The sequence below is a fragment of the Streptomyces sp. CRN 30 genome (genome assembly GCF_034105845.1).
Map to the genome: position 1 here is coordinate 1 of NZ_JAVRHI010000267.1, position 42,277 is coordinate 42,277.

37 protein-coding genes and 1 pseudogene are annotated in these 42,277 nt (G+C 73.6%); 21 read left to right on the top strand and 17 right to left on the bottom strand.

Going from position 1 to position 42,277, the window contains the following annotated elements:
* From UW392_RS28435 to UW392_RS28445, 3 genes are all read left to right on the top strand, one after another.
* Positions 1-612 (top strand): acetyl-CoA C-acyltransferase (locus UW392_RS28435; protein WP_320777985.1); only part of this gene is annotated, 612 nt, incomplete at its 5' end.
* Positions 613-664: 52 nt separating this feature from the next.
* Positions 665-2,845: a 3-hydroxyacyl-CoA dehydrogenase NAD-binding domain-containing protein gene (locus tag UW392_RS28440; protein WP_320777986.1), complete on the top strand. Its 2,181-nt coding sequence runs from the start codon at positions 665-667 to the stop codon at positions 2,843-2,845.
* A 97-nt stretch (positions 2,846-2,942) separates the two neighbouring features.
* Positions 2,943-4,763 carry an AMP-dependent synthetase/ligase gene (locus tag UW392_RS28445; protein WP_320777987.1) on the top strand — a complete coding sequence of 607 codons (1,821 nt, stop codon included), beginning with the start codon at positions 2,943-2,945 and terminating at the stop codon, positions 4,761-4,763.
* Between the two features lie 60 nt (positions 4,764-4,823).
* On the opposite strand, the gene UW392_RS28450 is transcribed toward UW392_RS28445, so the two are convergent.
* Positions 4,824-5,963, bottom strand: coding sequence for an acyl-CoA dehydrogenase family protein (locus UW392_RS28450; protein WP_320777988.1), 1,140 nt, complete (start codon positions 5,961-5,963; stop codon positions 4,824-4,826).
* Between the two features lie 77 nt (positions 5,964-6,040).
* Between UW392_RS28450 and UW392_RS28455 the strand changes: the two genes are divergently transcribed.
* Positions 6,041-6,667, top strand: coding sequence for a TetR/AcrR family transcriptional regulator (locus tag UW392_RS28455; RefSeq protein WP_320777989.1), 627 nt, complete (start codon positions 6,041-6,043; stop codon positions 6,665-6,667).
* A gap of 23 nt (positions 6,668-6,690) precedes the next feature.
* On the opposite strand, the gene UW392_RS28460 is transcribed toward UW392_RS28455, so the two are convergent.
* From UW392_RS28460 to UW392_RS28470, 3 genes are all read right to left on the bottom strand, one after another.
* A complete protein-coding gene (locus UW392_RS28460) occupies positions 6,691-8,187 on the bottom strand; it encodes an aldehyde dehydrogenase family protein (protein WP_320777990.1) in 1,497 nt (498 codons plus the stop codon).
* On the bottom strand, positions 8,184-9,176 hold the full coding sequence (locus UW392_RS28465; protein ID WP_320777991.1) for an oxygenase MpaB family protein: 993 nt from the start codon (positions 9,174-9,176) through the stop codon (positions 8,184-8,186). Before UW392_RS28465 ends, UW392_RS28460 begins: the two co-directional genes overlap by 4 nt.
* Positions 9,177-9,311: 135 nt before the next feature.
* A complete protein-coding gene (locus UW392_RS28470) occupies positions 9,312-10,235 on the bottom strand; it encodes a LysR family transcriptional regulator (RefSeq protein ID WP_320777992.1) in 924 nt (307 codons plus the stop codon).
* A 152-nt stretch (positions 10,236-10,387) separates the two neighbouring features.
* On the opposite strand from UW392_RS28470, the gene UW392_RS28475 reads away from it, so the two are divergent.
* From UW392_RS28475 to UW392_RS28500, 6 genes are all read left to right on the top strand, one after another.
* Entirely contained in the window at positions 10,388-11,026 is a 639-nt protein-coding gene (locus UW392_RS28475) for a class I SAM-dependent methyltransferase (RefSeq protein WP_320777993.1), read from the top strand.
* Positions 11,027-11,156: 130 nt separating this feature from the next.
* Positions 11,157-11,339, top strand: coding sequence for a hypothetical protein (locus tag UW392_RS28480; protein WP_320777994.1), 183 nt, complete (start codon positions 11,157-11,159; stop codon positions 11,337-11,339).
* Between the two features lie 22 nt (positions 11,340-11,361).
* Positions 11,362-12,066, top strand: a complete 705-nt coding sequence (locus UW392_RS28485) for a hypothetical protein (protein ID WP_320777995.1) — start codon at positions 11,362-11,364, stop codon at positions 12,064-12,066.
* Between the two features lie 56 nt (positions 12,067-12,122).
* Entirely contained in the window at positions 12,123-13,022 is a 900-nt protein-coding gene (locus UW392_RS28490) for a DUF6895 family protein (protein ID WP_320778021.1), read from the top strand.
* A complete protein-coding gene (locus tag UW392_RS28495; protein WP_320777996.1) occupies positions 13,019-13,939 on the top strand; it encodes a DUF6895 family protein in 921 nt (306 codons plus the stop codon). The genes UW392_RS28490 and UW392_RS28495 overlap by 4 nt, the downstream gene beginning before the upstream one ends.
* The gene (locus tag UW392_RS28500; protein WP_320777997.1) at positions 13,936-15,042 is read left to right on the top strand and encodes a serine hydrolase domain-containing protein; all 1,107 of its coding nucleotides are present in this window, start codon (positions 13,936-13,938) and stop codon (positions 15,040-15,042) included. The genes UW392_RS28495 and UW392_RS28500 overlap by 4 nt, the downstream gene beginning before the upstream one ends.
* A gap of 97 nt (positions 15,043-15,139) precedes the next feature.
* On the opposite strand, the gene UW392_RS28505 is transcribed toward UW392_RS28500, so the two are convergent.
* The 11 genes from UW392_RS28505 to rhaI all read right to left on the bottom strand — a co-directional run bounded on the left by UW392_RS28505 (position 15,140) and on the right by rhaI (position 28,765).
* Positions 15,140-16,516 (bottom strand): alpha-lytic protease prodomain-containing protein, encoded by a 1,377-nt coding sequence (locus UW392_RS28505; RefSeq protein WP_320777998.1) that lies wholly within the window; start codon positions 16,514-16,516, stop codon positions 15,140-15,142.
* A gap of 139 nt (positions 16,517-16,655) precedes the next feature.
* Complete coding sequence (locus tag UW392_RS28510) at positions 16,656-18,320, bottom strand: alkaline phosphatase D family protein (RefSeq protein WP_320777999.1); 1,665 nt, start codon at positions 18,318-18,320, stop codon at positions 16,656-16,658.
* Positions 18,321-18,411: 91 nt separating this feature from the next.
* Entirely contained in the window at positions 18,412-18,564 is a 153-nt protein-coding gene (locus UW392_RS28515; RefSeq protein ID WP_320778000.1) for a hypothetical protein, read from the bottom strand.
* 268 nt (positions 18,565-18,832) lie between these two features.
* Positions 18,833-20,143 carry an FtsX-like permease family protein gene (locus UW392_RS28520; RefSeq protein WP_320778001.1) on the bottom strand — a complete coding sequence of 437 codons (1,311 nt, stop codon included), beginning with the start codon at positions 20,141-20,143 and terminating at the stop codon, positions 18,833-18,835.
* 3 nt (positions 20,144-20,146) lie between these two features.
* On the bottom strand, positions 20,147-20,893 hold the full coding sequence (locus UW392_RS28525; protein WP_320778002.1) for an ABC transporter ATP-binding protein: 747 nt from the start codon (positions 20,891-20,893) through the stop codon (positions 20,147-20,149).
* A 134-nt stretch (positions 20,894-21,027) separates the two neighbouring features.
* Complete coding sequence (locus tag UW392_RS28530) at positions 21,028-21,678, bottom strand: LutC/YkgG family protein (protein WP_320778003.1); 651 nt, start codon at positions 21,676-21,678, stop codon at positions 21,028-21,030.
* On the bottom strand, positions 21,675-23,153 hold the full coding sequence (locus UW392_RS28535; RefSeq protein WP_320778004.1) for a lactate utilization protein B: 1,479 nt from the start codon (positions 23,151-23,153) through the stop codon (positions 21,675-21,677). The genes UW392_RS28530 and UW392_RS28535 overlap by 4 nt, the downstream gene beginning before the upstream one ends.
* Positions 23,150-23,905 carry a (Fe-S)-binding protein gene (locus UW392_RS28540; protein WP_320778005.1) on the bottom strand — a complete coding sequence of 252 codons (756 nt, stop codon included), beginning with the start codon at positions 23,903-23,905 and terminating at the stop codon, positions 23,150-23,152. Before UW392_RS28540 ends, UW392_RS28535 begins: the two co-directional genes overlap by 4 nt.
* Positions 23,906-23,976: 71 nt before the next feature.
* Entirely contained in the window at positions 23,977-25,425 is a 1,449-nt protein-coding gene (locus tag UW392_RS28545; protein ID WP_320778006.1) for a rhamnulokinase family protein, read from the bottom strand.
* Positions 25,422-27,461, bottom strand: coding sequence for a bifunctional aldolase/short-chain dehydrogenase (locus UW392_RS28550; protein WP_320778007.1), 2,040 nt, complete (start codon positions 27,459-27,461; stop codon positions 25,422-25,424). Before UW392_RS28550 ends, UW392_RS28545 begins: the two co-directional genes overlap by 4 nt.
* Positions 27,462-27,604: 143 nt before the next feature.
* On the bottom strand, positions 27,605-28,765 hold the full coding sequence (gene rhaI, locus UW392_RS28555) for an L-rhamnose isomerase (RefSeq protein ID WP_320778008.1): 1,161 nt from the start codon (positions 28,763-28,765) through the stop codon (positions 27,605-27,607).
* Between the two features lie 269 nt (positions 28,766-29,034).
* Between rhaI and UW392_RS28560 the strand changes: the two genes are divergently transcribed.
* From UW392_RS28560 to UW392_RS28600, 9 genes are all read left to right on the top strand, one after another.
* Positions 29,035-30,552, top strand: a complete 1,518-nt coding sequence (locus UW392_RS28560) for a sugar ABC transporter ATP-binding protein (RefSeq protein ID WP_320778009.1) — start codon at positions 29,035-29,037, stop codon at positions 30,550-30,552.
* Positions 30,549-31,589, top strand: a complete 1,041-nt coding sequence (locus UW392_RS28565; protein ID WP_320778010.1) for an ABC transporter permease — start codon at positions 30,549-30,551, stop codon at positions 31,587-31,589. The genes UW392_RS28560 and UW392_RS28565 overlap by 4 nt, the downstream gene beginning before the upstream one ends.
* Entirely contained in the window at positions 31,582-32,598 is a 1,017-nt protein-coding gene (locus UW392_RS28570; protein WP_320778011.1) for an ABC transporter permease, read from the top strand. The genes UW392_RS28565 and UW392_RS28570 overlap by 8 nt, the downstream gene beginning before the upstream one ends.
* A 26-nt stretch (positions 32,599-32,624) precedes the next feature.
* Positions 32,625-33,707 carry a rhamnose ABC transporter substrate-binding protein gene (gene rhaS / locus UW392_RS28575; protein ID WP_320778012.1) on the top strand — a complete coding sequence of 361 codons (1,083 nt, stop codon included), beginning with the start codon at positions 32,625-32,627 and terminating at the stop codon, positions 33,705-33,707.
* A gap of 13 nt (positions 33,708-33,720) precedes the next feature.
* Positions 33,721-34,041, top strand: a complete 321-nt coding sequence (locus UW392_RS28580; protein ID WP_320778013.1) for an L-rhamnose mutarotase — start codon at positions 33,721-33,723, stop codon at positions 34,039-34,041.
* A gap of 137 nt (positions 34,042-34,178) precedes the next feature.
* Complete coding sequence (locus UW392_RS28585) at positions 34,179-35,204, top strand: LacI family DNA-binding transcriptional regulator (protein ID WP_320778014.1); 1,026 nt, start codon at positions 34,179-34,181, stop codon at positions 35,202-35,204.
* A 108-nt stretch (positions 35,205-35,312) separates the two neighbouring features.
* Positions 35,313-36,614: an alpha/beta fold hydrolase gene (locus tag UW392_RS28590; protein ID WP_320778015.1), complete on the top strand. Its 1,302-nt coding sequence runs from the start codon at positions 35,313-35,315 to the stop codon at positions 36,612-36,614.
* A 44-nt stretch (positions 36,615-36,658) separates the two neighbouring features.
* Positions 36,659-37,408 carry a PIG-L deacetylase family protein gene (locus UW392_RS28595; RefSeq protein ID WP_320778016.1) on the top strand — a complete coding sequence of 250 codons (750 nt, stop codon included), beginning with the start codon at positions 36,659-36,661 and terminating at the stop codon, positions 37,406-37,408.
* Positions 37,405-38,298 (top strand): sigma-70 family RNA polymerase sigma factor, encoded by an 894-nt coding sequence (locus UW392_RS28600; protein WP_320778017.1) that lies wholly within the window; start codon positions 37,405-37,407, stop codon positions 38,296-38,298. Before UW392_RS28595 ends, UW392_RS28600 begins: the two co-directional genes overlap by 4 nt.
* Positions 38,299-38,365: 67 nt before the next feature.
* On the opposite strand, the gene UW392_RS28605 is transcribed toward UW392_RS28600, so the two are convergent.
* Positions 38,366-39,919: a cytochrome P450 gene (locus tag UW392_RS28605; RefSeq protein WP_320778018.1), complete on the bottom strand. Its 1,554-nt coding sequence runs from the start codon at positions 39,917-39,919 to the stop codon at positions 38,366-38,368.
* Positions 39,920-40,030: 111 nt separating this feature from the next.
* Between UW392_RS28605 and UW392_RS28610 the strand changes: the two genes are divergently transcribed.
* Positions 40,031-40,639: a TetR/AcrR family transcriptional regulator gene (locus UW392_RS28610; protein WP_320778019.1), complete on the top strand. Its 609-nt coding sequence runs from the start codon at positions 40,031-40,033 to the stop codon at positions 40,637-40,639.
* Between the two features lie 141 nt (positions 40,640-40,780).
* The gene (locus UW392_RS28615; protein ID WP_320778020.1) at positions 40,781-41,506 is read left to right on the top strand and encodes a DUF2470 domain-containing protein; all 726 of its coding nucleotides are present in this window, start codon (positions 40,781-40,783) and stop codon (positions 41,504-41,506) included.
* Between the two features lie 349 nt (positions 41,507-41,855).
* Here the strand turns inward: UW392_RS28615 and UW392_RS28625 are convergent.
* Positions 41,856-42,277, bottom strand: a pseudogene (locus UW392_RS28625) (hypothetical protein); the annotation flags it as partial.

Consider the following 42,277-nt stretch of genomic DNA (forward strand, 5'->3'; position numbering starts at 1 on the left):
ACCGTCCTCGACCACGACGAGCACCTCCGGCCGGGCACCACCGCCGACACCCTCGCGAAACTCAAGCCGTCCTTCGCGGACATCGGCGAACTGGGCGGATTCGACGCGGTGGCGTTGCAGAAGTACCACTGGGTCGAGGCCATCGACCACGTCCACCACGCGGGCAACTCCTCCGGCATCGTCGACGGCGCCTCCCTGGTCGCCATCGGCTCCCGCGAGGTCGGCGAGCGCTACGGGCTCACCCCGCGCGCCCGGATCGTCTCCGCCGCCGTCTCCGGCTCCGACCCGACCATCATGCTCACCGGGCCCGCCCCCGCCACCCGCAAGGCGCTCGCCAAGGCGGGTCTCACCATCGACGACATCGACCTCGTCGAGATCAACGAGGCGTTCGCGGCGGTCGTCCTGCGCTTCGTCAAGGACATGGGGCTCTCCCTGGACAAGGTCAACGTCAACGGCGGCGCCATCGCGCTCGGCCACCCGCTCGGCGCCACCGGCGCGATCATCCTCGGCACCCTCGTCGACGAACTGGAACGACAGGACGAGCGGTACGGCCTCGCCACCCTCTGCGTGGGCGGCGGCATGGGCATCGCCACCGTCGTGGAGCGCGTCTGAGCCCCCGTCCCCGCCGCTTCCCCGTCCCCGCCGCACCTTGGAGCGCACCCGTATGAGCACCGAGTCCACCACCATCCGCTGGGAAAAGGACGCCGACCACGTCGTCACCCTGGTCCTCGACGACCCGGACCAGTCCGCCAACACCATGAACGCGGCGTTCATCGACTCGCTCGACGCGGTCGTGGACCGCCTGGAGGCCGAGCGGGACACCGTCCGCGGTGTCGTCGTCGCCTCCGCCAAGAAGACCTTCTTCGCCGGCGGCGACCTGCGCGACCTGAGCCGTGTCGTCCCCGCCACCGCCGACGGCGCCTTCGAGGCCGGCATGCGCGTCAAACGCGCCCTGCGCCGCCTGGAGACCCTGGGCGTGCCCGTCGTCGCCGCGATCAACGGCGCCGCGCTCGGCGGCGGGTACGAGATCGCCCTCGCCTGCCACCACCGCGTCGTCCTGGACCGGCCCGGGGCGCGCGTCGGCCTGCCGGAGGTGACCTTCGGTCTGCTGCCCGGCGGGGGCGGGGTGACCCGCACGGTACGGATGTTCGGCGTCACCGAGGCGCTGCGGAAGGTGCTGCTGGAGGGCGGGCAGTACGCGCCGGCCGAGGCCCTGGCCGCCGGACTCGTGGACGAGATCGCCGCGCATCCCGGGGAACTGCTCACCAGGGCGCGGGCGTTCATCGACGCCCACCCCGAGTCCGCGCAGCCCTGGGACGTGCCCGGCCACCGCATCCCCGGCGGCACCCCCGCCGGACGGGAACTCGCCGCCCAGCTGCCCGCGCTGCCCGCCGTCCTCCGCGAGAAGCTGGCCGGCGCCCCCTACCCGGCGCCGCGCCACATCCTCGCGGCGGCCGTGGAGACCAGCCAGGTCGACCTCGCCACCGCCTTCGTCGTCGAAGCCCGCCACCTCACCGAACTCCTCACCGGCCAGACCGTCAAGAACATGATCCAGGGACTGTTCTTCGACCTCAAGGCCGTCGAATCGGGCGCCGGCCGGCCCCCGGAGGTGCCCGCGCGCACGGTCCGCAGGGCCGGTGTCCTGGGCGCCGGGATGATGGGCGCGGGCATCGCCCACGCGTGCGCCCGCGCGGGGATCGACGTCGTCCTCAAGGACGTCACGGCCGACGCCGCCGCGCGCGGGAAGGCGTACTCGGCGAAGCTGCTGGAGCGCGCGGTCGCCAAGGGACGTACGACCCGACAGGACGCCGACGCGCTGCTCGCCCGGATCACCCCCACCGCCGAGGCCGCCGACCTCGCGGGCTGCGACGCGGTGATCGAGGCCGTCTTCGAGGACCCCCGGCTCAAGGCCGAGGTGTTCCGCGAGGCCGAGAAGCACATCGCGGCCGACGCGCTGCTCTGCTCCAACACCTCCACCCTGCCCGTCACCTCGCTCGCCGAGGCCGTCACCCGGCCCGCCGACTTCATCGGGCTGCACTTCTTCTCACCCGTGGACAGGATGCGGCTGGTCGAGATCGTCAAGGGCGAGCGGACCGGTGACGAGGCGCTCGCCCGCGCCTTCGACCTGGTCCGGCAGATCGGGAAGACACCGATCGTCGTCAACGACAGCCGCGGCTTCTTCACCTCCCGCGTCATCGGCCGCTTCCTCGACGAGGGCGTCGCCATGGTCGGCGAGGGCCACGACCCGGCCACCGTCGAACAGGCCGCCGCGCAGGCCGGCTACCCCGCCAAGGTCCTCGCCCTCATGGACGAGCTGACCCTCACCCTGCCCCGCAAGATCCGTGAGGAGCGACGCCGCTCGGTCACGGAGGCGGGCCGCACCTGGCTCCCGCACCCCGCCGACCCGGTCGTCGACCGCATGATCGACGAGTTCGGCCGCCCCGGCCGCAGCGGCGGCGCCGGCTTCTACGACTACGACGCGGACGGCAGGCGCGCCGGACTCTGGCCCGGTCTGCGCGCCCACTTCACCGACCCGGCGCTGCGCCCGGCCGACCTGACGGAACTCAAGGAACGCATGCTCTTCGTCGAGTCCCTCGACGCGATGCGCTGCCTGGAGGAGGGCGTCCTGGTCTCCGTCGCGGACGCCAACGTCGGCTCCCTGCTCGGCATCGGCTTCCCCGCGTGGACGGGCGGCGTCCTTCAGTACGCCAACGGCTACGAGGGCGGCCTGCCCGGCTTCCTGGCCCGCGCCCGCGAACTGCGCGACCTGCACGGCGACCGGTTCGCCCCGCCCGAGCTGCTCGTCCGCACGGCCGACCGCGGCGAGACCTTCACCGACGTCTGAACCACCCGGTACTCCCCGTATCCGGCACCCCGCACCCCCACATCCCGCACCCTTCCCGCCCTTCGAATCCCAGCCCGCAGCCCGCCAGGAGGCCGTCATGACACCAGCCCCGCGCACCGACGGGGGAGCCACGGCAGAGACGACCCTGCCGCGGCTGCTGGAACGCAACGCCCGCGACCACCCGGACCTGCCCGCATTGTCCTGGCGGGAGCCCGACTCCGACGGCTGGGCCACCCTCTCCTGGGCCGACGTCCAGGAGCACACCACCCGGCTCGCCGCGGGCTACGCCGCGCTCGGCGTCGGCAGCGGCGACCACGTCCTGCTCATGGCCTCCGACCGGCCCGAACACTGGCTCTCCGACCTGGCCCTGGTCCGTCTCGGCGCCGTCCCGGTCAGCGTCTACGGCACGTCCGCGCCGCCGCAGATCGCGCACATCGCCCGCAACTGCCGGGCGGCCGTCGCCGTCGTGGAGGGCGGCGCGCAGGCCGAGGTGTGGGAGCCGCTGCTGCACGACGGCGACACGCCGCTGGCCCGGCTGGTCGTGATGGAACCCGGCGAGGAGGGCGACCACCTCCCCTACGCGGCGCTGGGCCGCGAACCCGTCCCCGACGAGTTCGGCAAGGCACTGGACGGCGCCCGCCCCGACGACCCGCTGACCGTCGTCTACACCTCCGGCACGACCGGCGAACCCAAGGGCGTGGTCCTCAGCCACCGCCAGGTGCTGGCCAACGCGCGGGCGCTGGACGCGGTCGTCGAGCTGCCGCCGCACGTCGAGCACATCGCCTACCTGCCGTTCGCGCACATCGCGGAACGGATGCTCGGCATCTACCTGCCCTGTCACCGCGCCTCGCACGTCCACCTGTGCGCCGATCCCACCGCCGTCGCCGCCGCCGTGCGCGAGATCCGGCCCCGGCAGTTCTTCGGCGTGCCCCGCATCTGGGAGAAACTCGCCGCGGCGGTCCGTGCCGGACTGGCCCTGCTCCCGGAGGAGCGGCGGCGGGCCGTCGAGGAGGCCGCGGAGGTGGCCCGCGAGCACGTCGCCTGCCGGGAACGCGGCGAACAGCCGCCCGCCGAGCTGGAGACGGCGTACGAGGCGGCCCGTGAGCGGGTGCTGCTGCCGCTGCTCCGCGCGGGCGGACTCGACCGCGTCACCTGGGCGGCCAGCGCCTCGGCGCCCATGCCCCTGGACGTGGTGCGATTCTGGGCCGGGTTCGGGATCGTCGTCATGGACGCCTGGGGCCTGACCGAGACCACGGGCGTCGCGACCACCAACAGCCCCCGCACCGGGTTCCGGCTCGGCTCCGTCGGCCGGCCCGTGGAGTCGGTGGAGGTGCGGACCGCCGAGGACGGGGAGATCGAGGTGCGCGGCGAGTCCGTCTTCACCGGCTACCTGCGGCCGGACGGTTCGGTGCGCTCCGCGCTGGACGAGGACGGCTGGCTGCGCACCGGCGACATCGGCCGGATCGACGACGACGGCTACGTCTGGGTCACCGACCGCAAGAAGGAGATGATCATCACCTCGACCGGCAAGAACGTCTCACCGGCCCTGGTCGAGAACGCCCTGAAGGAACACCCCCTGATCGGGCAGGCACTGGTCCACGGCGACGGCCGCTCCTACCTGGTCGCGCTGCTGGTGCTGGACGCGGAGACCGCGCCGGCCTGGGCCGCCGCGAACGGCGTCGACGCCGGCCACGACCCGGCCGAACTCGCCGCGCACCCCGCCGTGCTCCGGGAGGTGGACCGGGCGGTCGCCGCCGCCAACAGCCGCCTCAACCGCACCGAACAGGTCAAGCGCCACCGGCTGCTGGCCGAGGAGTGGGGCCCGGCCACCGGCGAGCTGACCCCGTCGCTGAAGATGCGCCGCCGCGTCATCCGCGACCGCTACGCCACCGAGCTGACCGGCCTCTACGACGGCTGATCCGCGCACCACGCGCGCGTGGGCCCCGCCCGGCCGGGCGGGGCCCACACGCGCGTGCTCCTACAGGCCGTAGCCCTTGCCGATGATGTCCCGCTGGATCTCGCTGGTCCCGCCGTACACGGTGGAGACGACGGCGGCCCGCAGGTGCCGCTCCATGCCGTACTCCGTGGCGTAGCCGTAGCCGCCCATCATCTGCATGCACTCCAGCGTGACCCGCTTGGCGGTCTCGGTGGCCTTCAGCTTGGCCATGGACGCCTCGCGCGGGAAGAGCCGGTCCGGCGCCGCGTCGCAGTCCGCGGCGGTCTCGCGCACCAGCAGCCGGGCGCACTCGATCTCCGTGGCCAGGTCGGCGACCCGGTGCCGCAGCGCCTGGAACGAGCCGACGGGACGGCCGAACTGCTCACGCTCACGGACGTAGGCGACCGCGTCGTCGAAGGCCCGGCGCGCCAGGCCCAGCATGTTGGCGGCGAGGAACAGCCGCTCGTGGTTGAGTCCGGCCATCAGCTGCCGCCAGCCCGCGCCGACCTCGCCGACCACCGCGTCGGCGGGCAGCCGGACCCCGGTCAGGAACACGTCGTTGACCTCCCGGCCGCCCATCGTCTCGATGCCGCGCACCTCGACGCCGGGGGTGTCCATCGGGACGTGGAACATGGTGAGCCCCTGGTGCTTGTCCTCGCCGGTGCGGGCCACCAGCAGCATCGAGCGGGCCAGATGGGCGTTGGATATCCACGTCTTCTGGCCCTCCACCAGCCAGCCTCCGTCCGGCTCGCGCCGGGCCCGGCAGCGCAGCGCGCCCACGTCGGAACCGGCCCCCGGCTCCGACATGGCGATGGACAGCACGTCGCCCCGCACCGCCCCGCCGAGCACCGCGCCGCGCTGCGCGTCGGTCCCGAACCGCTCGTACGCCTTGGCGGTGATGACGGTGGTGACGAAGCCGCCCGCGGGGACCAGGCCGTAGGCGTTCTCCTCCAGGAACACGCACGCGTCGGCGAGTCCGCCGCCCGCCCCGCCGTACTCCTCGGGCAGGCAGATCCCGAGCCAGCCGAGGTCGGCGAGCCGGCCGTAGATCTCGGCGTTGTGCGGCTCCCGGCCGCCGTCGGTCAGCGCGTCGCGCCGCTCCTTGGTGCCGCACTCGCGTTTGGCGAAGTCCCGGACGGCGGCGGCGAGATCGGCCTGCTGCTCGGTGAGACGGCTTCCCATGGCGAACCTCCGGATACATGTATATGCGTTGTGTATCAGTGTTGCACGGTGGAGGCGGCCGGTACCGTGGAACCACCATGAAGACTTCTGCGAACGACTCCCTGCTCGCTCGGGCCATCGCCCGGCCGGAGACAGAGGAGAAGGTGGCCCGCCGCATCCTCGACGCCGCACTGGAGCAGTTCACGACCTTCGGCCTGCGGCGTTCCTCGGTGGACGACGTCGCCAAGCGGGCCGGCGTCTCGCGGGTGACGGTCTACCGCCGCTTCCAGACCAAGGACGGCCTGGTCGAGGCGTGCCTGCTGCGCGAGGGCAGCCGCTTCTTCCAGCGCATCGATTCCGCCGTGGCCGGGCTGCCGGCCATGGAGGACCGGGTCGTGGAGGGCTTCGTGGTCGCCCTGCGCCACACCCGCGAGCACCCCCTCTTCGGCGGACTGCTCCGCCTCGAACCCGAGCTGGTCCTGCCCTACTTCACCGTCCAGGGCGGTCCCTCCCTCACCGCGACCACCGACTACCTGACCGCGCACCTGCGCCGCGCCCAGCAGGCGGAGGGACGCCCGGACTCCGATCCCCGGCCGGTGGCCGAACTGATGGTCCGCGTCGCCGTCTCCTTCCTGCTCAACCCCGCCGGCTGCATCGAGCTGGACGACGAGGAACAGGCCCGAGCCTTCGCCCGCCGGTACCTGGCCCCGCTCCTCGCCGCCTGAACCCCGCCCGCCGCGCGGCCCGTTCAGCGCCGGCGGTGGAGCCCTCGTACCAGCGCCACGGCCCGCGCCTTCACCGCCGCCGGGGTGGTGAAGGACGTCAGGTCGACCGGTGCCGCGAACCGCCGCACCGTCACCGACTGCGGCGCGGCGAACGCGCGCAGGCCGTCCGCGCCGTGGATCCGGCCGAACCCGGAGTCGCCCGACCCGCCGAACGGCAGCGCGGGGACGGCGGCGAAACCCAGCACCGAGCCGACGGAGACCGCGCCCGCGCGCAGCCGGGCGGCGATCCGCGCACCGGCCCGCCGGTCGCCGCAGAACACCGCCGCCCCGAGCGCGTACCGGGAGGCGTTCGCCCGGCGCACCGCCTCCGCCACGTCCGCCACCGCGTTGACCGCGACGACCGGCCCGAACGTCTCCTCCGCCATGGCGGCCGACTCCTCCGGCACGTCGGCGAGGACCACCGGCGCCACGAACGGCCCCGCGTCCGCCTCGGGCGCGTCGCCGAGCGCGGCCACCGCCCCGTCGGCCAGCGCCGCCCGGACGTGCCGCCGCACCACCTCCCGCTGCGCGGGCATGGTCATCGGCCCGTACGAGGCGTCGGACCCGGAGCCGGGCCGCAGGGCGCGGGCCCGTTCCACCACCCGGCGCAGCAGCTCCTCGTGCACCTCCCGCACGGCGTAGACGCGTTCCACGCCCGCGCAGGTCTGCCCCGCGTTGCCCATCGCGCCCCACACCACGGCGTCGGCGGCGGCGTCGAGGTCCGCGTCGGCCGTGACGATCACCGCGTCCTTGCCGCCGCACTCCGCGAGGAACGGCGTGAGGGTACGGGCGCACACCGCCATCACCTTCCGCGCGGTGCCCGGCGAACCCGTGAACGCCACCTTGTCGACCTCCGCGCCGGCCAGCGCCTCCCCGGTCTCGCCCGCCCCGGTGACCACCGAGAACAGCCCGGCGTGGTCGGGCACCGCCGCGTCGAACAGCTCGGCCAGCAGCACTCCCGTGCCCGAGGTGTACTCCGAGGGCTTGAACACCACGGCGTTGCCCGCCGCCAGCGCGTAGCCGATCGAACCCATCGGCGTGTAGACGGGGTAGTTCCACGGGCCGAGGACCCCGACGACGCCCAGCGGGCGGTACACCAGCGTCGCCGCCTGGTTCGCCGCGACCAGACCGGTGCGGACACGGCGCCGGCCCAGCACCCGCCCGGCGTTGCGCGCCGCCCAGTCGAGGTGGCCGAGGGTCAGCAGCACCTCCAGTTCCGCGTCCTGGAGCGGCTTGCCGGTCTCGGCGGCGATGGTGCCGGCCACCGTGTCCAGCCGGTCCGCGAGCCGGCGCTTGAAGCGCAGCAGCCTCTCGCGCCGCCCGGCCGCCGGGAGCGCCGCCCAGCGGACACCGGCCTCCCGGGCCCGCTCCACCGCCTTGGCGACGTCCTGCGGCCCGTGCGCCGGGTACTCGGCGAGCGGTTCCCCGGTGGCCGGGGCACGCGAGGTGAACGTGCCCGATCGCCGGCCGGTCTGGGTCATGGCTGCTCCTTGGGGGGACTCTTCGTTTCCCGCGCGGGGACGACGGGCTCCTGTGCGCCCCGCCCGCCGGGCCCGTGTGCCGCGGTGTGCTCCCGCGGGTCCCGCCCGCCGGGCGCGCGTTCCTCGGCGAGGGGTTCGAGCGGTCTGTCGTGGGCCCAGTGCGGGCCCAGGTCGTCGAGGGTCCAGCCGAACGGGTAGCTGCGGGGCCGCTGCCGGTGCCCCCACCGGTCCGGCCGGGCCGGCATCCGGCGGACCACCGCGGCGCGGGCCCGCAGCGCGCGGTGGGCCGCCGCCCGCACCCATCGCGGCTGCGGCGCGAACCCCAGCGCGGCGAGCAGCGGTTCGTCCAGGAGCGCCAGCGAGAAGCGGGCGACGAGCGGCCGCAGGGGCCGCGGGTACCAGCCGGTGAGCACCCGCAGGGTGGCCGCGGCGACCCTGCGGTTGGCCGGGTCGTAGGCGAACATCTCGCGCTCGTATGCGTCGTGGAGCCGTTCGAAGCCGGCGTAGTCGCCGGGTGCCCCGGTGACGCCCATCAGCTCGCCCATGCGCCGGCCCACCAGCGCCAGCGACTCGGTCTCGTGCCGGGACAGCGGGCGCCACCCGTACCGGTCGATCCACCGCTTGGGGCCGACCACGGTGGTGGCGAGGACGTAGAGGTAGTCCTCGGCGGGGATGCGGTAGCGGCCGTGGATGCGGTTGAGATGCCGGGCGGTGGCCTTCCCGTGCGCGGAGTCCATGCCCTCGCGGACCATCTCGTAGGCGATCAGCACCGTGTCGTCGTACCGCTTCTGGCCCGCCCGTTCGAACTCCTGCGTGCGGTCGAGGAGGCGCGAGATACGCGGGACGCCGTAGTCCCGCAGGAACGCCACGGAGACGCCCTGGAGGTAGTCCCAGGGGAACTCGTACTGGGTGAGCAGCCAGAAGATCCGCTCGTGGTCCCGTTCCGGGTCCAGCCGCTCGATCTCGCGCAGCCGGCTGTAACGGCCCATGCGCTGTCGCCTCCTGTCACCGCCGTACCGCCCGTACCGCCCGGAAGTCGGGAGTCGGAGATACAAAAACTATTGACTTGTTTCACGGGGCGCGTCAATACTCCGGACCGGACGGGGAGCCGGAGCGGGCCGTCGCTACCAGGCGCGGGCCGCGTCCCGCAGGCGGTCGCGGACGCGGCGGACGTCGGGGTTGGTGCCGGCGCCCGGCCGCTCCACCAGGAACAAGGTGTTCAGCGGCGGCTCGGCGGGGGAGTGCAGCAGCACGAGGCGGCCGTCGTCCAGGTACTCCCGGCACAGCGAGCGGGGCAGCACGCTGCAACCGGCACCGGAGTTCACCGCCGACAGCACGGCGTACAGGTTGGGCACGGTGACGGCCGCGTCCGCCGCGAGCTGCCGGCCGAAGACCGTACGCCAGTACCGGCGCAGGATCGGCAGGTCCTCGGCGTACGTCACCATCGGCACCCCGCGCAGGGCCGCGCCGAGGTCGTCGGCCCCGGCGACGCGCTCCGCCCAGACCGGCGCGGCGACGAGCAGGTACTCCTCGTCGGCCAGCGGCGCCGACGCCAGGGTCCGGCCGCGCGGCCGGCGGGTCGTGATCACCAGGTCGTGGCGCCCGGCGCGCAACTCCTCCAGCAGCGGCTCGGGCAGCCCCTGCGCCATCCGCAGCCGCACACCGCCGGCCACGAGCGGGGCGAGCGCGGGCAGGACCCGGACGCAGAGCAGCTCGGAGGGGCCCGCCAGACGCACGGGCGCCGCCGCCGAGCCGGAGTCCCCCACGGCGGCCAGCGCGTCGAGCGGAGCGGCGACCCGGCCGGCGAGCTCGTGCGCGTACGGGGTGGGTTCCGCCCCGCGCGGCAGCCGGGTGAAGAGCGCGCGCCCCGTCTGCTGTTCCAGCGTGCGGATCTGCGCGGTCACCGTCGGCTGCGACAGGGCGAGTCCGGGTGCCGCCGCCGTGAACGAGCCCGCGCGGTACACGGCCAGGAAGGTGCGCAACAGGTTCAGGTCCGCGTGCGGGGGAAGACCGCCGCCGGTCGCGGACGGCGCACTGCGGTCCGTCATACGGCCAGCGTAACCGCGTCCGGCGCGGTCCCTGTTTTGCCGGAACGGCAAAGGCGCTCGCCGGTGCCGTGCCGCCCGGTGCAGGCTCGTCCCGAGGGCCCCGACCGGACATCCGCAGGGGCCCGTTCCGACCATCCCCTCGGGAGGCGACCATGTCCCACAACCCCCTGCCGGCCCGGCCCGCCGACTTCTGGGAGTCCCGCTACCGGGACTCCGGCCCCGTCTGGAGCGGGCGGCCGAACGAACTGCTCGTCCGCGAGGTGGCCGGCCTGACCCCGGGCACCGCCCTCGACCTCGGCTGCGGCGAGGGCGGCGACGCCGTGTGGCTGGCCGCGCGCGGCTGGCGCGTCACCGGTGTGGACATCTCGGCCACCGCCCTGGAGCGCGCCGCCGCGCACGCCGCCGAGGCCGGCGTCGGCGACCGTACGGCGTGGGAGCGGCACGAACTGGGCCGGTCCTTCCCCGAGGGCACCTTCGACCTGGTCGGCGCGCACTACCTCCAGTCCCCGGTCGCCCTCGACCGGCGAGGCGTCCTGCGGAGCGCGGCTGCGGCCGTGGCCCCCGGCGGCACGCTGCTGGTCGTGATGCACGCGGGCTGGGCCTCCTGGCAGCGGGAGAACCCGCCGTTCGACGCGGAGTTCCCCACCCTGGGCGACATCCTGGCCGACCTCGCCCTCGCGGACGCCGAGTGGACCGCCGGCACCCGGGAGACCGTCCGGCGGGCGAGCACCTCCCCGGACGGCGTCGAGGGCCACCGCGAGGACCACGTGCTGCGACTGCACCGGAACTGAGAGACGGACCGGCCATGTCCGATTTGTTGAAAAAGTTACGGAATTCTTTTTTGAGAAGTTAGGTGTGTTTTGCGCAATGGGGGACACCTGTGTCGTGAAGGTTATTGGCCGACCAGAGGGAGATGGTGACATGACCTCCAAGGAAATGACCGTCGAGGAAGTCGCCCAGAACATCGACATCGACGCGGCGCTCGACCCGGCTGAGGCCGACGGCGTCTTCCGCGACAGCCGTGAGTGCGCAGCCCTGGCGCTGGCGGGTGCCGAGGGAAGTCTGCTGCTGTCGCCGCCGACCCCCCGTCCGAAGAAGGGCTGACCGGATCGACTGGAGCAGCTCAATGGAACAGTCAGGCACTTCGACCCTTCTGAAGGGCGCGGTGCAGGATCTGGCTACCGGCGTGGCCTCCGCTCTCAGCAGCGGGGGCCACGGCCCGGTGCCGGGGGACCTTCTCCCGGCCGCGGGGGCCGACGGGTACGCCCCGGCGGCCGTCCGGGTCCTGGGAGCCGACTTCCTCCTGCCGCACACCCTGTCCGGCACCCGGCCGGGGCCAACAGAACTGGCCCTCTTCCGGCAGGCCGTCGACGCGTACCCGCCCCGCCCCGACGCCGCGCCCACGGTGGTGTGGAGCCACTGGGCGATGGTCCGGACCCTCGGCCGGCTGGCACCGCCCGGCGAGAGGGACGCGGCCGCCGCGCACGCCGAACCCGCCGCCGGCTGGCTGGAACTGGCCGACTGGCGGACCCTCACGCATCAGCTCGCGGTCCTTGCACCGCTCGCCCTCCCGGGCGAGGACAGCGCCGTGGCCCGCGTGGCCCGCGGCCGGCCGGTCGACGTCGCGCGCGGCTTCGTACGGGCGGTGCGCCGCCGGGACTGGGGCCAGGCGGCCGGAGCGGGCCGCTGGCTCACCCTCCTGGACGGCGTCCCCGACACGCTCGGTCTGGAGACCGGACTCGACTTCGTGGAACTGATGGCCGGCGGCGACCCCCAGGTGGACCTCCAGGTGCGGGCCGCCCGGCTGCTGCGGGACAGGGCACTCGTGTGACCGCCGTGACCACCGGGCGCGCCGCCCCGCGCGTGCGGGACGTCGCGGTCGCGGCCATGTCCTGGGTCCACGCCCACCGTGACCGGTTCGCCCTCGGCGACGACGCGCTCGCCGCGTACGGCGAGGTCGACCGTACGTGGAAACCGCTCGGCGAACTCGCCCAGATGTGCGCGACTGCGATCCGCCGCACCGCCCCCGCGGACCCGCTGCACGCCCGCGCCCGTGACCTGCTGGACTTCGCGTGGCACCAGACCGGCCGCGGCGCGCTCTTCGTCGACCTGCAACGGCAGGAGCCGTTCGCGACGTATCCGCTGGAGGTCTACGCGGCCTTCGCCGCGGCCGGTCTGCGCCACCCCGGCTACGAGGCCGGCCTCGCCGCGGTGGCCGGCACCCGTGGCTGGCGGCTCGTCGAACAGGACCCGACCCGCCGCCTCGGTGTCCTGGCCGCCGAACGGTACGCCGGTGTCACCCGGCCCGAGCCGCCCGACGCGGTGCTGGCCTCCACCTGGCTCGGCGGACTGCCCGAACCGTGGACCTTCGAGACATCGGCCGGGTACGCGCTCACCCACGTCGTCTTCCACCTCACCGACTGGGGACGCGCCGCTCCCGGCGCCGTCCCGCCCGCCGTCGCGGAGTACCTGACGCAGTGGCTGCCGCCCTGGCTCGACACCTGCCTGGAAGCGGGCATGTGGGATCTGAGCTGTGAACTGCTGGCCGTCGCCGCGACCGTACCCGGCTCGCTCGACCCGGCCGCGGCCGGCGAGGCGTGGTCGCGCGTCACCGGCGCCCAGCGGCCCACGGGCGCCCTGCCCGAGGTCGGCGAGGGCAGCGATCCGGACGGCGGCACCGACTTCGCCCACTGCTACCACTCCACCCTGCTGGCCGCCTTCGCGGCCGTCCTCACCCACGCCCTCGCGCCCGCCCCCGCCCGACCCCGACAAGGAGTGTCCGGATGACCGACACGCGCCTGCTGCACACCGTCGGGGTCCGCGCCATGCAATGGCTGTGGGAGCACCGGGACGGCTTCCGGCTCGACCCCGACGTGGACCCCGAGATCGGGTTCCTGGAGCGCTTCAAGCCCATCGGTGAACTCGCCCTGGTCTGCAAGGTGCTCTTCCGCGAGGGCGTGGCCGGCTCCGAGCAGGCGCGGATCGCCCGGCAACTCCTCGACCACGCCTGGCGGGTGTCCCTGGACGGCGGCCGCATGCTGGTGCGCGGCCAGCGCACGGAACCGATCTCGCCCATCCCCTTCGAGGTGTACCTGGCCTTCAAGGAACTGGGGCACAGCCAGCCCGAGGTGGAACGGGCCGTCGTCCTCAACCACCGCACGGAGAGCTGGACGGCGTTCGAGAAGGCCCCCACCCGCAGGCTCGGGCTCTCCGCGTTCGTGCGCCGCTTCGGCCTGACTCCCCGCCCGTCCGAGGCCGAGGCACTGGCCGACACCTGGCTCGCGCGGACCCCCGAACCCTGGACGGTCGAGGGCCACATCGCCTACGACGTCACCCACGCGGTGTTCCACCTCACCGACTGGGGCGAGCGCCCCGGCGGCCTGCCGCCCCGCATCGCCGACTACCTCGCCACCTGGCTGCCGGTCTGGATCGACGACTGGACGGACCTGGAGCGCTGGGACCTGCTCGGCGAACTCCTCGTGGTCGACGCCTGCCTGCCCGAACCCGTCCTCGACGAACGGGCCTGGAAGGCGTTGGCCGCCGCGCAGCAGCCCGACGGCGCCATGCCCGCCGTCCGCACCATGCCCGAGGGCGGCCCCGACGAGGTCTTCGACATGGTCTACCACCCGACTCTGGTCGCCGCCTTCGCCTCCACCCTGGCGACCTCCCGGTCCCTCAACGTGCTGATGGGCAGCCCCGCATGACCGCACCCGCACCGGCCTGGCCGGGCACCCCCCTCGACGACCCGGCCGCGCCCCCAGGCACCGGCACCCCCGATCACGACTTCGACCACGACCACGACCACGACGACGGCCTCGCCGAGCGGCTCACCGCCGCCGTCGAGGCCGCCGACGCCCCCGACGCCGTCTTCGCCGTCTCCCGCCACGGACGCCGCACCCTCCGCGCCGGCGGCACCGCGCCGACCCCCGAGCGCCCCCGCGAGGACCTGCGCTACGAGACCGGGTCGGCCTCGAAGACGTACACCGGACTGCTGCTGGCCGGCCTGATCGGGTCCGGCACGCTGACCGGGGGAGAACCCGCCGCCGCGTGCCTGGACCCCGGGCGCCCCGTGGAGGCCGACCCGGTGACGCTCGCCCACCTCATCACCCACACGGCCGGGCTGCCCGCGCTGCCGCCCGGGTTCCGCGCCCGTGCCCTGCCGGCCTGGCGCACCAACCCCTACGGCCGCTTCCCGGCCGACCGGGTCGTGGACGCCTTCCTGCGCCACCGCCCCCGGCACCGCCCCGGCACGCGCTGGCACTACTCCAACTACGGGGTCGCCGTGCTCGGCCACGCCCTCTCGGCGGTCACCGCGACGCCCTGGGAGACCCTGCTCGACCGGCACGTGCTGCGCCCGTTCGGCCTCGCCGGCACCGGGCTGCGGCCCGCGGGCCCGGACACCGACGCCGTGGGCCACACCAAGGACGGCCGCACCCCCGTCCCGGCCTTCGACGCCGGCGGCTTCCCGGCGGCGGGCGCCGTCCGCGCCACCCCGCACGACCTGCTCACCTTCCTGGAGGCTCACCTCGACCCGGACGGCTCCCCGGCCGCCGGGGCGCTGCGGGCCGTACGGGTGCCGGTGCTCCGCCGGGGCCTCGGCCACCGCCACGTGCACACCGTCGCGTGGTTCCGCCACCCCACCGACGGCGGGCCGCTGTACTTCCACAGCGGCGCGACCCTCGGCCAGCAGGCGTTCCTCGGGTTCCGGCCGGACACCGGCACCGCCCTCGCCGCCGTCTGCACCCGGCGCTTCCGCGTCCACGACCCGTTCATCGCCACCGCCTACGCCCTGCTCGCCGACGACTGACGACAACGACCGACAGCCGAGGGCCGGCGAAGGGAACGGCGTCCGGCGCGGGGACCCTTCTCCCCGCGCCGGACGCCGTTCCCCGTTCAGTCCCGTGTCACAGCTGCTGCCACAGCGCCGGGGTCCCCTCCGGCGACCAGGCGACCTGCGCCTGGTGGTTCTGGAGACACGTGTAGCGCACACCGCCGTAGCTGACCGTGGAACCCGCCTGGTAGACGCGGCCGGAGCGCCAGCCGTTCGCCACGCCCTCGTCCGCCGGGGCGGGCAGCGTGGCCTGCGTGTCCGTCGTCTTCAGCGTGAGGCCGAACTCCTCCAGGATCGGGTTGACCGGCTGGAAGAACGTCGTACCGCCGTTGGTGCAGTCACCCGAACCGCCGGAGGTGACGCCCTGCGCCTGCGCGCCCGCGACGAACGGGCCGCCGGAGTCACCTGGTTCGGCGCACACCGTGGTCTGGGTGAGGCCGTCGACGGTGCCCTCCGCGTAGCTGACGCTGGCGTCGTGCTGCTCGATGGTCCCGCAGTGCCAGCCGGTGGTGGAGCCCGAGCGGCACACCGACGCCCCGACGAGCGCCTGCACCGACCCGGCGACCTGCACCTTCTTGTCGTCCTCGCCCTTCACGTCCGGGGTGGCGGTCCAGCTCTCGTTCACCCCCACCCACGACATGTCCTTGCTCGGGAAGGTGGACGCCTTGAACTCGCCCTGCGCGGCCTTGTCGGCGCCGGCGGTCTTCGCGCCCGGCTTGCCGCAGTGCCCGGCCGACGCGAAGCCCTGCTCCGCGCCCTTGGTGACGGAGAACCCGATCGAGCAGCGGGCCTTGTCGTCGATGAAGTACGCCTCGCCGCCGACGATGTCCGCCAGGACCCGCGGCCGGTTCTCCGAGACCCGCACCCCGACGTCCTTGGTGTCGAGACCCGCGGCCCTGACGAAGGAGTCGGCGGCCTTCTTCTCGGTGGCCTGCACGACGACCTTGTTGGAGGGCAGGTCGACGTACCAGACCGGCGTGTCGGGGGTGCTGACCCGGCGGGCGGCGGCGTCCAGGCGCTCCTTGACGGTCGTGAGGTCGGACAGGGTCCGCTCGACGACCGTCGCCTCGGCGCCCTGCGCGCGGATCGCCGCGACGTGCGAGGCGTCGGTGGTGGCGACGGTGAGCCGCGCGGACGTCGTGCCGCTGACCCAGGCACCGGCGTAGTGGGTGCCGAGGGTGGTGCGGAGCCGGCCGGCGCGGGTGCCCGCCTCGGCCTCGTTGACCAGCCGCGCCGACGCCTGGTCCGGCGTCAGCCTCAGGTCGCGGCCGAGCGCGCGCAGCACCTCCGCCGACGGGCGGTCGGCGCCGAGGGTCTGCGCGGCGGTGGGCAGCGGGCCCGGGGCGGGCGGCGGCCCGGCCGCGGCGGCCGAGGGGACGGCGGTCAGGACGAGGGCGCCGAGCGCGGTGACCACGGCGCTACGGCGTCCCGTGGCGTGTCTGCCGACCATGCGATGTGCCTCCTAGAGAAGGGTGAGGAAGTGCTAGCCCTAGCCCGATCCGTCCCGTTCGATGCCGGGCGCGCGCCTGGTTCGCGCTTTGGGGGACGCCGACGGGTGCCAAGTGCAGTACTGCGGCCCGCCCGGCGGGTCACGCCGGCTTCAGTCCCTGCGCGCCGACCTCGGTGACGAAGGAAGCGGCGGTGGTGAGGGCGGCGCCCGGCTGCGAGATGGCGGAGACGGTCTTGAAGTCCAGCCGCGCGGACTGCCGCCCGATCTCCACACAGGCGAGACCGCGCCTGCCGTCGTAGAACTTCATGTGCGGGTTGGCCTTCATGTACGTGTCCCAGTTGTCGGGCTTCTCCGCGCCGTCCTTGCCGCTGGCCACGGAGGTGCAGGTCAGCTCCGTGCCCACGGTGGTGGAGTCCGGGTCGTCGAAGTTCTCCTTGACGTCGAAGGCGTAGGCGACGTGCACGTCACCGGTGAGGATCAGCCAGTTGTCCACGCCCGCGGCCCTGGCCCCGGCGACGAGGCGGCCACGGGAGGCGCGGTAGCCGTCCCAGGCGTCCATGGACATCGTGGCATCGGCGGTCAGACCGAACTTGCGCTGCGAGAACGTCACCTGCTGGGGCGTCACGTTCCACAGCGCGCCGGAGGACTGCCAGCCGTCCAGCAGCCACTTCTCCTGGGCGGCGCCGGTCATGGTGCGCGCCGGGTCGTCGGACTCCGTGCCGGGCGCGTGCGGCCGGTCGTCGTAGGCCTGGTCGGACCGGTACTGGCGGGTGTCGAGGATGTCGAACTGGGCGAGGGTGCCCCAGTGCAGCCGGCGGTACAGCTGGGCGTCGGGGCCCTGCGGCAGCTGGGCGGAGCGCAGCGGCTGGTGCTCCCAGTAGGCGCGGTAGGCGGCGGCCCGGCGGGCCAGGAACTGGTCCTGCGGGACGTCGTTCTCGGGGACCGGTCCGGCGTAGTTGTTCTCGGTCTCGTGGTCGTCCCAGGTGACGACGAACGGGTGCGCGGCGTGTGCGGCCTGGAGGTCCTCGTCGCTCTTGTACAGGGCGTAGCGCAGCCGGTAGTCGGCGAGGGTCATCGTCTCGCGGTTGAAGACGTCGGGCAGGGTGATGTCGGTGTAGCCGCGCTCGCCGCCCGCCGAGTTCACCGCGTACTCGTAGAGGTAGTCGCCGAGGTGGAACACCACGTCGACGTCCTCCTCGGCGAGGTGCTTGTGCACCGTGTAGTAGCCGTCCTGGTAGGCCTGGCAGGCGACCGCGGCGAGCCGGAGGGAGGCGGGGGCGTCGGTCTCCGCGGGCGCGGTGCGGGTGCGGCCGACCGGGCTGATGTGGGAGCCGGCGCGGAAGCGGTAGTGGTACTCGGTGCCCGGATCGAGGCCCTTGACGTCGACGTGGACGCTGTGGCTGTACTCCGGATAGGCCAGGGCCGTGCCCTTGCTGACCACGACGCCGAAGTACTCGTCGTAGGCGACCTCCCACTCCACCGTCACCCGCTGCTGGCCGAGTCCGCCGTCCTCGGCGAACGGCTCGGGTGCGAGCCGGGTCCACAGCAGCACGGAGTCCGGCAGCGGATCGCCGGAGGCGACGCCGAGGGTGAAGGGGTCGGAGCCGATCCGGGCGGCGTCCAGTTCGCGTGCGGCGACGGCGCCGCGGGCCGGCAGGTTGGTGGAGAAGGCGAGCGCCGCGGCGGCCGCGGTGACGGTGAGGAAACGCCGGCGGCCTAGGTGCCGGGCGGCGGTGCCCAGTACGGCGTCGTGCGGGGAGTAGGCATGCTCGGCCAGGGCTCTGGGACGGCCCGGAAACGCCATCTGGGGTCCTCTCGTAGGGGCGGCGCGGACCATGCATGCTAAGCAGACAAAAAACTCAAAAGCGGTGAAACGTGCGGAAGGGAGGTGGTGATCACACAGGAGGCGGTACGTGTGCGCCGGGGCCCGGGAGGCCGCGGCGCAGCAGCGGCGTGGCGACGGTGAGCGCGAGGGCGAGGCCGCCGTGGAGCGCCGTGTCGAACCACTGGAAGGTCCGATAGCCACCGGGCGGACTGGCCTCGTCCAAGCGGGCGACGTATGGGCGGCTCGGGCCCCGGCTGAGGGACGTGCCCGGTGGCACCAGGGTCCGGGCGTGGTGCCGACCTCCCGGGCCGACCGCTCCTCGCGGCCGGGCTGCCGCTGACCGGGGCACCGGGCCGCCCCCGGACACCGAGGTGTCCCTGATCCGCTACGAGCACGGCCGGACGCGGCAGGGGCGGCCGCCCCGGCACCGCGGACAGGACGGTGAAGGGCCGGCGCCGCGAGGGCCGGCCCTGGCGCCTTCGGCCGGGCGTTCAGGCGGTGGACGCGACCGCCGCCACCGCCGGTACCCGCAGCACCCGCCGGGCCGTCGCCAGGCTCGTCCCCAGCGTCACCGCGGCCGCGACCGCCGCCATGGCGAGCCCCGTGCCGAGGAACGCGTCCGGGACCACCTCGTCGGTGCGCACCACCGTGAACGGCACCACCCCGGCCAGCGCGGCGAGCGTCCCGAACAGCACCCCCACCACCGTGAGCAGCGCGCCCTCCGCCCCCACCGTGCCGAGCACCTGACCGGGCGTCGCGCCCGCGAGGCGCTGCCGGCCGAACTCGCCGGAGCGGTACGTCGTCGCCGCGTACAGCGAGTTGACCAGCATCAGGCAGACGAACACCGCGATGATGCCGACCACCGTGAGGTTCAGCGTCTCCATGTTCTTGGCGTCGACCGTCTTCACCCGGCCCGACGCGGCGACGGCGTCGCTCTCCACGGACTGCAGGGTCAGGGTCGCCGTGGACACCGCCGTGAACAGGATCAGCGACATCAGGATGCCCGCCAGGTGACCGGCCCGCTCGCGCAGATTGCGCACCGCGAGCCAGCCGGCCGCCCCGCCCAGCGGCAGCCGGGCCGTCACGGCGGTCAACAGCCGCGCCGCGAGCAGCGCGAAGCCGACCGAGAGCAGGATCGCCCCGTACGCGGCGGGCGCCATCAGCGCCTCGTCCGTCGCGGAGAAGGCGAACGTCGAGCAGGTGCTCACGGCCCCCGCGGCCAGCGCCGCGTACGCGAGGCGCCGCCGGGCGCGGGTTGGCCGCGGACCGCGCCGGGTCACCCGCCGTACGGCGAGGAGCGCGGCGCCCGCCGCCGCGAGCAGCGTGACGCCCGTACCGGACCACAGGGCGACCGGCCCGAAGGAGTGCTCCACGGACCCGGCCACCTGCCCGCCGTCATGGAAGACGCCGAGCAGCGCGCGCCCGCCGAGCACGGCCGGACCGACCGCCAGCGCCGTCCCCGCCAGGGCCACGGCCACCGCCTCGCCCACCACCATCCGGCCGAGCTGCGCCGGTGTCGCCCCCGAGCAGCGCAGCAGTTCCAGCTCGGCGGCGCGCTGACGCACCGTGACCGTGAGGGTCGAGGCGATCGCGAAGAACACCAGCAGAGTGCCGTAGCCGCCCACCACCCCCGCCGTCAGGCCGAGGGTGTCGGCGCTCGCCGGGTCCACCCCGGGCCGCGCCGCCGTGTCGTGCAGCGAGTTGAACGTCATGACCACCGTCGCCCCCAGGAAGGCGGCGAGCAGCGTCGCGAGGAACCGTCCGGGCCGGTGCCGGACCGACCGCAGGGCCAGGGACAGCACGGCTCACACCCCCGCCCGCACGTCGTCGCCCAGGTGCGCCAGCCGCTCGGCCACCGCGTCCGCCGTCGGCGCGTCCGCCCGGCCGGCCACCCGGCCGTCCGCGAGGAACACCACGGCGTCCGCGTACGAGGCGGCGACCGGGTCGTGCGTCACCATCACCACGGTCCGGCCGTGCACCTGCACCGCGTCCCGCAGCAGCTCCAGCACCCGCCGCGCGCTGCGCGTGTCCAGGGCGCCGGTCGGCTCGTCCGCGAAGATCACCTTCGGCTCGGTGACCAGCGCCCGCGCGATCGCCACGCGCTGGCGCTGACCACCGGACAGCTGGTGCGGCCGATGACCGAGCCGGTCGCCGAGCCCGACCGCGGTGAGGACCTCCCGGGCCCGCCGCCGGTCCACCCGCCGACCGGCCAGCTTCAGCGGCAGCACCGTGTTCTGCGCGACGGTCAGCGTCTCCAGCAGGTTGTACTGCTGGAAGACGAACCCGACCCGCCCCCGCCGGAACTTCGTCAGCTCCGCCTCACCGCCGCCCGTCAGCTCCGTGCCGTCCACCCGCACGATCCCGCTGTCCGGCCGGTCCAGCCCCGCCGCGCACTGGAGCAGCGTCGACTTGCCCGACCCCGACGGCCCCATCACCGCGGTGAACGTGCCCTGTTCCAGCCCCAGCGTCACCCCGTCCAGCGCGGTCACGGCGCCGTCCCCGCCGCCGTACGTCTTCCTGACCTTCACCAGCCGCAACGCCTCCGAGGACATCGCCACCACCTCCCGTACGGCACCCCCTGTGCCTCGCCGACGACGCTAAGGGGCGGCACGGGGGCGGCGCAGTGGGCGCAGAACCCGTATCGGGGGGTGTACCCAGTGACACCGGCGGGTGCGGCGGGTGCCGCTCACGCGGACGTGACCAGGACCACCTCCAGGGTGCGCGGGCCGTGTACGCCCTCCACCCGGTCCAGTTCGATGTCGCTGGTCGCGGACGGGCCGGAGATCCAGGTCAGCGGGCGGGCGGGGTCCAGGCGTTCCAGGGCCAGGGGGACCGAGGAGACCACCTGGGAGGGGACGCGCACGACACACACGTGGTGGTCCGGTACGAGGGTGATGCGACGGCGGCCCTGGTCGGGGGAGCCGTCCAGGACGATGGTGCCGGTCTCGGCGACGGCGACCGCGCAGCCGGTGACCACGCTGTCCACCCGGTCCAGTCCGTGCGCCGTGGTGTCCGCCTCGTCCGCGACCCGGGTGACGTCGGTGTCCGCGAGCCACCCCTCGTCCAGCCCCGGTGGCACGACCACCGACGCCGAGCCGCGCGCGCTGAGCACGCCGGCGATCAGGGACGGGAGCCCGGCCTCGTCGCAGCGGTGCACGACCGCCCGGTAGTCCGCCAGGTTCTCGGCGAGCAGTTCCACTGTCTCCGCCGTGCTCCGCGCCCCGTGCTCGCGCAGGTAGTCCCGGTCCAGCGCCTGTTCGTAAGGTGTGCCGTCGTCCCGTGGTACGTCCGCCAGGGCGCGGCGCACCCGGGCCAATACCCTGTCCCTGCTGCTCACTTCGCGCCGTCCTTCCCGCCGTTCGTCCGCTGCCACCAGTCGCGGAACGGTTCCGCCGGCACCGCCGGCAGCTCCCGGCCGCCGGTCCACGCCCTGCCCGGCCCCGGCAGGGTGCGCGGGTGGAAGCGCCGGGTGCGCGACGCCAGCCGCTGGCCCGCGCGCAGCGCTCCCGGACGGGTGAACGCCCACTGCGCGGCCCGCATCGCGGCCCGCTCGGCGGCGTGCCCCTTGGCCGGCTTCAGCAGCACCTTGTTGCCGCGCCGGACCGCCGGACCGCCCTGCACCACCCGCTCCCGCAGGTGCACCAGCACCTCGGGGATGTCGATGGCGACCGGGCACACCTCGTAACAGGCGCCGCACAGCGAGGAGGCGTAGGGGAGGGAGGCGTCGATCTCGCTGCCCGTGCCGCGGAGCTGGGGGCTGAGGATCGCGCCGATCGGGCCCGGGTACACCGAGCCGTAGGCGTGCCCGCCGGCCCGCTCGTACACCGGGCACACGTTGAGACAGGCCGAGCAGCGGATGCAGCGCAGCGCCTGCCGGCCGACCTCGTCGGCGAGGGTGTCGGTACGGCCGTTGTCGAGCAGGACGAGATGGAAGACGCGGGGGCCGTCGCCGTCCGTCGTGCCGGTCCAGGTGGACGTGTACGGGTTCATCCGCTCGGCCGTCGAGGAGCGGGGGAGGGTCTGGAGGAACACCTCCAGGTCCTGCCAGGTCGGCACGGTTTTCTCGATGCCGACCACGGAGATCAGCGTCTCCGGCAGGGTCAGGCACATCCGCCCGTTGCCCTCGGACTCCACGACCACCAGCGTGCCGGTCTCGGCGACCATGAAGTTGGCGCCGGAGATGCCGACCTTGGCCCGCAGGAACTTCTCCCGCAGGTGCAGCCGGGCCGCCTCCGCGAGTTCGGCGGGGGTGTCGGTGAGGCCCTCGGGCGCCGGGCGGCCCCACTCGCCCATCTCCCGCTCGAAGATGTCCCGGATCTCCCCGCGGTTGCGGTGGATCGCCGGGACCAGGATGTGCGACGGCCGGTCCTTGCCCAACTGCACGATCAGCTCGGCGAGATCGGTCTCGTAGGCGTTGATGCCCGCCTCGGCGAGGGCCTCGTTCAGCCCGATCTCCTGGGTGGCCATCGACTTGACCTTGACGACCTCCGTCTCGCCGGTCTCCTGGACCAGCCGGGTGACCAGGGCGTTGGCCTCGTCGGCGTCGGCCGCCCAGTGGACGACGCCGCCCGCCGCCGTCACCGCCTCCTCCACCTGCTCCAGATACCGGTCCAGGTGGCGCAGCGTGTGGTCCTTGATGCGCTTGCCGGCCTCCCGCAGCGCCGCCCAGTCCTCGACCTCCGCCACGGCCTTCGCCCGCTTGGCGCGGATGGTGTGCGTGGCGTGGCGCAGATTGCCGCGCAGGGTGGTGTTCCGTACCGCGTCGTGCGCGGCCTTCGGGAAGGCCGGCATCCCTACGAACGTGCCGCTCATACCGCCGGTTCCTCCTCCGTGCTCGCCAGGATCTCCGCGATGTGCACCGGCCGCATACCGGTGCGCAGCCGCGCCATGGTGCCGCCGATGTGCATCAGGCACGAGTTGTCGGCCGCGCACAGCACCTCCGCGCCCGTCGACTCCGCGTTGCGCACCTTGTCGGTGCCCATCGCCAGCGAGACGTCGGAGTTCTTCACCGCGAACGTGCCGCCGAACCCGCAGCACTCCTCCGCGCCGGGCAGTTCGACCAGGTCGAGGCCCTTCACGGCGGTCAGCAGCCGCCGCGGCCGGTCGCCCAGCCCGAGGCTGCGCAGCCCGTGGCAGGTCGGGTGGTAGGTCACCGTGTGCGGGTAGTACGCCCCGACGTCCGTCACCCCCAGCACGTCCACGAGGAACTCCGTCAGCTCGTACGTCTTCGGCACCACCGGCGCCAGCGTCGCCGCGAGGCTCTCCCCGCGCCCCTCGGCACGGGCCCGCTCACCCATTCGCGGATAGAGTTCCCGCACCATGGCCCCGCAGGAGCCCGACGGCGTCACGATCGCGTCGTACTCCCCGAAGACATCGGAGAAGTGCCGGGCCAGCGGCTCCGCCTCGTGCCGGTAACCGGTGTTGTAGTGCGCCTGTCCGCAACAGGTCTGCCCGGCCGGGAAGTCGACATCGACGCCCAGTCTGGTCAGCAGTCTCACCACGGCACGGCCCGTGTCCGGATAGAGCGTGTCATTGACGCAGGTCAGGAACAGGGCGACACGCATCGCGGCTCCTTCGGGTCGATCATCGGACGAGTGCAGGGTAGTGGGCGGCGCGGGCGCCGGGGAGCCCCCGGTCACCGGACGGCGAGCCGGGCCGCGGCGGCCCGCCAGCGCGCGGCACCGCCGCGCGGCTCGTAGCGGACCGGACGCTGGGTGCGCACCAGCAGGTCGCGCATACCGGCGAGATCACCGACGTGCCCGTCCGCGCGGGCCTGCACCAGGACGTTGCCGAGCGCGGCGGCCTCCGCCGGGCCCGCCACCACCGGCAGCCCGCAGGCGTCCGCGGTGAGCTGGCACAGCAGCGCGTTGCGCGCCCCGCCGCCGACGACGTGCACGACGTCGACCGGATGCCCGGCCAGCCGCTGCGCGTCCTCGACCGCCGTCCGGTGCGCGAGGGCGAGGGAGTCCAGGATGCAGCGGGTCACCTCGGCGGGGGTCTCCGGGACCGGCTGTCCCGAGGCGCGGCACGCCGCGGCGATCCGCTCCGGCATCCGGCCCGGCGCGAGGAACGCCGCGTCCCCCGCGTCCACCACCGACCGCAGCTGAGGTACCTCGGCCGCCGCCCGCAGCAGCTCGCCCAGGTCCGGGCCGCCCCAGTCCCGTACGCACTCCTGGAGCAGCCACAGGCCCATGATGTTGTGCAGGTAGCGGACCGTGCCGTCCAGGCCCAGCTCGTTGGTGAAGTTCGCGGCGCGGCTCTCCTCGGTCAGCACCGGCGCGGTCAGCTCCAGGCCGGCCAGCGACCAGGTGCCGGTGCAGATGTAGGCGAACCGCTCGTCGGCCGCGGGCACGGCGGCCACCGCGGATGCGGTGTCGTGCGAGCCGACCGCCGTCACCGGGACCGGCCCCGTCAGGCCCGTCTCCGCCAGCACCTCCGGCCGCAGCACCCCCGCCGGGTCGCCCGGCAGCCGCAGCGGCGGGAACAGCCCGAGGTCGACACCGAGCCGCTCGGCGAGACCGTACGCCCAGTCCCGGGTGCGCGGGTCGATCAGCTGGGTGGTGGAGGCGTTGGTCAGCTCCGTGCCCTGCTCACCGGTGAGCCAGTACGTCAGCAGGTCCGGGATCAGCAACGCCCGCCGTGCCTGCGCCAGTTGGGCCGTCGAACGGGCCGCCGTCAGCTGGTACAGGGTGTTGAACGGGGCGTACTGGAGCCCGGTCGCCGCGTACAGTTCGGCGGCCGGCACGGTCGCCCACACCTTCTCCGCGACACCCTCGGTACGGGCGTCGCGGTAGTGCACCGGGTTGCCGAGCAGTGCTCCGTCGGCGTCCAGCAGGCCGTAGTCCACGGCCCAGCTGTCCACGCCGACGGAGGCCACCTGCCCGGCCGCCCGCAGCCCGTCCAGCACCCCGGCGTACAGCCCGAGGACGTCCCAGCGCAGCCCCTCCGGCACACGCACCGGCCGGTTGGGGAAGCGGTGCGCCTCGGTCAGCTCCAGGGTGCCGGGGCCGACGCGGCCGACCATGACGCGTCCGCTGGACGCGCCGAGGTCGACCGCGGCGTACGAGGTGGTGTCCGCGCTCATCGCAGGAACGCGGCGGCGACGCCGGCGTCGACCGGGACGTGCAGGCCGGTGGTGTGGGTCAGCTCCCCGCCGGTCAGCGCGAACACGGCGTTGGCCACGTGCTCGGGCAGCACCTCGCGCTTGAGGATGGTCCGCTGCGCGTAGAACTCGCCCAGCTTCTCCTCCTCCACCCCGTACACGGCCGCGCGCTGGGCGCCCCAGCCACCGGCGAAGATCCCCGAACCCCGCACCACGCCGTCGGGGTTGACCCCGTTGACGCGGATGCCGTGCTCGCCCAGCTCGGCGGCGAGCAGCCGCACCTGGTGGGCCTGGTCGGCCTTGGTGGCGGAGTAGGCGATGTTGTTCGGACCGGCGAACACGGCGTTCTTGGAGGCGATGTAGACGATGTCGCCGCCCAGCTTCTGCGCGATCATCACCCGGGCCGCCTCCCGCGACACCAGGAACGAACCGCGCGCCATGATGTCGTGCTGGAGGTCCCAGTCCTTGGCGGAGGTCTCCAGGAGCGGCTTGGAGATGGAGATGCCGGCGTTGTTGACGACCAGGTCCACCCCGCCGAAGGCGAGGGCGGCGGCGCGGAACGCGGCGGCGATCTGCTCCTCGTCGGTCACGTCCACGGTGACGGCGACGGCCTTGTCCGGGCCGCCCAGCTCCTCGGCGACCGCGGCGGCGTTCTCCCCGTTCAGGTCGGCGATCACGACGCACGCGCCCTCGCCGGCCAGCCGGTGGGCGATGGCCTTGCCGATCCCGCTGCCCGCCCCCGTCACCAGCGCCACCCGGGTCGCCAGCGGCTTGGGCTTCGGCATCCGCTGGAGCTTGGCCTCCTCAAGGGCCCAGTACTCGATGCGGAACTTCTCCGACTCCTCGATCGGCGCGTACGCGGAGACCGCCTCGGCCCCGCGCATCACGTTGATCGCGTTGACGTAGAACTCGCCGGCCACCCGCGCGGTCTGCTTGTCCTTGCCGAAGCTGAACATGCCCACGCCCGGCACCAGGACGATCGCCGGGTCGGCGCCGCGCATCGCGGGGGAGTCCGGCTCGGCGTGCCGCTCGTAGTAGGCGGCGTACTCCGCCCGGTACTCGGCGTGCAGTTCCCGAAGCCGCGCGACGGCCTCCTCCAGCGGGGCGCCGGGCGCCACGTCGAGGACGAGCGGCCGGACCTTGGTGCGCAGGAAGTGGTCGGGGCAGGAGGTGCCGAGCGCCGCCAGCCGCGGGTGCCCGTCCCGCGCGAGGAAGTCCAGCACCACGTCGGAGTCGGTGAAGTGCCCGACCTGCGCCCGGTCCTTCGAGGCGATCGCGCGGACGTACGGCGCGAGGGCCGCGGCCCGCTCCCGCCGCTCGCCCTCGGGCAGCGCCCCGTAACCGTCGACGAGGGGCCCGAACGGCTCGGCCTTCCCCCGCTCCTCCAGGAACTTCTCGGCGGTGCGGATGATGTGCAGCGAGTTCCGCTCGCACTCCTCGCTCGTGTCGCCCCAGGCGGTGATGCCGTGTCCGCCGAGGACACACCCGATCGCCCGCGGATTGGCCGCCTTCACGGCGGCGATGTCCAGGCCCAGCTGGAAACCGGGCCGCCGCCAGGGCACCCACACCACGGTGGAGCCGAAGCACTCGGCGGTCAGCTTCTCGCCGTCCGCCGCGCAGGCCAGCGCGATCCCGGAGTCGGGGTGCAGGTGGTCGACGTGCGCGGCCTCCACCAGACCGTGCATCGCGGTGTCGATGGACGGCGCGGCCCCGCCCTTGCCGTGCAGGCAGTAGTCGAACGCGGCGACCATCTCGTCCTCGCGCTCGACCCCCGGGTAGACGTCCGTGAGCGCCCGCATCCGGTCCAGCCGCAGTACGGCAAGACCCGCCTCGGTGAGCGTACCGAGGTCGCCCCCGGACCCCTTGACCCACATCAGCTCCACCTCACCCCCGGTGACGGGATCGGTGGCGGTGCCCTTGGCGGAGGTGTTGCCGCCGGCGTAGTTGGTGTTACGGGGATCGGAACCGAGCCGGTGGGAGCGGGCGAGCAGAGCCTCGGCTTCGGGATGGGCTGCCATGTCTGTTCATTCCTTTTCAGAAAGAGGGGAGGTGAAGCGCCCCGCAAGGGCGCGGGGCCGTATTCATGTGCGGCTACCGCCGCGTGGGCGCGCTCGACCACAACGGACCCGCGGCCCGCGATGGTGCGCAACCAGGCCGGTGCTCACGCACCCCACCCGGCCTGCTCCCCGCCGACCCGCTCGGCGACGACCTTCTCGGCCCACCCGGACGCCCGGTACGCCTTCATCGGCTCGGGGTCAAGCCCCATCTCCTCACGCACCTCGCGCAGCAGCGGACGCACGTCCGTGTCGTACGCGTCCATCAGCACGCCGTTGGCCTCCAGCACGTCCTCCGCGGCCTGCGCGGCGGCCAGCGCCTCGCGGTCCACGAGCAGCGCCTTCGCCGTGGCCTCCTGCACGTTCATCACCGACCGGATGATCGCGGGGATCTTCGCCTCGATGTTGTGGCACTGGTCCAGCATGAACGCCACGTCGGCGGTGAACCCGCCCCCGCGCACCACCTCGTACATGATCCGGAAGAGCTGGAACGGATCGGCCGCGCCGACCATCAGGTCGTCGTCCGCGTAGAACCGCGAGTTGAAGTCGAACCCGCCGAGCTTCCCCTCGCGCAGCAGCGTCGCGACGATGAACTCGATGTTGGTGCCCGGCGCGTGGTGCCCGGTGTCCACCACGACCTGCGCCTTCTCGCCCAGCTTCAGGGTGTGCGCGTACGCCGTGCCCCAGTCCGGCACGTCCGTGGTGTAGAAGGCGGGCTCGAAGAGCTTGTACTCAAGGAGCATCCGCTGGTCGTCGCCGAGCCGCCCGTACACCTCGGCCAGCGCCTCGGCCAGCCGGTCCTGCCGGCCCCGGATGTCGTCCTGGCCGGGGTAGTTCGTCCCGTCGGCGAACCACAGCTTCAGGTCCTTCGACCCCGTGGCGTCCATGATGTCGACGCACTCAAGGAGGTGGTCCACCGCCTTGCGGCGCACCGCCGCGTCGGGGTGGCAGACGCTGCCCAGCTTGTAGGAGTCGTCCTGGAAGGTGTTGGAGTTGACGGCGCCGATCTTCACCCCGCGCTCCTCGGCGTGCTTGGCCAGCGCGGCGTAGTCGTCGACCTTGTCCCACGGGATGTGCAGCGCCACGGTCGGGGCGACACCCGTGAACTCGTGCACCTTGGCCGCGTCGTCGAGCTTCTCGAACGGGGTGCGCGGCACGCCGGCCTGCGCGAACACCTTGAACCGGGTGCCCGAGTTCCCGTACGCCCACGACGGCGTCTCGACAGCCTGGGTCTTCAGCGCGGCCTTCACCGCGGCGAGCTCGGTCACGTCGGCTCCTGACGTCGGGTCGTACCGGGTCTCCGTACGACCATGTGTGAAACGATTCAGAACGCGAAGCTATGAGCCCGCCGGAGGGGTGTCAACCCTTCCGGCCGACCCGAACCGTCGTGACCCGGTTGTGACCTATGGCTTTCGAAAGTTTTTCGACCCGGACCCATTGACGTGACATGCCTCACCTGCCTAACGTCCCGGCAACCCAGTTGAAACCTTTCACGACGCCGTGAGGGCCGTCCCGCCGGCGTCGTCGAGGAGCCCTCATGACCCACCCGTCCGATACGGGTCCGGCCCCGGTTCTGGCGCTCAAGGACATCTCGAAGTCCTTCGGCGCGGTCCGTGCCCTGCGGGACGTCTCCCTTGAGCTGTTCCCCGGGGAGGTGCACGCCCTCGCCGGAGAGAACGGCGCCGGCAAGTCGACCCTCATCAAGACGCTCGCCGGAGTGCACCGCCCCGACGCGGGCCAGGTGCTGCTCGACGGTGAACCCGTCGTGTTCCACGGCCCCGGCGACGCCCGCGACGCGGGGATCGCCGTCATCTACCAGGAGCCGACCCTCTTCCCCGACCTGTCGATCGCCGAGAACATCTTCATGGGCCGCCAGCCGCGCCGCGCCCTCGGCCGCATCGACCACAAGGCCACCCACTCGGTCACGGCCGACCTGATGCGCCGCCTCGGGGTCGACCTCGACCCCGACCGGCCGGCCCGCGGTCTGTCCATCGCCGACCAGCAGATCGTGGAGATCGCCAAGGCGCTCTCCTTCGACGCCCGCGTCCTGATCATGGACGAGCCGACCGCCGCCCTCACCGGCAGCGAGGTCGCCCGCCTCTTCAACGTCGTGCGCACCCTGCGCGAAGAGGGCGCCGCGGTGCTCTTCATCTCCCACCGCCTGGAGGAGATCTTCCAGATCTGCAAGCGGGTCACCACCCTGCGCGACGGTGCCTGGATCTCCAGCGAACTCCTCGACGGCATGACCGAGGACGACCTGGTCCGCCGCATGGTCGGCCGCGACCTGGAGGAGCTGTACCCCAAGCAGGACGTGACCCCCGGCGAGGTCGCGCTGAGCGTGCGCCGGCTGACCCGCGAGGGCGTCTTCACCGACGTCTCCTTCGAGGTGCGGCGCGGCGAGATCGTCGGCCTCGCCGGACTGGTCGGCGCCGGACGCACCGAGGTCGCCCGCGCGCTGTTCGGCGTGGACCGCTGGGACGCCGGAGAGGTGGAGGTGGCGGGCGTCGCGCTGGTCAACGGCGCCCCCTCCACCGCGATGGCCGCGGGCCTCGCCCTGGTCCCCGAGGACCGGCGCGCCCAGGGCCTGGTGATGGACATGTCCATCGAGCGGAACATCGGCCTCACCGGACTCCGCACCACCGTCAGGGCCGGTCTGGTGGACCGCGGCGCCGAGCGCAGCCGCTCCCTGGACTGGGCCGTCAAGCTCCAGGTGAAGTACGCCCGGATCGCCGACGCGGTCTCCACCCTCTCCGGCGGCAACCAGCAGAAGGTCGTCCTCGCCAAGTGGCTGGCCACCGGCCCCAAGGTGCTCATCGTCGACGAGCCCACCCGCGGCATCGACGTCGGCACCAAGGCCGAGGTGCACCGCCTGCTGAGCGAGCTGGCCGCCGACGGCGTCGCCGTCCTGATGATCTCCTCCGACCTGCCCGAGGTCCTCGGCATGGCCGACCGCGTGCTCGTGATGCACGAGGGCCGGCTGACCGCCGAGATCGACCGGTCCGAAGCCACCGAGGAAACCGTGATGGCCGCAGCCACCGGGAGGGCCGCCGCATGACGGTGACCGCACCCGACGAAACACCTGTCGCCGACGTCCCCAAGGCCGGCGCGACCCGGCTCGTCGACCGCGTCTTCAAGATGCGCGAACTGGCGATCCTCGTCGTCTTCCTGGTGATGATCGCCGTCACCCAGGCGGGCAACAGCGAGTTCCTCTCCGAACAGGGCATCAGGGACCTGCTGCTGAACGCGACCATCCTGGTGCTGGTCGCCACCGGCCAGTCCCTGGTCGTCATCACCCGCAACGTCGACCTCTCGGTCGGCTCCACCCTCGGCATCAGCGCCTTCGCCGCCGGCACCTACCTCCAGGGCGGCGGCAACTCCGTCGTCGCCATCGCCCTCGCCGTCCTCCTCGGCATCGGCTTCGGCCTGCTCAACGGTCTGCTGGTCAGCCTCGGCCAGGTGCCCGCCCTCGTCGTCACCCTGGGCACGCTCTACATCATCCGCGGCATCGACTCCATCTGGGTCGGCTCCCGGCAGATCACCGCGGCCGACCTGCCCGACGGCTTCGTCGACTTCGGCTCCGGCGGCATCTCCGCCGTGCCCTACCTCGCGCTGATCGCGCTGGCGGTCCTGGTGGCGATGGCGTACTACCTCAAGCACTTCGGCAGCGGACGCGAGCTGTACGCGCTCGGCTCCAACCCCGAGGCCGCCCGCCTCGCCGGCATCCCGGTCCGCAAGCGCATCCTCGCCGCCTACACCTTCTGCGGCGCCCTCGCGGGCCTGGCCGGCGCGCTCTACCTGGCCCGGTTCGGCAACGTCGACTCCGGCACCGGCAACGGCTACGAACTCACCGTCGTCAGCGCCGTCGTCGTCGGCGGCGTCGTCTTCACCGGCGGCTCCGGCAGCGTCTACGGCGCCGCCCTCGGCGCCCTGCTGCTGACCTCCATCAACAGCGTGCTGCCCGCCCTCGGCGTCAGCTCGGTCTGGGTGCTGGCCATCAACGGCATCCTGCTCATCCTCGCCATCGCGGTCGACCGGATCGTGGCCCTGCGCGTGGCGACCGCCCTGAAGAAGAGGAACGCCCGCCATGGCTGACTCGCCCTTCTCGCGCGCCATCCGGTGGGACACCGTCGTCGGCGCCCTCCTGATCGTCGTCCTGCTGCTGTCCTTCGGCTTCGTCGACGGCTTCGGCAACTCGCTCAACCTGTCGTTCCTCATCGGCAACACCCTGCCGATCGCCCTCATCGCCCTGCCGATGACCCTGCTCGTCGTCTCCGGCGAGATCGACCTCTCCGTCGCCTCGACGGCCGGTCTCTCCGGCGCGGTGATGGGCGCCCTGTGGAACGAGGGCATGACCATCGAGACGATCATCCCGATCTGCCTCGTCCTCGGCGTGGTCTGCGGCCTGGTCAACGGCCTGCTGGTGACCAGGCTCGGGCTGCCCTCGCTCGCCGTCACCATCGGCACCATGGCCGCCTACCGGGGCATCGCGCAGATCGTCCTCGGCTCCGACGCGGTCACCGACTTCCCCTCGCAGTACCTGGACTTCGCGGCCGGCCGGATCGGGGACACCTTCGTCCCGTACGCCTTCCTGCCCTTCCTGGTGCTGCTCGCCATCGCCGTGGTCGCGCTGCACGCCACCCCCTTCGGGCGGGCGCTGTTCGCCATCGGCGCCAGCGAGGAGGCCGCCCGGTTCGCCGGCATCCGGGTCAAGCGGCAGAAGCTGCTGCTGTTCGTCCTCACCGGCCTGATGGCGTCCCTCACCGGCATCTTCTGGGCCCTGCACTACGCCAGCGCCCGCTACGACAACGCCACCGGCCTGGAACTCTCCGTGATCGCGGCCGTCCTGCTCGGCGGCATCGACTTCGACGGCGGCAAGGGCACCCTCGGCGGCGCCGTCGCCGGTGTGTTCCTGCTCGGCGCGTTGCAGAACGTCATGAGCCTTCAGGACGTCTCCGCCCAGTCGCAGATCGTCGTCACCGGGGTCCTGCTCGTCCTCTCCGTGCTCGGCCCGAGGGTCGCACGCCAGATCTCCGTCGCGAGGGCGGGACGCCGAGCCGCGTCGTCGCCACCCCTGCCGAAGACGCCCGCCCCCACGCCGTGATGAACACCTCCCTTAAGGAATCAGCCATGCGCAAGTCCTCGCTCCGCCGTACCTGTGCGGCCCTCGCCGCCGTCACCTCCCTCGCCCTCGCGGTCACCGCCTGCGGCGGCACCACCAAGAAGGACGTCGAGAAGGAGGGCGGCTCGGCCGCCGCGGCCGGCAAGGCCGACCCGAACGCCGAGACCAAGAAGGGCCTGACCGTCGGCTTCCTGCCCAAGCAGGTCAACAACCCCTACTTCACCGTCGCCGACAAGGGCGGCGAGAAGGCGCTGAAGGAGCTGGGCTCCACCTACAAGGAGGTCGGTACCTCCAGCGGCACCGACACCGCGGGCCAGGTCTCCTACGTCAACACGCTCACCCAGCAGCAGGTCGACGCGATGGCCGTCTCCGCGCAGGACCAGGGCGCGCTGTGCACCGCGCTCAAGCAGGCCATGAAGAACGACATCAAGGTCGTCACCTACGACTCGGACACCAACCCCGAGTGCCGCAACGCCTTCGTCTCCCAGGCGTCCTCCGACGACCTCGGCCGCACCCAGGTGCAGCTCCTCGCCGAGCAGATCGGCAACAAGGGCGAGATCGCGATCCTCTCCGCCGCGCAGACCGCGACGAACCAGAACGCCTGGATCGAGATCATGAAGGACGAGCTGAAGGACCCGAAGTACAAGGACATCAAGCTGGTCAAGGTCGCCTACGGCGACGACGACGCGCAGAAGTCCTTCCAGCAGACGCAGGGCCTGCTCCAGGAGTACCCGGACCTGAAGGGGATCATCTCCCCGACCACCGTCGGCATCAAGGCCGCCGCCCAGTACCTCTCCGGCTCCAAGTACAAGGGCAAGGTCAAGCTGACGGGCCTCGGCACCCCCAACGACATGCGCAAGTACGTCAAGAACGGCACCGTCGAGGAGTTCGAGCTGTGGGACCCGGCCAAGCTCGGCGAGCTGGCCGCCCGCACCGCCGTCGCGCTGTCCTCGGGCCAGATCACCGGCAAGGAGGGCGAGACGTTCAAGGCCGGTGACATGGGCGAGTACACCATCGGCGCCGACGGGGTCGTCAACCTCGGCAAGCCGACCGTGTTCAGCGCCGACAACATCGACCAGTACGACTTCTGACGGAGCGGTACTCATGCAGCGTGTCTGTTTCCTGCTCAAGGTCCGCGAGGACAAGCTCGCCGAGTACCGCCGACGCCACGCCGCCGTGTGGCAGGAGATGCGGGACGCACTCTCGGCCACCGGCTGGCACAACTACTCGCTCTTCCTGCGCGACGACGGCCTCCTCGTCGGCTATCTGGAGACCGAGGACTTCGCCGCCGCGCAGGCCGGCATGGAGGCCACCGACGTCAACGCCCGCTGGCAGGCGGAGATGGCCCCGTTCTTCGAGTCCCTCGACGGGGCCCGCCCCGACGAGGCGATGAAGCCGCTCACCGAGGTGTTCCACCTCGCCTGACCACCCCCGGGGGGACGCCGCGCCGCCGGTGCGACGACCGTCGTGCCGGACCGGCGACGGTAGTGTGAAGGTCCGCGCCCGCCGCCCGGCGTCCCCTCCCAAGCGTTCCCCGTTCGACCCCTGGAGGTCCCTCCCCGATGGCCCAGTCGGTGGGTATCAAGGACGTCGCCCGTGCCGCCGGAGTCTCCGTGGGCACGGTCTCGAACGTCATCAACCGCCCGGACACCGTCGCCACCGAGACGCGGGCGCGCGTGCTCTCCGCGATCGACCGGCTCGGCTACGTCCGCAGCGAGTCCGCCCGGCAACTGCGCGCGGGCCGCAGCCGGATCATGGGCCTGCTCGTCCTCGACATGGGCAACCCCTTCTTCGTCGACGTGGCCCGCGGCGCCGAGCGCGCCGCCCGCGACGCCGGACTCGGCGTGATGGTCTGCAACAGCGCCCAGAACCCCGGTGAGGAGGCCGAGTACCTCTCGCTCTTCGCCGAGCAGCGGGTCCGCGGCGTGCTCCTCACCCCCGCCGACGCCACCGGCCGCAACATCGACACCTTCCGCCGCCACAACATCCCCTTCGTCCTCGTCGACCGGGTCGCCGAGGGCACCACCGAGTGCTCCGTCTCCGTCGACGACATCGCCGGCGGCGCGCTCGCCGTGCGCCACCTCGCCGACGCCGGGCACCGCTCCATCGCCTACGTCAGCGGGCCGCCCGGCCTCAACCAGGTCCGCGACCGCCGCACCGGCGCCCTGCGCGCCCTCGACGAGGCCGGACTCGGCCCCGACGCGCTGCGCGAGCTGCCCACCGAACGGCTCGACGTCGCCGCCGGACGGGACGCCGGCGCCCGCCTCCTCGGCCTCGCCGACCGGCCCACCGCCGTCTTCTGCGCCAACGACCTGCTCGCCCTCGGCGTCCTCCAGGCCATGTACGCCGCCGGGGTCGGCGTCCCCGACGACCTCGCCATCGTCGGCTACGACGACATCGAGTTCGCCGCCGCGGCGGCCGTCCCCCTCACCTCCGTACGGCAGCCCGCCCAGACCATGGGCGCGCTCGCCGCCGACCTGCTCCTGGAGGAGACCGAGGCGGCGACGACGGGCGCGCCGCACGAGCACCGCAAGGTCGTCCTCCAGCCCGAACTGGTGGTACGCCGCTCCAGTCTCTCCGCGCGCTGACCCTCCGCACAGCGGAATCTCCCCCTCCCGGGGTCGGCGGCGAAAGGACCCTGTGCTGAACTGGGACACGGCCGAAAATCCGTCCGTCCCAGCAGACCGGGAGTCCCGTTGACCGCCAGCTACCGCCAGCCCGGCGTCGTCCTCACCGACCGCCGCTTCACCGTCCCCCTGGACCACGCCGCCCCCGGCGGGGAGACGATCGAGCTGTACGCCCGCGAGGTCGTCGCGAGCGACAAGGCGGACCGGGACCTGCCGTGGCTGCTCTACCTCCAGGGCGGACCCGGCTTCGGGGCGAATCGTTTCATCGGGAAGCAGGCCTGGCTCGGCCGCGCCCTGGAGGAGTTCCGCGTCCTCCTCCTCGACCAGCGCGGCACCGGCGCCTCCACCCCCGCCAACCGGCAGACGCTCCCGCTCGTCGGCGGCCCCGCCGAGCAGGCCGCCTACCTCGCCCACTTCCGCGCCGACTCCATCATCCGCGACTGCGAACTGATCCGCCCCCGCGTCACCGGCGGCGCTCCCTGGACCGTCCTCGGCCAGAGCTTCGGCGGCTTCTGCACCGTCGGCTACCTCTCCCTGGCCCCCGAGGGCCTCGCCACCGCCCTGATCACCGGCGGCCTGCCCTCGCTCGACGCCCACGCCGACGACGTCTACCGGGCCGCCTACCCGCGCATCGCACGCAAGGTCGCCGCGCACTACACCCGCTACCCCCAGGACATCGAGCGCGCCCGCCGGATCGCCGGCCACCTGCTCACCCACGACGTGGTCCTGCCGAACGGCTACCGGTTCACCGTCGAGGCGTTCCAGTCCCTCGGCATCATGCTCGGCGGCAGCGAGGGCAGCCACCGCCTGCACTTCCTGCTGGAGGACGCCTTCGTCCCCGCACCCGGCGGCCCCGTCCTCTCCGACGCCTTCCAGGAACAGGTCCAGGGCCTGCTGTCCTACGCGGCCAACCCGCTGTACGCGGTGGTGCACGAGGCGATCTACGGCCAGGACGGACGGCCCACCGGCTGGTCCGCCGAGCGGGTGCGCGCCGAGTTCCCGGAGTTCGACGCCGCCAAGGCCCTCGCCGGCGACGGACCCCTCATGTTCACCGGCGAGTCCGTCCACCCCTGGATGTTCGACTGCGACCCGGCACTGCGCCCGCTGCGCGAGGCCGCGGAACTCCTCGCCGCCCGCACCGACTGGACCCCCCTCTACGACCCCGCCCGCCTCGCCGCCAACGAGGTCCCGGCCGCCGCGGCCGTCTACCACGACGACATGTACGTCGACACCGGCCACGCCCTCACCACCGCCCGCGCCGTCCGTGGCCTGCGCACGTGGGTCACCGACGAGTTCGAGCACGACGGCGTCCGGGCCGGCGGCCCCCGCGTCCTGGACAGGCTGCTGGCCCTCGCCCGCGACGAGGCCTGAGTTCGCCGGGCGCGCTGTCAGTGCTCCCGGCTAGGGTGCGGAGCATGACCGAGCCGACGCTCGCACCACCCCTGGAGCCCCTGCCCGGCGACTGGCGGCGCGCCCTGGCCGTCGTCGCCCACCCGGACGACCTGGAGTACGGCTGCTCGGCGGCGGTCGCGGTCTGGACCGACGCCGGCCGCGAGGTCGCCTACGTCCTCGCCACCCGCGGCGAGGCCGGCATCGACACCCTGCCGCCCGACGAGTGCGCCCCGCTGCGGGAGCGCGAACAGCGGGCGAGCGCCGCCGTGGTCGGCGTGAGCGAGGTGGAGTTCCTCGACCACCGTGACGGCGTCGTCGAGTACGGCACCGCGTTGCGCCGGGACATCGCCGCCGCGATCCGCCGCCACCGGCCCGAGCTGGTCGTCACCCTCGGCCACCGGGAGGAGGTCCTGGGCGGGACGTACTGGAACACCCCGGACCACGTGGCCGTGGGCCGGGCCACGCTGGACGCGGTGGCCGACGCCGGCAACCGCTGGATCTTCCCCGAACTGGCCGAGAAGGGCCTCCAGCCGTGGAACGGGGTGCGGTGGGTCGCCGTGGGCGGCTCCGACACCCCCACCCACGCCGTGGACGTCACGGACGGCCTGGAGCGCGGCATCCGCTCCCTGCTCGAACACCGCACGTACATCGAGGTGCTGACCGACCAGGACCCCGAGGAGTACGCCCGGAGCCTTCTCGTGCCGTACGCCGAGGCCACGGGGGAGCGGTTCGGCGGCCGGCCGGCGGTCGCCTTCCAGGTCTTCGCCCGGTGACCGGCACGGACGCGGCACGGCTCCTGGCCGCCCGCTTCGAGGAGCACCGCCCCCGTCTGAAGGCGGTCGCCTACCGCATGCTCGGCTCCCTCGCCGAGGCGGAGGACGCGGTCCAGGAGACCTGGCTGCGCCTGGACCGCACCGGCGCGGACGCCATCGCCAACCTCGGCGGCTGGCTGACCACCGTCACCGGCCGGATCTGCCTCGACATGCTGCGTTCGCGCGCCGTGCGCCGCGAGGAGCCGATCCCCGAGGACGCCGGTCCCTCCGTACCGGACCCGCTGGTCGGGCCGCTGCCGTCCGGCGACCCGGAGCGGGAGGCGCTGCACACGGACTCGGTGGGCCTGGCGCTGCTGGTGGTCCTCCAGACACTGGAGCCGGCCGAGCGGCTGGCGTTCGTCCTGCACGACATGTTCGCCGTGCCGTTCGACGACATCGCCCCGGTCGTGGAGCGCACCCCGGCCGCCACCCGCCAACTGGCCAGCAGGGCCCGGCGCCGCGCCCGCGACGCGGCCCCCGCGGCCGACCCCGACCTCGGGCGGCAGCGCCGGGCCCTGGAGGCGTTCCTGGCCGCCAGCCGCGCCGGGGACTTCGAGGCGCTGGTCGCCGTCCTCCACCCGGACGCGGTGCTGCGGGCCGACGGCGGTCCGTCCCTGTCCCGGCTGGTGCGCGGCGCCCGGAAGGTCGCCGGGCAGGCGGTCCTCTTCCGGCACGACCGCCTGGAGGTGCGGTTCGTCCTGGTCAACGGGGCGGTCGGCATCCTGGCCGAGGTCGACGGACGGCCGCTGTCGGTCGTCACGGCCACCGTCGCCGAGGACCGGATCACGGCGCTCTACATCCTGGCCGACACCGACCGCCTGGACCGGCTGGGGCTGCCCGGCACCGGGTAGCCCCGGGGAGGGGAGGGGGCGGAACGGGCGCGCGGCCCGGGGGAGCGAGGGGACCCGGCTGCCGGGGTCAGTCGACCGCCCGGCGCACGGGACAGCGGGCGGCCGAGGGCGAGTCGTCGCCGGTCCGCGCGGGCACGGCACCGGCTTCGGGCGTCACGGCCCGGCGCCGTTCCGGGCGCAGCCGCAGTCCCTCCGGCATCAGGGTCAGCCGCTCCGTCACCCGCAGCCGGTACTCCGGGTCCGGCCGCAGCTCGTAGCGGCGCAGCAGCAGACCGAGGACCAGCGTGGCCTCGTGCAGCGCGAACTGCCGCCCGATGCACGCCCGCGCGCCCGTGCCGAACGGCTTGAAGGTGTGCGGCGGCCGGGACCGTACCGCCTTCGCCTCGAACCGGTCCGGGTCGAACCGTTCGGCGTCCGCACTCCACACCTCGGGGTCGCGGTGCAGCATCGGGGTGAGGACGAGCGCCCACGCCCCGCGCCGCATCGGGTGCTCGCCGCCCAGCACCGTGTCGGCGCGGGCCTCCCGGGCGAAGGCGGGCGCCGTCGGCCACAGCCGCAGCGACTCGTCGAGGACCCGGCGCAGGTAGCGCGCCTTCGCCACCTGCTCGTACCCGGGTACGGCCGTACCGCCCCACAGCCGGTCCACCTCGGCCCGCGCGCGGGCGGCGGCCTCCGGGTGCCGGGAGAGGTAGTGCAGCGCGAAGGAGAGCGCGCCGGAGGTCGTCTCGTGCCCGGCGACCAGGAAGGTGATGACCTGCCGGCGCACGTTCTCGGCGGACAGCCGCTCCCCGGTCTCCGGGTGCGCGGTCCGCAGCATCCGGTCCAGCAGGTCCCCGTCGCCGCTGTCACCCGCCGTGCGGCGGGCCTGTACCAGGTCGTCGACAGTGCGTTCCAGGCAGGCGATGTCGGCGGTGTTGCGCCTGCTCGCGCGGCGCAGCAGCCACGGGGCGAGCGGCGCGGGCACGGTGTTGCGGCGCTGCGCGAAGCCGAGGGCGCCGACCATCGCGGTGACGAACGGGTGCGGCCGGTCGCGTTCGAACGATCCGAAGTCGTGCCCGAAGCCGGTGCGCGCGATGGTCTCCAGCGTCAGCTTGGTCATGTCGCCCGGCACGTCCACCGACCGGCCCGCTTCTGCGGCGCGGTCCCAGTGTCCGATGAGCCGCTCCGCCACGTCCAGCATCATCGGGTGGTAGCCCGCCATCGCCTCGCGGCTGAAGCCGGGGGCGAGCACGTCGTGCGCGAGCTGCCAGTTGGGCTCGTGGTTGTACGCCGTGAACAGCCCGTCCCCGGCGACGGGGCGCAGGTTGGCGACGCCCAGGCCCACGTGCTTGGCGAACCGTGTGTCGTCCGCGAGTTCGGCGGTGAGCGCGGCACCCCACACGAAGACGAACTCCTTGCCGAAGGCCCGCCGCCGGAAGACGGGGCCCAGCCGCCGCGCATGCCGCATCGAGTCCTGCACCGGGGTGCGCCGGTCCGCCCCCACCACGTCCCCCAACAGGGGGAGCCGGTGCGGCGGGTGGGGTATTCGGCGCAGCTCGGGCCAGCCCAGCTCCGCGCCGCGGAACCCTTTCGTCAGCTCTGTCGCGACCGGTGCGTTCGTCGTCGCCGGTGTCCGGGCCATGACGCGGTCTCCCTCGACGCGGTGGCGTGGCGCGCGTGTTGTACGCGGATTCAATAGCGCGCGGCCCAGTCTCGTCCCGCCGCTGAACCGGCGTCAAGTAAGCTGCGTGCCATGGCCGCCGACCAGGGGGAGCGCACGCGCCGCCGGCTCAGCACCGCCGAACGCCGGGAGCAACTGCTGTCGGTCGGCGCGCGACTCTTCTCGGAGAGTCCGTACGACGAGGTGTGGATCGAGCGCGTGGCCGAGATCGCCGGCGTCTCCCGCGGCCTGCTCTACCACTACTTCCCGACGAAGCGGGACTTCTTCGCGGCGGTCGTCGGGCGCGAGAGCGAGCGGATGCTGCGGATGACGGCGGCCGTGCCGGGCGTCCCCGTGCGCGAGCAGCTCACGGCGGGCCTCGACGCCTATCTCGGCTACGTGGAGGCGCACGCGCACGGGTACCGGGCCTTCCACCGGGCCGACGCCGCGGGCGACCAGGAGGTGCGCCGCGTCTACCGGCGGGCGCTCGCCGCGCAGCAGCGGCAGATCCTGGCCGCGCTCGCCGCCGACCCCGGCTTCGGTCCGGAGTTCGCCGAGCGGCCGGACGTCCGGCTCGCCGTGCGCGGCTGGCTCGCGTTCGCCACCGCCGTCTGCCTGGAGTGGCTGCGGGAGGCGGAACCGGCCCGCGACGAGGTGCGCGACCTGTGCGCGCGGGCGCTGTTGGGCGCCATCGGGGACTGAGCACCGGCCCGGCTCGCCCGGCCGGCTCGCCGTTCCCCGCCGCTCGCTCCGCTCCGGAAGTCTCGTGAAGATCACGCGTCATGGTTGGCGTGCGCCCGGATCTTCTGTAGGTTAGGCAAGGCTTACCTAAGGAGGTTGGGGATGGCAGACAGCCGATCCTGGACGGCCGCACCCGCGGCGGCCGAACGTGCCCGTTCGATGCTGGCCGCGGCGTGGTCCTGCGCGGTGACCGCGGAGGGTGGACGCGAGGACTTCGTCGGCGCCCACTCCGTGGCCGACGACGGACGTGTGCTGCTGCACGTGCCCGAGGACAGCGCCCTGCTCGGCGCGGCGATCTGCGCGCCCCGCGGCGAGCCGTCGGCCGTCCTGGAGTTCGCCGACGTGGCGCCCGTCCCGGTCCGCGGCAGGATCCGGGCCCGGCTGTGGATGGCCGGCCGGCTGGCGATCGAGGAGGGCCACCTGGCCTTCCACCCCACCCGCGTGGTGCTGCGGGAGCAGTCCGGCTCCGTCGTGGTCGACGGCGAGGAGTTCGCCACCGCCTCGCCCGACCCGCTGGCCACCGCCGAGGCCCGGCTGCTGACCCACCTCGCCGACTGCCACGGCGACGCCGTGGAGCGGCTCACCCGGCTTGTCGACGCCGACAGCCTCCAGGGCGTCGTCCGGGTCCGCCCGCTCGCCGTCGACCGGCACGGACTGACGCTGCGCATCGAGCGCATCCGCTCCCACGGCGACGTGCGGCTGCCGTTCCACGCGCCCGCCGACGACGTCACCCAGCTCACCGAGCGCATGCACGTCCTGCTCGCCCAGGCGAGCGCGGCCGCCCGCCCGCGCGCGCTGCAGCAGCAGCGCACAGACGGCGACGGGTGAGGCGAACGGCTCACCGGCGAACACCGGCCCGCCGTCCGGCGAGAGGGAGATCCGCCGGGGAACCCGCCGCCCACCGGGACCGAGTCCAGCGGCCGTAGCCGGGCGCCGTCGCGCTCCACCGCGTACCGCGTGAGCGTGAGGGTGTCACGGCCCCGGTCGGCGAGGGACGCGTACGCCCCGTCGGGCGTCACCACGAACCGCAGTCCACCGAGGCGGGCGGGGAGGAGAGCGCGGGCGTCAACCACCGGGACAGTGTGGCAGCCACCCTGTCCCGGGACGGAGGGGGTGGGGGCAAGGCGGGCCCGCGGGGACGGGGGTGCCGCGCGCGTCCGGCGCGGCTGCCCGGCGGCTACCAGTCGCCGTCCTCCACCGGCCGCTCCTTCGCGTCGCCCAGGGGCAGCACCTGCGGCGGCGCCGGCTCGTGCCAGGGCGTGTCGTCGTCGCCCAGCCAGTCGCCGACCGGCCTGACGGCGCCCAGGGTGTCCGCCGGGGCGAGATCGGCGCCGTCCTGGTCGTAGTAGTCGAACCAGGGCAGCCCGGCCTTGGTGTACGCCGCGCGGTCCACGGGGGAGGGCGGCGGCTCCTCGCCGGTGACACGGCGCCAGTCGGGCGGCGTCACCAGGTGCACGAAGACCCGGCCCGCGGGATCGTCGGACCAGTCGCCCGGCGGCCGGTCGTCGCGGTAGACCTCCTGCCGCAGGGCGCCACCGGCCCCGAGCCCCATGGCCGCCGCGGCCCGCGGCCGGCTCCCGGTCCGGGCCCCGGGCACCG

Bases quoted from the DNA above. Each gene is read 5' to 3' on its own strand.
- UW392_RS28455 (WP_320777989.1), top strand. From the start codon at position 6,041: ATGAAGACTTCTGCGAACGACTCCCTGCTCGCTCGGGCCATCGCCCGG.
- UW392_RS28595 (WP_320778016.1), top strand. From the start codon at position 36,659: ATGACCGAGCCGACGCTCGCACCACCCCTGGAGCCCCTGCCCGGCGAC.
- UW392_RS28610 (WP_320778019.1), top strand. From the start codon at position 40,031: ATGGCCGCCGACCAGGGGGAGCGCACGCGCCGCCGGCTCAGCACCGCC.
- UW392_RS28550 (WP_320778007.1), bottom strand. From the start codon at position 27,461: ATGGCAGCCCATCCCGAAGCCGAGGCTCTGCTCGCCCGCTCCCACCGG.
- UW392_RS28505 (WP_320777998.1), bottom strand. From the start codon at position 16,516: ATGGTCGGCAGACACGCCACGGGACGCCGTAGCGCCGTGGTCACCGCG.
- UW392_RS28615 (WP_320778020.1), top strand. From the start codon at position 40,781: ATGGCAGACAGCCGATCCTGGACGGCCGCACCCGCGGCGGCCGAACGT.
- UW392_RS28490 (WP_320778021.1), top strand. From the start codon at position 12,123: ATGTCCTGGGTCCACGCCCACCGTGACCGGTTCGCCCTCGGCGACGAC.
- UW392_RS28535 (WP_320778004.1), bottom strand. From the start codon at position 23,153: ATGAGCGGCACGTTCGTAGGGATGCCGGCCTTCCCGAAGGCCGCGCAC.
- UW392_RS28495 (WP_320777996.1), top strand. From the start codon at position 13,019: ATGACCGACACGCGCCTGCTGCACACCGTCGGGGTCCGCGCCATGCAA.
- UW392_RS28475 (WP_320777993.1), top strand. From the start codon at position 10,388: ATGTCCCACAACCCCCTGCCGGCCCGGCCCGCCGACTTCTGGGAGTCC.
- UW392_RS28525 (WP_320778002.1), bottom strand. From the start codon at position 20,893: ATGTCCTCGGAGGCGTTGCGGCTGGTGAAGGTCAGGAAGACGTACGGC.
- UW392_RS28445 (WP_320777987.1), top strand. From the start codon at position 2,943: ATGACACCAGCCCCGCGCACCGACGGGGGAGCCACGGCAGAGACGACC.
- UW392_RS28565 (WP_320778010.1), top strand. From the start codon at position 30,549: ATGACGGTGACCGCACCCGACGAAACACCTGTCGCCGACGTCCCCAAG.
- UW392_RS28450 (WP_320777988.1), bottom strand. From the start codon at position 5,963: ATGGGAAGCCGTCTCACCGAGCAGCAGGCCGATCTCGCCGCCGCCGTC.
- UW392_RS28465 (WP_320777991.1), bottom strand. From the start codon at position 9,176: ATGGGCCGTTACAGCCGGCTGCGCGAGATCGAGCGGCTGGACCCGGAA.
- UW392_RS28540 (WP_320778005.1), bottom strand. From the start codon at position 23,905: ATGCGTGTCGCCCTGTTCCTGACCTGCGTCAATGACACGCTCTATCCG.
- UW392_RS28460 (WP_320777990.1), bottom strand. From the start codon at position 8,187: ATGACCCAGACCGGCCGGCGATCGGGCACGTTCACCTCGCGTGCCCCG.
- UW392_RS28510 (WP_320777999.1), bottom strand. From the start codon at position 18,320: ATGGCGTTTCCGGGCCGTCCCAGAGCCCTGGCCGAGCATGCCTACTCC.
- UW392_RS28585 (WP_320778014.1), top strand. From the start codon at position 34,179: ATGGCCCAGTCGGTGGGTATCAAGGACGTCGCCCGTGCCGCCGGAGTC.
- UW392_RS28485 (WP_320777995.1), top strand. From the start codon at position 11,362: ATGGAACAGTCAGGCACTTCGACCCTTCTGAAGGGCGCGGTGCAGGAT.
- UW392_RS28580 (WP_320778013.1), top strand. From the start codon at position 33,721: ATGCAGCGTGTCTGTTTCCTGCTCAAGGTCCGCGAGGACAAGCTCGCC.
- UW392_RS28570 (WP_320778011.1), top strand. From the start codon at position 31,582: ATGGCTGACTCGCCCTTCTCGCGCGCCATCCGGTGGGACACCGTCGTC.
- UW392_RS28470 (WP_320777992.1), bottom strand. From the start codon at position 10,235: ATGACGGACCGCAGTGCGCCGTCCGCGACCGGCGGCGGTCTTCCCCCG.
- UW392_RS28560 (WP_320778009.1), top strand. From the start codon at position 29,035: ATGACCCACCCGTCCGATACGGGTCCGGCCCCGGTTCTGGCGCTCAAG.
- rhaS (WP_320778012.1), top strand. From the start codon at position 32,625: ATGCGCAAGTCCTCGCTCCGCCGTACCTGTGCGGCCCTCGCCGCCGTC.
- UW392_RS28500 (WP_320777997.1), top strand. From the start codon at position 13,936: ATGACCGCACCCGCACCGGCCTGGCCGGGCACCCCCCTCGACGACCCG.
- UW392_RS28480 (WP_320777994.1), top strand. From the start codon at position 11,157: ATGACCTCCAAGGAAATGACCGTCGAGGAAGTCGCCCAGAACATCGAC.
- UW392_RS28605 (WP_320778018.1), bottom strand. From the start codon at position 39,919: ATGGCCCGGACACCGGCGACGACGAACGCACCGGTCGCGACAGAGCTG.
- UW392_RS28545 (WP_320778006.1), bottom strand. From the start codon at position 25,425: ATGAGCGCGGACACCACCTCGTACGCCGCGGTCGACCTCGGCGCGTCC.
- UW392_RS28440 (WP_320777986.1), top strand. From the start codon at position 665: ATGAGCACCGAGTCCACCACCATCCGCTGGGAAAAGGACGCCGACCAC.